Source organism: Bacillus sp. JUb11 (assembly GCF_024807925.1).
Classification (GTDB): Bacteria; Bacillota; Bacilli; order Bacillales; family Bacillaceae; genus Bacillus; species Bacillus altitudinis.
Genome location: NZ_JANUEZ010000007.1, coordinates 1 through 57671, shown reverse-complemented (window position 1 = coordinate 57671; position 57671 = coordinate 1). Strand labels below are relative to the sequence as shown.

General features: G+C 41.7%; 62 protein-coding genes, 1 riboswitch and 1 other annotated feature (1 of these 64 running past the window's edge). Of the genes, 48 read left to right on the top strand and 14 right to left on the bottom strand.

Going from position 1 to position 57671, the window contains the following annotated elements; genetic code table 11:
- The 4 genes from M2369_RS14235 to hag (M2369_RS14220) all read left to right on the top strand — a co-directional run.
- Positions 1-581, top strand: partial view of a TetR/AcrR family transcriptional regulator gene (locus tag M2369_RS14235; RefSeq protein WP_259254711.1) — the 3' portion only. It extends 34 nt beyond the left edge of the window; the window shows 581 of its 615 coding nt (coding positions 35-615); its start codon lies off the left edge, out of view; the stop codon is at positions 579-581.
- 133 nt (positions 582-714) lie between these two features.
- Positions 715-2283, top strand: coding sequence for a Kelch repeat-containing protein (locus tag M2369_RS14230; RefSeq protein WP_259254709.1), 1569 nt, complete (start codon positions 715-717; stop codon positions 2281-2283).
- A gap of 225 nt (positions 2284-2508) precedes the next feature.
- Positions 2509-3405, top strand: coding sequence for a flagellin Hag (gene hag, locus M2369_RS14225; RefSeq protein ID WP_034322337.1), 897 nt, complete (start codon positions 2509-2511; stop codon positions 3403-3405).
- Positions 3406-3700: 295 nt separating this feature from the next.
- The gene (gene hag / locus M2369_RS14220; RefSeq protein ID WP_041092274.1) at positions 3701-4621 is read left to right on the top strand and encodes a flagellin Hag; all 921 of its coding nucleotides are present in this window, start codon (positions 3701-3703) and stop codon (positions 4619-4621) included.
- A 27-nt stretch (positions 4622-4648) separates the two neighbouring features.
- On the opposite strand, the gene M2369_RS14215 is transcribed toward hag (M2369_RS14220), so the two are convergent.
- The gene (locus tag M2369_RS14215; RefSeq protein WP_052472188.1) at positions 4649-6118 is read right to left on the bottom strand and encodes an NAD(P)/FAD-dependent oxidoreductase; all 1470 of its coding nucleotides are present in this window, start codon (positions 6116-6118) and stop codon (positions 4649-4651) included.
- A gap of 221 nt (positions 6119-6339) precedes the next feature.
- On the opposite strand from M2369_RS14215, the gene M2369_RS14210 reads away from it, so the two are divergent.
- Positions 6340-7164: a methyl-accepting chemotaxis protein gene (locus M2369_RS14210; RefSeq protein WP_041507426.1), complete on the top strand. Its 825-nt coding sequence runs from the start codon at positions 6340-6342 to the stop codon at positions 7162-7164.
- Between the two features lie 42 nt (positions 7165-7206).
- On the opposite strand, the gene M2369_RS14205 is transcribed toward M2369_RS14210, so the two are convergent.
- Positions 7207-7578 (bottom strand): DUF5412 domain-containing protein, encoded by a 372-nt coding sequence (locus tag M2369_RS14205; RefSeq protein ID WP_100324898.1) that lies wholly within the window; start codon positions 7576-7578, stop codon positions 7207-7209.
- Positions 7579-7822: 244 nt separating this feature from the next.
- Here M2369_RS14205 and M2369_RS14200 point away from each other — a divergent pair, with 244 nt between their 5' ends.
- Entirely contained in the window at positions 7823-8446 is a 624-nt protein-coding gene (locus tag M2369_RS14200) for a poly-gamma-glutamate hydrolase family protein (RefSeq protein ID WP_259254708.1), read from the top strand.
- On the opposite strand, the gene M2369_RS14195 is transcribed toward M2369_RS14200, so the two are convergent.
- A complete protein-coding gene (locus M2369_RS14195) occupies positions 8437-9021 on the bottom strand; it encodes an ImmA/IrrE family metallo-endopeptidase (RefSeq protein ID WP_008346294.1) in 585 nt (194 codons plus the stop codon). The genes M2369_RS14200 and M2369_RS14195 overlap by 10 nt on opposite strands.
- Before the next feature lie 311 nt (positions 9022-9332).
- On the opposite strand from M2369_RS14195, the gene M2369_RS14190 reads away from it, so the two are divergent.
- Positions 9333-10232, top strand: a complete 900-nt coding sequence (locus M2369_RS14190) for an N-acetylmuramoyl-L-alanine amidase (RefSeq protein ID WP_017359601.1) — start codon at positions 9333-9335, stop codon at positions 10230-10232.
- On the opposite strand, the gene M2369_RS14185 is transcribed toward M2369_RS14190, so the two are convergent.
- The 6 genes from M2369_RS14185 to M2369_RS14160 form a co-directional block, all read right to left on the bottom strand.
- A complete protein-coding gene (locus tag M2369_RS14185; protein WP_256734188.1) occupies positions 10221-10352 on the bottom strand; it encodes a hypothetical protein in 132 nt (43 codons plus the stop codon). The genes M2369_RS14190 and M2369_RS14185 overlap by 12 nt on opposite strands.
- A gap of 99 nt (positions 10353-10451) precedes the next feature.
- The gene (locus M2369_RS14180; RefSeq protein ID WP_008346289.1) at positions 10452-10628 is read right to left on the bottom strand and encodes a type II toxin-antitoxin system SpoIISB family antitoxin; all 177 of its coding nucleotides are present in this window, start codon (positions 10626-10628) and stop codon (positions 10452-10454) included.
- Positions 10597-11367: a type II toxin-antitoxin system SpoIISA family toxin gene (locus M2369_RS14175; RefSeq protein ID WP_017359599.1), complete on the bottom strand. Its 771-nt coding sequence runs from the start codon at positions 11365-11367 to the stop codon at positions 10597-10599. The genes M2369_RS14180 and M2369_RS14175 overlap by 32 nt, the downstream gene beginning before the upstream one ends.
- Before the next feature lie 343 nt (positions 11368-11710).
- Positions 11711-12709, bottom strand: coding sequence for an inorganic phosphate transporter (locus tag M2369_RS14170; protein WP_017359158.1), 999 nt, complete (start codon positions 12707-12709; stop codon positions 11711-11713).
- 15 nt (positions 12710-12724) lie between these two features.
- Entirely contained in the window at positions 12725-13342 is a 618-nt protein-coding gene (locus M2369_RS14165) for a DUF47 domain-containing protein (protein ID WP_017359157.1), read from the bottom strand.
- A gap of 206 nt (positions 13343-13548) precedes the next feature.
- On the bottom strand, positions 13549-14007 hold the full coding sequence (locus M2369_RS14160) for an ASCH domain-containing protein (RefSeq protein WP_073414248.1): 459 nt from the start codon (positions 14005-14007) through the stop codon (positions 13549-13551).
- Between the two features lie 227 nt (positions 14008-14234).
- On the opposite strand from M2369_RS14160, the gene ggt reads away from it, so the two are divergent.
- From ggt to M2369_RS14070, 18 genes are all read left to right on the top strand, one after another.
- Positions 14235-15989, top strand: a complete 1755-nt coding sequence (gene ggt / locus M2369_RS14155) for a gamma-glutamyltransferase (protein WP_035700423.1) — start codon at positions 14235-14237, stop codon at positions 15987-15989.
- A gap of 258 nt (positions 15990-16247) precedes the next feature.
- On the top strand, positions 16248-17279 hold the full coding sequence (locus M2369_RS14150) for a sulfate ABC transporter substrate-binding protein (RefSeq protein ID WP_061418756.1): 1032 nt from the start codon (positions 16248-16250) through the stop codon (positions 17277-17279).
- Positions 17280-17290: 11 nt separating this feature from the next.
- The gene (gene cysT / locus M2369_RS14145; protein ID WP_019743464.1) at positions 17291-18136 is read left to right on the top strand and encodes a sulfate ABC transporter permease subunit CysT; all 846 of its coding nucleotides are present in this window, start codon (positions 17291-17293) and stop codon (positions 18134-18136) included.
- Positions 18137-18141: 5 nt separating this feature from the next.
- Entirely contained in the window at positions 18142-19011 is an 870-nt protein-coding gene (gene cysW, locus M2369_RS14140; protein WP_041507422.1) for a sulfate ABC transporter permease subunit CysW, read from the top strand.
- A 15-nt stretch (positions 19012-19026) separates the two neighbouring features.
- On the top strand, positions 19027-19758 hold the full coding sequence (locus tag M2369_RS14135; protein ID WP_061418762.1) for a sulfate/molybdate ABC transporter ATP-binding protein: 732 nt from the start codon (positions 19027-19029) through the stop codon (positions 19756-19758).
- Between the two features lie 240 nt (positions 19759-19998).
- Complete coding sequence (locus tag M2369_RS14130) at positions 19999-20466, top strand: PTS sugar transporter subunit IIA (protein ID WP_008346265.1); 468 nt, start codon at positions 19999-20001, stop codon at positions 20464-20466.
- 50 nt (positions 20467-20516) lie between these two features.
- Positions 20517-21890, top strand: coding sequence for a PTS galactitol transporter subunit IIC (locus M2369_RS14125; RefSeq protein ID WP_007498866.1), 1374 nt, complete (start codon positions 20517-20519; stop codon positions 21888-21890).
- A gap of 19 nt (positions 21891-21909) precedes the next feature.
- Positions 21910-22188 carry a PTS sugar transporter subunit IIB gene (locus tag M2369_RS14120; RefSeq protein ID WP_017367077.1) on the top strand — a complete coding sequence of 93 codons (279 nt, stop codon included), beginning with the start codon at positions 21910-21912 and terminating at the stop codon, positions 22186-22188.
- 62 nt (positions 22189-22250) lie between these two features.
- Complete coding sequence (locus M2369_RS14115; RefSeq protein WP_008346260.1) at positions 22251-22697, top strand: hypothetical protein; 447 nt, start codon at positions 22251-22253, stop codon at positions 22695-22697.
- Entirely contained in the window at positions 22694-23725 is a 1032-nt protein-coding gene (locus tag M2369_RS14110; RefSeq protein WP_163116631.1) for an alcohol dehydrogenase catalytic domain-containing protein, read from the top strand. The genes M2369_RS14115 and M2369_RS14110 overlap by 4 nt, the downstream gene beginning before the upstream one ends.
- Positions 23726-23904: 179 nt before the next feature.
- A complete protein-coding gene (gene pdhA / locus M2369_RS14105; protein ID WP_048001645.1) occupies positions 23905-24888 on the top strand; it encodes a pyruvate dehydrogenase (acetyl-transferring) E1 component subunit alpha in 984 nt (327 codons plus the stop codon).
- 31 nt (positions 24889-24919) lie between these two features.
- A complete protein-coding gene (locus tag M2369_RS14100) occupies positions 24920-25900 on the top strand; it encodes an alpha-ketoacid dehydrogenase subunit beta (RefSeq protein WP_026050078.1) in 981 nt (326 codons plus the stop codon).
- A 17-nt stretch (positions 25901-25917) separates the two neighbouring features.
- Positions 25918-27240: a dihydrolipoamide acetyltransferase family protein gene (locus tag M2369_RS14095; protein ID WP_045034934.1), complete on the top strand. Its 1323-nt coding sequence runs from the start codon at positions 25918-25920 to the stop codon at positions 27238-27240.
- A 12-nt stretch (positions 27241-27252) separates the two neighbouring features.
- Positions 27253-28635 carry a dihydrolipoyl dehydrogenase gene (lpdA, locus tag M2369_RS14090; protein ID WP_056407862.1) on the top strand — a complete coding sequence of 461 codons (1383 nt, stop codon included), beginning with the start codon at positions 27253-27255 and terminating at the stop codon, positions 28633-28635.
- Positions 28636-28666: 31 nt separating this feature from the next.
- On the top strand, positions 28667-29362 hold the full coding sequence (locus M2369_RS14085) for an SDR family NAD(P)-dependent oxidoreductase (RefSeq protein ID WP_024719603.1): 696 nt from the start codon (positions 28667-28669) through the stop codon (positions 29360-29362).
- Entirely contained in the window at positions 29340-30125 is a 786-nt protein-coding gene (locus tag M2369_RS14080) for an SDR family NAD(P)-dependent oxidoreductase (RefSeq protein ID WP_024719604.1), read from the top strand. Before M2369_RS14085 ends, M2369_RS14080 begins: the two co-directional genes overlap by 23 nt.
- A gap of 92 nt (positions 30126-30217) precedes the next feature.
- The gene (locus tag M2369_RS14075; RefSeq protein ID WP_007498849.1) at positions 30218-31174 is read left to right on the top strand and encodes a sugar-binding transcriptional regulator; all 957 of its coding nucleotides are present in this window, start codon (positions 30218-30220) and stop codon (positions 31172-31174) included.
- A gap of 63 nt (positions 31175-31237) precedes the next feature.
- Positions 31238-31567 (top strand): hypothetical protein, encoded by a 330-nt coding sequence (locus M2369_RS14070; protein WP_024719605.1) that lies wholly within the window; start codon positions 31238-31240, stop codon positions 31565-31567.
- 13 nt (positions 31568-31580) lie between these two features.
- Here the strand turns inward: M2369_RS14070 and M2369_RS14065 are convergent, their stop codons facing one another.
- Positions 31581-32906: an APC family permease gene (locus M2369_RS14065; protein WP_024719606.1), complete on the bottom strand. Its 1326-nt coding sequence runs from the start codon at positions 32904-32906 to the stop codon at positions 31581-31583.
- Positions 32907-33235: 329 nt separating this feature from the next.
- On the opposite strand from M2369_RS14065, the gene M2369_RS14060 reads away from it, so the two are divergent.
- Positions 33236-34186: a ring-cleaving dioxygenase gene (locus M2369_RS14060; RefSeq protein WP_259254676.1), complete on the top strand. Its 951-nt coding sequence runs from the start codon at positions 33236-33238 to the stop codon at positions 34184-34186.
- 42 nt (positions 34187-34228) lie between these two features.
- Here the strand turns inward: M2369_RS14060 and M2369_RS14055 are convergent, their stop codons facing one another.
- Positions 34229-35548 carry a S1C family serine protease gene (locus M2369_RS14055; RefSeq protein WP_259254674.1) on the bottom strand — a complete coding sequence of 440 codons (1320 nt, stop codon included), beginning with the start codon at positions 35546-35548 and terminating at the stop codon, positions 34229-34231.
- A 169-nt stretch (positions 35549-35717) separates the two neighbouring features.
- Between M2369_RS14055 and proG the strand changes: the two genes are divergently transcribed.
- From proG to M2369_RS14005, 10 genes are all read left to right on the top strand, one after another.
- On the top strand, positions 35718-36542 hold the full coding sequence (proG, locus tag M2369_RS14050) for a pyrroline-5-carboxylate reductase ProG (RefSeq protein WP_259254673.1): 825 nt from the start codon (positions 35718-35720) through the stop codon (positions 36540-36542).
- 189 nt (positions 36543-36731) lie between these two features.
- Positions 36732-37556, top strand: coding sequence for a M55 family metallopeptidase (locus M2369_RS14045; RefSeq protein WP_039168738.1), 825 nt, complete (start codon positions 36732-36734; stop codon positions 37554-37556).
- Positions 37557-37574: 18 nt separating this feature from the next.
- Positions 37575-38510: an ABC transporter permease gene (locus M2369_RS14040; RefSeq protein ID WP_259254671.1), complete on the top strand. Its 936-nt coding sequence runs from the start codon at positions 37575-37577 to the stop codon at positions 38508-38510.
- A complete protein-coding gene (locus M2369_RS14035; protein ID WP_024719611.1) occupies positions 38507-39469 on the top strand; it encodes an ABC transporter permease in 963 nt (320 codons plus the stop codon). The genes M2369_RS14040 and M2369_RS14035 overlap by 4 nt, the downstream gene beginning before the upstream one ends.
- 7 nt (positions 39470-39476) lie before the next feature.
- Entirely contained in the window at positions 39477-40490 is a 1014-nt protein-coding gene (locus tag M2369_RS14030; protein WP_259254667.1) for an ABC transporter ATP-binding protein, read from the top strand.
- Positions 40487-42106 carry a peptide ABC transporter substrate-binding protein gene (locus M2369_RS14025; RefSeq protein WP_072367664.1) on the top strand — a complete coding sequence of 540 codons (1620 nt, stop codon included), beginning with the start codon at positions 40487-40489 and terminating at the stop codon, positions 42104-42106. The genes M2369_RS14030 and M2369_RS14025 overlap by 4 nt, the downstream gene beginning before the upstream one ends.
- A gap of 114 nt (positions 42107-42220) precedes the next feature.
- A complete protein-coding gene (locus M2369_RS14020; protein WP_259254663.1) occupies positions 42221-43162 on the top strand; it encodes a S66 peptidase family protein in 942 nt (313 codons plus the stop codon).
- A complete protein-coding gene (locus M2369_RS14015; protein ID WP_259254661.1) occupies positions 43159-44238 on the top strand; it encodes a dipeptide epimerase in 1080 nt (359 codons plus the stop codon). Before M2369_RS14020 ends, M2369_RS14015 begins: the two co-directional genes overlap by 4 nt.
- Positions 44238-45155: a C40 family peptidase gene (locus M2369_RS14010; protein WP_047945978.1), complete on the top strand. Its 918-nt coding sequence runs from the start codon at positions 44238-44240 to the stop codon at positions 45153-45155. The genes M2369_RS14015 and M2369_RS14010 overlap by 1 nt, the downstream gene beginning before the upstream one ends.
- A complete protein-coding gene (locus M2369_RS14005) occupies positions 45145-46113 on the top strand; it encodes an ABC transporter ATP-binding protein (protein WP_008346217.1) in 969 nt (322 codons plus the stop codon). Before M2369_RS14010 ends, M2369_RS14005 begins: the two co-directional genes overlap by 11 nt.
- Before the next feature lie 61 nt (positions 46114-46174).
- Here the strand turns inward: M2369_RS14005 and M2369_RS14000 are convergent, their stop codons facing one another.
- On the bottom strand, positions 46175-47035 hold the full coding sequence (locus tag M2369_RS14000) for a dimethylarginine dimethylaminohydrolase family protein (protein ID WP_058337434.1): 861 nt from the start codon (positions 47033-47035) through the stop codon (positions 46175-46177).
- Positions 47036-47214: 179 nt separating this feature from the next.
- On the opposite strand from M2369_RS14000, the gene M2369_RS13995 reads away from it, so the two are divergent.
- From M2369_RS13995 to M2369_RS13975, 5 genes are all read left to right on the top strand, one after another.
- A complete protein-coding gene (locus tag M2369_RS13995) occupies positions 47215-47736 on the top strand; it encodes an acyl-CoA thioesterase (protein WP_008346212.1) in 522 nt (173 codons plus the stop codon).
- 114 nt (positions 47737-47850) lie between these two features.
- Complete coding sequence (locus M2369_RS13990; RefSeq protein WP_017367090.1) at positions 47851-48177, top strand: PadR family transcriptional regulator; 327 nt, start codon at positions 47851-47853, stop codon at positions 48175-48177.
- A 4-nt stretch (positions 48178-48181) separates the two neighbouring features.
- Positions 48182-48934, top strand: a complete 753-nt coding sequence (locus tag M2369_RS13985) for an HAAS domain-containing protein (RefSeq protein WP_024719617.1) — start codon at positions 48182-48184, stop codon at positions 48932-48934.
- Positions 48935-49044: 110 nt separating this feature from the next.
- Positions 49045-49533: a small multi-drug export protein gene (locus M2369_RS13980; protein WP_007498817.1), complete on the top strand. Its 489-nt coding sequence runs from the start codon at positions 49045-49047 to the stop codon at positions 49531-49533.
- Between the two features lie 16 nt (positions 49534-49549).
- On the top strand, positions 49550-50095 hold the full coding sequence (locus M2369_RS13975) for a GNAT family N-acetyltransferase (RefSeq protein WP_024719618.1): 546 nt from the start codon (positions 49550-49552) through the stop codon (positions 50093-50095).
- A gap of 18 nt (positions 50096-50113) precedes the next feature.
- Here the strand turns inward: M2369_RS13975 and M2369_RS13970 are convergent, their stop codons facing one another.
- Positions 50114-51157, bottom strand: a complete 1044-nt coding sequence (locus tag M2369_RS13970; protein WP_024719619.1) for a bifunctional transcriptional activator/DNA repair enzyme AdaA — start codon at positions 51155-51157, stop codon at positions 50114-50116.
- A gap of 199 nt (positions 51158-51356) precedes the next feature.
- Positions 51357-51466: riboswitch (guanidine-I (ykkC/yxkD leader) on the top strand.
- Between the two features lie 66 nt (positions 51467-51532).
- On the opposite strand from M2369_RS13970, the gene M2369_RS13965 reads away from it, so the two are divergent.
- Together M2369_RS13965 and M2369_RS13960 are read left to right on the top strand one after the other, a co-directional pair.
- On the top strand, positions 51533-51862 hold the full coding sequence (locus tag M2369_RS13965; protein WP_024719620.1) for a DMT family transporter: 330 nt from the start codon (positions 51533-51535) through the stop codon (positions 51860-51862).
- Positions 51859-52173 carry a DMT family transporter gene (locus tag M2369_RS13960; RefSeq protein WP_025207223.1) on the top strand — a complete coding sequence of 105 codons (315 nt, stop codon included), beginning with the start codon at positions 51859-51861 and terminating at the stop codon, positions 52171-52173. Before M2369_RS13965 ends, M2369_RS13960 begins: the two co-directional genes overlap by 4 nt.
- A gap of 33 nt (positions 52174-52206) precedes the next feature.
- Here the strand turns inward: M2369_RS13960 and M2369_RS13955 are convergent, their stop codons facing one another.
- On the bottom strand, positions 52207-52392 hold the full coding sequence (locus M2369_RS13955; protein ID WP_024719622.1) for a hypothetical protein: 186 nt from the start codon (positions 52390-52392) through the stop codon (positions 52207-52209).
- A gap of 163 nt (positions 52393-52555) precedes the next feature.
- Here M2369_RS13955 and purU point away from each other — a divergent pair, with 163 nt between their 5' ends.
- From purU to M2369_RS13930, 5 genes are all read left to right on the top strand, one after another.
- Positions 52556-53458, top strand: a complete 903-nt coding sequence (gene purU, locus M2369_RS13950) for a formyltetrahydrofolate deformylase (RefSeq protein ID WP_007498809.1) — start codon at positions 52556-52558, stop codon at positions 53456-53458.
- A gap of 43 nt (positions 53459-53501) precedes the next feature.
- Positions 53502-53721: a binding site (T-box leader), on the top strand.
- Positions 53722-53777: 56 nt separating this feature from the next.
- The gene (gene proB, locus M2369_RS13945) at positions 53778-54875 is read left to right on the top strand and encodes a glutamate 5-kinase (RefSeq protein WP_058337559.1); all 1098 of its coding nucleotides are present in this window, start codon (positions 53778-53780) and stop codon (positions 54873-54875) included.
- 12 nt (positions 54876-54887) lie between these two features.
- The gene (locus M2369_RS13940; RefSeq protein ID WP_058337433.1) at positions 54888-56135 is read left to right on the top strand and encodes a glutamate-5-semialdehyde dehydrogenase; all 1248 of its coding nucleotides are present in this window, start codon (positions 54888-54890) and stop codon (positions 56133-56135) included.
- 124 nt (positions 56136-56259) lie between these two features.
- Positions 56260-57396, top strand: a complete 1137-nt coding sequence (locus M2369_RS13935) for a Rap family tetratricopeptide repeat protein (RefSeq protein ID WP_024719625.1) — start codon at positions 56260-56262, stop codon at positions 57394-57396.
- Positions 57386-57520, top strand: coding sequence for a hypothetical protein (locus M2369_RS13930; RefSeq protein ID WP_008346190.1), 135 nt, complete (start codon positions 57386-57388; stop codon positions 57518-57520). Before M2369_RS13935 ends, M2369_RS13930 begins: the two co-directional genes overlap by 11 nt.
- The last annotated feature ends 151 nt before the right edge of the window (positions 57521-57671 follow it).

Below are 57671 nucleotides of genomic sequence, written 5' to 3'. Positions count from 1 at the left end.
CAAAAGAAACACTTCGTCAAACATTCAAAATACTAGTAAAAGAAAAAGGATATTCGCACGTAAAAGTGAAGGATATTGTGGAAAAGGCAAACTATAATCGGACGACGTTTTATGTGCATTATGAAAGTAAAGATGAATTAGCAGCAGATGTTATTCACCGGGAAATGGTAGATTTCGAATATGAATTTTGTAAGCCGACTCGTGAAAATCCACTGTTGGATTTAACTCGCATGAAACCAGAGGGCACGGATGTATTTCAATATATCGTTGAAAATCGGGACTATTATGATTTATTAGTGATGGAAGACCGAATTCCCTACATACAAGAACAATTGCTTAAGAAGATACAATATATCTTCCAAAATAGAATGTCATTTGTGAGTGATCAGTATGAAGAAATCAACGACAGTTATTTTGTCCAGTATCGTTCATACGGCATCTTTGGTTTTATCATTGAATGGATCAGAAATGACTACAATGCATCTCCTTCAGAAATGGCACGACGTATTATCAATTTATTATATATTCAATCCTCACTTATGATTCAGTTGAAAGATGAAGAAGCGATTATGAAAAGGTAATGCTTAGGCCGCATCTCTAGCGCACAACATTTTGAATGTATATAAAGTTTTATTTAAAACTTCTTTAAATTGTAAACTTTGTAAAAAATAGAACGATAAAAGGAGGGAACATAACGAGTTGGAGGAATAGAAAATGAAAAAAAGGTTTTTATTATTTATCACGGTACTCCTATTAATGAGTACTCTTAGTCCATTTAAAGCAAATGCAGAAAATTCAATTGGATGGACGAAACGAGCTGATTTACCAGAAGAACGTATTAATGCTGGTGTGGGAGTCGTTGATGGGAAGATTTATGTATTTGGTGGAGCAAGTGAAAAAAATAAGTTGAATAACCAAACATTTATGTATGATCCAAAAAAAGATGTTTGGGAAGAGAAAGCCAGTATGCCAAGAAATAGAACAGGCGGTACTTACGCTACTGTAGGTAAAAAAATCTATCTAATAGGTGGAATTAATGAAGAGACAGAAGTAGCTTATAACACTATAGATATTTATGATGCAGAACTTGATCAGTGGGCTGAAGAGCCGATTCGAATTCCAAGAGAGCCGGTTTTTTCAGCTTATAGTAAAGGAACTTTACAAGCAGTTGCAGTGAAAGAGAAGATATATATTGTATCTTCAAAAAACTCATATAAGAATAATGTCTATGAATACAATACAATCTCTGGTGAATGGAAGAGCTTGAACTCATCGGGTTTACCATCTCGGAATGGGAGAGCCATTTCTGCAATTGACGGAAATATATATGTTGCAGGTGGCGAAAATTCGATAGGGCATAGTAGAGAAAAGTATTTGTTTCAGTATGATATTTCAACAGATACTTGGAAGAGATTAATTGATGTTCAGTTAACATCTTATACATATGAACCCTCCTATGAAACTTACAACGGCAAGTTCTTTATTATTGGTGGGCAATTATATGGTGATAGTTCAAAAAATATGGTAAACAAAGTTCAGATTTTCAATCCAAAAGATGGCCAATTTAAAAATTCAGCATATGATTTACCAGAAGGTAGAGTATCAGCTGTCGCAGCAATTGTTGATGACCAATTGTATGTCATTGGCGGACGTAACTATTCGGAATCTATGAGACATCTTTCTGTGAAAAGTGATTACAGATCCGTGATTTCTATTTCATTAAAAGACTTACAAGTGACTGAGGATGAAACAAAGCCAGATGATGGGATAGCAGAAGACCCAAAGGATCAAGATGGGACACAGCCAGGTGATGATACAACCGAAGAGCCGAAAGATCAGGACGGGACACAGCCAGGTGATGATACAACCGAAGAGCCGAAAGATCAGGACGGGACAAATCCAGGTGATGATACAACCGAAGAGCCGAAAGATCAGGATGGGACAAATCCAGGTGATGGTACAACCGAAGAGCCGAAAGATCAGGACGGGACAAATCCAGGTGATGGTACAACCGAAGAGCCGAAAGATCAGGACGGAACAAAGCCTGGGGAAGAATCAACAAAAGGTATACTTTCCATTACCATGATAAACGGACTGCAAAAGGATTATCTGCTCTCAATGAAAGAAATCAACGATTTTCTTAATTGGTATAAAGAAAGAAGCTTTGGAATCGGAATGAACTTTTATGAGATCAATGATGAACACAATAAAGGACCTTTCACAAGTAAGAAAGATTACGTGGTGTACCAAAATATCTTAATGTTTGATATCAAGCAATATTAATAAAATGAAAGCTGCTGATAATAGATTAGCAGCTTTTTATATTTTGCATTATTGTTAAAATTAGGATGAACATCATAAAAAAATAAGATATTTTTTTAAAAATCTGCTAAACATCCCATAACCACGTCCGATAATAGAATTGTCAGGGTTGATAAGCCCTAGAATAAAGGACTTTTTTCAGACAAGGACGTCTGTCAGGTCCCACATACATGGAGGTAATAGGAAATGAGAATTAACCACAATATCGCAGCACTTAACACATTAAACCGTTTGTCTGCAAACAATGGTGCGAGCCAAAAGAACATGGAGAAACTTTCTTCTGGTCTTAAAATCAACCGTGCAGGAGATGACGCAGCAGGTCTTGCAATCTCTGAAAAAATGCGTGGACAAATCCGTGGATTAGAAATGGCTTCTAAAAACGCACAAGACGGTATCTCTCTTATCCAAATCGCTGAAGGTGCATTGACTGAAACTCACTCAATCCTTCAACGTGTACGTGAGCTTGTTGTTCAAGCTGGAAACACTGGTACACAAGATGATACAGATCTTGGTGCAATTCAAGAAGAAATTGATGCTTTAGTACAAGAAATCGGAAATGGTACTGATAAAAATGGTATCTCTGATCGTACTGAGTTCAATGGTAAAAAGTTGTTAAATGGCGATTTTGCTAATGGAACAGCTACTTTAACTTTCCAAATTGGTGCTAACGGAACTCAACAATTATCAGTTAACATTGAAGCAATGTCTGCCGATAAACTTGGAACAGATCCAACTGATGCAACTAAAACAGTATCTGCTCTTAAAGTAACTGATTTTGCAACAATTGCTGCAAACGCTGCTGGTGGATTTGACGAACAACTTCAAATCGTTGATGATGCAATTAAACAAGTATCTACTCAACGTTCTAAACTTGGTGCAGTTCAAAACCGTCTAGAGCACACAATCAACAACCTTGGTGCTTCTGGTGAAAACTTAACAGCTGCTGAGTCTCGTATCCGTGACGTTGACATGGCGAAAGAAATGAGTGAGTTCACTAAGAACAACATTCTTTCTCAAGCTTCTCAAGCAATGCTTGCACAAGCGAACCAACAGCCACAAAACGTACTTCAATTACTACGTTAATGAAAGGCCCCTTAATGGGGCTTTTTTTTTATGCTCTTTTTTCTTCGCTTTTTCTCCTTCTCTTCACTTGTGATTCTTTAATCCCTCTGTTAAATCATGAAAAACGACCTTTAAATTTGGCATACTCTAGCGAAACGATCATATTGAATGAGACTTTTCCCTTATTTATTCCTTTTTTGTTAAACATATTCCATTAAAGTTCGATAAATGGATTGTAAGGCTTACAGAAAAATTCTAATTTAGAACTTTTAGACATGGATGTCTAATTGGTTCAAACACATGGAGGTCATTTAATATGAGAATTAACCACAATATCGCAGCACTTAACACATTGAATCGTCTTTCTACTAACAACGGTTCAAGCCAAAAGAACATGGAGAAACTTTCTTCTGGTCTTCGCATTAATCGCGCAGGGGATGACGCAGCAGGTCTTGCGATCTCTGAAAAAATGAGAAGTCAAATCCGTGGTCTAGAAATGGCTACTAAAAACTCTCAAGATGGTATCTCTCTTATTCAAACGGCTGAAGGCGCATTGACTGAATCTCATGCGATACTTCAACGTATTCGTGAGCTAGTTGTTCAAGCTGGGAACACAGGTACACAGCAGGAAGAAGATTTAGCATCCATTCAAGATGAAATCTCAAACTTGCAAGATGAGATTACAAGTATTTCTACTCGTACAGAGTTTAACGGGAAGAAATTATTAGATGGAACCTATTCGTCTAAGGGTGCTGATGACGGTGGTGAGGCACAAAGCCTTGTATTCCAAATCGGTGCAAACGCAACACAACAAATTACACTTAACATTGAAAACATGGGTGCTTCAGTTTTAGGTACAGATGGGACGGCTGAAGGTGAAGATGGAGCCGGTTCTGTTGCTGGAATCGATGTGACAAAATTTATTAGTGCAAGTGGTGAAGATGGCGAGGAAGCTGCTGGATTTGATGCACAACTTGGTATTATTGAAACAGCTATTAAGCAAGTGTCTGCTCAGCGATCTAAGCTTGGTGCAGTCCAAAACCGTCTAGAGCACACAATCAACAACCTTAGCGCTTCTGCTGAAAACTTAACAGCTGCTGAGTCTCGTATTCGTGACGTTGATATGGCGAAAGAAATGAGTGAGTTCACAAAGAACAACATTCTTTCTCAAGCTTCTCAAGCTATGCTTGCACAAGCGAACCAACAGCCACAAAACGTACTTCAATTATTACGTTAATTAAAAGCCCCCGTTGAGGGGCTTTTTTTATGTTGATTTTAGCAACAGATGTAATTGAAAATCTGGAACAGCTTCATAGAAGAAAGCTCGATTTAATTCATCATTTTTTTGATCCCACCTATGCCACCAGTTGCGGACCTCACCAGTGGAGTCAGCTTGAATCATGTCTTGCAGCTGCTCTAGGTTGATGATTTTTCTCGGTTCTATTAAGAATGAATGCATACGATGATACGCCTCAAGGCATTTAGGTTGTTTTGTTTGAACGGCATATTGTACATAATAATTGAAAAATTCTTGTACAAATGTCAGATGGGGAATGGGGGTTCCTTTTAATTCGACGCCTTCCCATGCCATATCCGCAATCGCACAAAGCCACCAGCCAAGCTCATTGGCGTGCTGCATTTGTTGTAAGGTGTTTTTTTCAAAAAACATAAGCCCATCTTCTTGTGCTTGTTTGAGCATACGCTCAAGTGTCTGTGCCTCAAGAGCTGCCTTTGTCATTCCCTGACCATGTATTGGATCTAATGTGCATAAGGCATCACCCATGACCAATAAGCCGCTTGGCCAATCTTCCATTTGTTCATAGTGGTTTCTGACACAAGCCGGAACTCTAAATCCTTTTGGTTTCGTATAGGGAATTAAATGAGTGATGGCTTCTGCTATCGAGGGATTGGTCAGCTTAGCGGTCTCTACATCAAACTGATCAGCGTCCGTTGTTGGATAATGAGAGCCGCCAGCTGCTGAGAGAAGAACCGCTGCTAAATCATGATCTACTCGTTCAAACAGTCCTGTTGGAATTTTTTTATTTGGCTGTCCAACGATGACCATTGGTTCTAGGTTCGGTGCCTCAGATGGTATTTGGTAGTATCTCGTGCTATAGCCAAGAGACACGATTAGCTCATCTGTCTGTGGCAAGGTTCGTCCTGCGCTTTTCAGCCATTTTGGCAATTTAGACATTCTTCCAGACGTATCAATGACTAAGTCCGCACTCATTTTGTTGATGATTCCAGGCTTTATCCTCCGATCTTTGACCTGTAATCCACTCACTTTAGTCGTTTCTTCTTCAAAAAGAAGAGCGATCGCTTCATGTTTTTCTAAAAATTGAACACGATCCTCACGTAACATTCTTTGCATCAGCACCCACTCTAGCATGGCACGTCGTGTGACAGCTGTTTCTTCAGTATCGGTGAGTACTAACTCGCCATCTTTTGTCATAAATCGAGATGTCTGATGCCATGTGTTGTACCCGCCCATTTCGAGTAATTCTTTTGTATAACCAGGAAATAGACGTTCCACGATTTGTTTGCCTAGTGGCAGCATTCTATGTGGATGAAAAGCTTGAGGCGTGCCAAGACGATTTTCAGGAGCGTCTGGCAATTCGTCCTTTTCAATGATCAATACTTCCAGGTAAAAACTTGATAAAACCTTTGCAGCGAGCATTCCCGTTATTCCGCCTCCGATGACGATCGCCCGCTCATACTTCATGGGTTGTGTCACAACATGCGCCTCCAGTGCATATATATAATGGTTACATGACCATTTCATCATATGTTGATTTTCTAAGTATAGCAAATTCTCGTTTTTTTGAATATAGAAAGGAATTGGCATACTTTTTACTCGTAAATATGAAAAAAACTTCAATCTTGATCATTATTTTTAAAAAATAATAATCAAATTTAAGAGAAATGACCGATAAATACATTAAGGGGGTAGAGAGAATGGATATACTACAGAGTATTGTAACAGCAGCACCTTATATGATGAAGATTTTAAAAGATGAAGTGACGATGGGGGTCATTGATCGAGAAAAATTCTTGCTGTATTTGCCATCAAAAGATGTGGATTTTCAAATACGGACAGGAGATCCCTTTAAACCAGATGATCAGAATATGAAAAATGCGCTTAGAGGCGAAACATCAAGTACATTTGTACCTGAATCGGTGTATGGGACGCCTTTAAATGCAATGGGATTGCCGATTTTCGATGAAAATCAACAAGTCATTGGTGCAATCGCTTTAGGTTTTCCACTTAAAAATCAAATAGAACTTGAGGCGTATATGGAGTCATTGAACGACATCATTCAAAGTATTCAAGAAAAAGTGCATGTGGTGGCGGCTCATTCAGAAGAGCTCTCTGCGACAAGTGAGGAAATGACATTCCAAACACAGCAAACACTTGAAAGCTCGAAAAAAACTTCAGATATTACAAAAATGATCAAAGGTATCTCTAAGCAAACGAGTTTGCTAGGATTGAATGCTTCAATTGAAGCGGCCAGGGCAGGAAAAGAGGGAGCGGGTTTTAGTGTGGTAGCGAGCGAGGTTCAAAAGCTCTCAAGCGAAACCTCACGTGCAACAGAAAACATAGAAAGCTCATTGCAAGGGATTTCCTCTAATATACATACATTACTTGAGAGTATGGGCCATATGAAAGGGTCATCTTCAGAACAAGCTTTATTAGTGACGGAGTTTAGTGAAATTGTAGATAGGTTGACGACGGTTAGCAAAGAAATGAAAGAATTTATGCAAAAGGTGATGTCAACGTAAAAAACGAATCCAAAAAGGGTTCGTTTTTTTTTTGCTGGCACGTTATTTTCTATTTTTCTGATCAAAGCGATAATCGTATGTTTCACCTTTGACCACATTTAAAAACTCATGTCCAATTTGTACGAGCTGTGCATTTTCCCATTTGATCAGAGGATCTTTATCAGGGTACTTCCAGTAGATTGTTTTCTTGTGATGGGTGAGTTTGTTTTCAATTTCTGCTCTGACCGCATTCTCTTTTAGCTTTCCTCCGCTATGTCGATACGTGTTAATGGTATAGGTTCCATCAGGTGATGACATAGAGCGGATGAATGTACCATGAGACACGCCTTGAAGAGAGAAGCATTTCCAGTAAATAATTCCGGCGAAGCTAAGACATAAGATGGCAAGGATGATGGTGGTTTTCTTTTTAAACATGAATTCCTCCAGGTGTAGATCGCTATATTCTAATATATGAGAAAGAATACAAAAAGATTCATATAGTCCAAAAGTTCTATTCATTTCAATTATCGGTCATTTTTTCTCAACATTCAACAGTTAGCCCGAAAAGATAAGGAAAATTTAAGGATGCATTCAGATCACACTGGTCATTCGAAAACACTTTACAAAAGAATTTGCGATCAGTAGACTTATGCTCATATAGAGAAATGGGGCAGATGGAATGAATCAAATCATAGATACGTATCAAAATTATGAAGAGCTTTCCGCTCATGAAAGAAAAGGGATTGACTATCAGATTCTTCATCAGCGGAAAGGGGATCAGCTTCTCGTCCTGTCACCTCATGCGGGAGGGATTGAATCTGGCGTGAGCGAGCTGATCCATGAAGTAGCAACCGATTATTCTATGTATTTATTCGAGGGCCTTAAAGTGAAAGGCAATCATGTTCTTCATATTACGAGCACACGTTTTGATGAGCCGATTTGTCTTTCTCAAGTGCATACACATCATTATACGTTTGCACTCCACGGCTATGGAGAAACAGACGTCCTACAAACTTTAGTTGGCGGTACCGACAGGGAAAAAGCTGCTGAAACAGTGAAGTGTCTCACGCAAAATGGCTTCCATGCCTTACTTCTATCTGAATCGGATCAATTTGCTGGAACACATCCTCAAAATATTAATAATCAATGCCTCACAGGAAAAAGTGTTCAAATTGAAATTAGCCAAGCTCAGAGAAGAGCTTTCTTTCAAGACTTTAGGCGGAGCCGTAGGCGTGATACACAAACCGAACAATTTTATCAATACACAAATGTACTGAAACAAGTGTTAAGCCTTTATGAATAAACTTCTGACGTCACGTGTGCAGACGCTTTTGTTTGATACGCAGCTTCATTTTCTGCGACCTTGCCTGCTCTCATTAAATAAGAAGTGAATTCTTTTTGAAATTGAATGCCGGCTCTTCGCTGTTCAAATAGAGCAAGCCGTTTTTCAGCAAAAGCCCGAGTGACATGAAATGTTTGAGCAATATGCAAAATGGCTTGCTGCCTAAGGTTTGGGAGCGTCATTTGCAGCAGCATAAAAGTCGGAACACAAAAGTGATACATGAATTGTTTTGCTTGAAACTCTTGCAGTTCTCGAAAGAGCTTGTGCATGTTAAAGTGGTTGCCTGTATGCTTTAGCACATGACAAAGCTCGTGGGCGAAATCCTGCCACTGTTCTTCTGACGATAAGGCTCTGTTTAAAATAATACTGTAAAGACCTTGATGTTTGATCATCATGCTGCCAGTATCCTCGTAGTGTACCCAAACATGAAATTCAGCTGCGATCCTATGCATGTCTACATAGGCAGGACCGCTTATTTGCAGTTGAGTGTATAACCGTTTAATATCTTCTTCTAAATGGGTTAAAAAATAAGTCATGTCAAAACCTCCATACAAACGTATGTTCTATTTTTGCCGTAAAAGAAAAGTCCATATAGGACTAAATGGCTAATAAAGCTATCGCTTACTTTTTATATCGGCTTGTTTTTAACAATTTTAACATAAAATCAAAGAAAATTGGAAGTTTTTCCTGTTTTTTATTCTAATTTTTTATTTTTTACAAAGATAAAACGGCGATTGAATTCAAATTTTACCATAGTCTTATGACGAAAACAAACAAATTTGTCTTACGTTTGCCACCGATTGATGAGCAAGATCAAACATCAATTGAACAAAAAGGAGTGCAAAACATGGTACAAATTTATCAAGATTTTATTCCAGTTGGAAACGGAAATCGGCCAGGATATGCTATGACGCCGCTTTATGTAACTGTGCATAACACAGCCAATACATCTAAGGGAGCTGACGCAAAAAGTCACGCAGCATATGTCAAACGCTCAACAACAGAGGTAAGCTGGCACTTTACAGTGGATGACAAGGAAATTTTTCAGCATCTCCCTTTAAATGAAAATGGATGGCATGCTGGGGATGGGCATGGAGATGGCAACCGAAAATCGATTGGCATTGAAATTTGTGAAAATGAGGATGGAAACTTTCAACAAGCTGTCAAACATGCCCAGTGGCTTATTCAAAAGCTTTTAAAAGAACATGGCATTCCATTAGCAAATGTGGTGACGCATCAGCATTGGTCAGGAAAAACATGTCCACGTCTGCTGCTAGCTACATGGGATGAATTTAAAAGAGGAATTGAGACTGCAGGTGATCCGGAAACGGTTATCACATATGTGGTGAAAAGCGGGGATACGCTAACGAGTATTGCCAAAGCCCATGGTGTCACAGTGAGTGATTTACAGACATGGAATCAGATTAGTGACCCGAACATGATTCGAGTTGGACAAGTTCTCAAGATTTATCATGCAGAAGAAAAGCTCAGTTATGAACTGCCAGATGGGGTGTTAAAGGTGACATCACCTCTGACAAAGGGGGAGCATGTACGTCTCGTCCAAAAAGCGCTTGCTGCTGTGTATTTTTATCCTGACAAAACAGCTGTAGATAAGGGCATTGATGGCGTTTATGGGGAAAAAACAGCCAATGCCGTCGCGCGATTTCAACTGATGAATGGTCTAACAAGTGATGGAGTATACGGTCCTAAAACAAAAGTGAAGTTGCTTCAACTATTAAATCAGTGAGTCTTTCTTTTTGGCCGCTTGAATGACGGCTACACTTTTTTCGTGTAATCGGCAGACATAAGGGGATGGCTTAAATTCAGCAAACTGAACATACCTCAATTGTTTAAGTTTCTTTTTCATATTGGCACCTCAATCGTTGCAGCAGTTGGTTTTATTGTATGCAAGTAGATGTGAAAACGGAAGTAGGACGCGGATGAAGTTCCGCGTCCTTTAGTGTAATCAAGCTTTTTTATTTTTATACTCATCTAGGAGCTGTTCATTCTTTTTGAAAATACGCTCCGTATGGGGACTTACTTTGTAATCAGCCATACTAATATGGCGCTTTTTCTTTAAAATCTTAAATGGGTTTTTCTTGCGATTGTTATTATCCCCTTGAAGTGCGTGTTCCATCTTCATCACCTTCCTCTTCGTCAGGCAAGATTAGGTCATAAATCGTTGTAAGTGAAGTCATTAATAAATAGTCGAATTCAGTGACAATTTCCTCAGAGGTCAGCTTAATCACAAAGTGTGCATCCGCTACTGAAAACGGGATGAGAACCAATTTGCCGAAATCATCGTAATACACTTCCTGCCTGTCAAGCTTTGCTTGAATGAGCGCTCTCTGATCAAGTGTCCGCAGCAAGTCATCTTTTTGCTCCTGCGTATCATAAGGACAAAGAACTGCTTGAATATTCATTTTTTCTGCAAAAGAATAGATCAGTCGTTCAATTCCCTCTATATATGCTTCTATACTTCCATAATATACATGGATCGGTTCGTTTTTCAATAGGTATTGGTACGTTTTTAGTTTATTGAGGTAAGAATGAAGCAGGTCGTTATTTTGTTCTAGGAGTTGATGGGTGTCGGTTTCAAGTTCATGATTTCCGAGTTTTTTTATATAGGAGCTGAGGAAAATAAAGGCATCAGTTAATGCAAAAAAAACAGCAATAATCAGGTAGTGCATCCAATCGGTGAAGATTGAAGCAGGGTCATTTGTCCAGTACACAACAGCACCCGCTACATAAATCCAATACCACGTTTTACGAATCGCAAACATCTTTTCTTTTACTTTTTGTTCAAAGCGCCATACCGCAAATACATATACAGCAAGAGCACCTAGCAATAACCAAACAGTCAATTGAAAAAATAGTAGCATGTTCTTCTCTCCCATAGACAGATGGATACTTATTTATTTCTATGGATATGTTTGGAAACCCTGCTTCATGAAAAAATGGCTTGCAGAAAAAGACCATTTGAGGATGCAAACAAATAAAAAAAGACCTGTTAGACAGGTCTCAGCGTGTAGACAAACCCTCGCATTCTTTGTCAGTCCTGCGCGCTGGTACTCACGAATGTCAAATTCGTTCCGTGCCAGTGCTCGTCCTTCCTAGACTGCAAAGGCTTTCTATCACACTGAAAAGAAGACAAAGGGCTAAAATAAAGTTCATTTTAGCCCTTTGTCAACAATCTGAAAAGCCCTGTTAGACAGGTCTTTGATATTAGAGAATCGCATTTAACACAAAGTATATAAGTGCCCCTAGAGTTCCCGAAATCGGTAATGTGATCACCCAAGTGACAAGCATACGTTTTGCCGTACCCCAGTTAACTCCTTTTACTCTATGTGCAGAACCTACACCTAGAATAGAAGATGAGATCACGTGAGTGGTACTAACAGGTAAGTGAATAAATGTTGCACCGAAGATAATAGCTGCACCCGTTAAGTCTGCAGATACTCCGTTTACTGGACGAATCTTCATGATTTTACCGCCGACTGTTTTAATAATCTTCCAGCCGCCAATAGACGTACCTAGTCCCATTGCAAGCGCACAAGAGAATTGTACCCAGAAAGGAATGTCGTCTGTTGTATGCAAATTACCTGCAATTAAAGCCATCGTAATAATTCCCATCGCTTTTTGCGCATCGTTTGTTCCGTGGGTATACGATTGCAGTGCAGCCGTTAAAATTTGAACACGTCGGAATTGTTTATTTGTTTTTGCGAGATTGTTGTTTCGGAATATAATTTTGATAATGGTATACACGATATATCCCAAAACAAAAGCCAGGATAGGTGAAAGCAATAGTGCTTGAATGATTTTAATGAATCCCGAATAGTTTAAAGCGCCAAAACCAGCAGAGGCAATAACAGCTCCTGCAATTGACCCGATCAGTGCGTGTGAAGAACTACTCGGAATCCCGTAATACCAAGTAAGCAAGTTCCAAGTAATGGCTGCAATTAAAGCAGCCAAGATGACGACAGATCCGTTTTGAAGTGTAAAAGGATCTGCGATGTCTTTTGTAATGGACTTTGCCACACCTGTAAATGTCATTGCTCCTAAGAAGTTCATAAACGCTGCCATAATAATAGCATGTCTAGGCTTTAACGCCTTTGTTGAAACAGAAGTAGCAATGGCATTTGCTGTATCGTGGAATCCGTTAATGAAATCAAAAGCAAGTGCACAAATGACAATAAGTATGGTAAGGATGAGTAATGTATCCATGTTTAACTAACCCCGTTACGCATTCTTCATAATGATTGTTTCTAGATTGTTGGCAACACTTTGACAGGAATCTGCGATTTCTTCAAGTGTTTCGTAAATTTCTTTGTATTGAATGACCTTAATTGGATCTGTTTCTTTTCCAAACAAGTTCTTTAGTGATTTGCGGTGAAGATTGTCACAATTATGCTCAATCTCTTTAATTTTGATTGCGTGCGGATGAATATCTTTCAAGCGATTATCAGCCAGTAATTCAATAGTCGTTAAAATTTCTTTCGCACATTCTCTGATGTAGTGGCTGAATTTGTCGATATGTTCGTCAGAGCTTGTAATTGAATAAATTTCTAAAGTTGCTGAAAAATGCTCAATGCCGTCTAAAACATCGTCGAGGCTATTCGTCAATTGAAGAATGTCTTCACGTTCAATCGGTGTAATAAAGGCTTTGTTCAGCTCTTTAATCATGGTATGAACATGATTATCACCTTTTGTCTCATATTCCTTCAATGTGTCAGAAAATTCTTTCAGAGTGGTTTGATTTGTTACTTTATAGCTAACAAAATACTCAGCAGTTTCATCTAAATTTTTAGCAATTTCCGTTAACAAGACGGAAAACTTGTCTTTTTTCCTTTTTAACATGTAAAAACCCTCCATTGTATAAATGAGACAATGCACACATCAAATAATTATATATTCTTTTGTCGAAAAAAAACAGGTGTAGTCGAAAATTTCTTCACTTTTTCTATTTGATCTTATTCTGACCTAAAGATGTGATCTCAACTCACCTTTTTCAGAAAGGGGAAAAGAAAGCAAAAAAGCGGACCATTTTTGGCACCGCTTAAAAGTTAAGAAGCTGAATAAACAAGCTTAAATCGCTCACAAACAAGAAGCATATCTTCCTTAAATGTTAATCCGTACGGCTTAAGGGCTTCTGTGAAAAATTCTTCATGTTCTTTGTACCAATAGTCATATGAAAGATCGCCTTCACCTTCTGCTTTTGCAAATGATTCAGGAACCTCATTCATTGGCATGATATCTACTTGCGTGATCTCTATGATGGCTTTTGGTTCCTCCTGACTGTCCAAAATGACCGCATATTGACCAGGTTTTGGAAGAGGCTCTTGTTCTTTTTCGTAAAAAAGGTATCCAGAACAAGTGGCTGTTTTTTTTCCTTGTTGTACAAGGTCAAGCAAGTGATCTGGATTTGCGCCAAATGCCCAAGCAGAAACAGAGGCGTGATCAGGAGTTTTTTCTGATTTTTCTTCCCAATAAGATTCCCAAAATAAAGTGCTTTTGTGGTTCATTCTTTTTCCCCCTTTGTTATGAGTTTATTATATCGTGAAGTTTCAAACTTGGAAAACGTATGTCTTTATTACTACGAGATGTGCATGTCATATGTTTTGAAAACATGCGTTTTGTTTGGCAGATATAGGATGATAGAATGAAAAATTTTGAAATTTTAGAATAATCTATTGTATTCTGGTCAAGAAGTCGGTAAGGTCAAAGTAAGAATATGGAAGGGGTGTTGTTCATGAAACGCATTTCTCTAACTGTTTTGTCCATATGTCTGTTTGTTTTCTCGTTTTTCCTGCCGGTCAGCCAAGTCACTGCAAACGAAACTCATGGGAATAAAGTAGCTGTTGGCAAAGATGGTATGGTGGCTACTGCACATCCGCTTGCATCGGAGATTGGTGCTGACGTATTGAAAAAAGGTGGGAACGCAGTGGATGCTGCTGTTGCCATTCAGTACGCACTTAACGTAACAGAGCCAATGATGTCTGGAATTGGCGGCGGCGGATTTATGATGGTTTATGATGGGAAGACAAAGGAAACTTCCATCATCAATAGCAGAGAGCGAGCACCACAGGGCGCAACACCTGACATGTTTTTAACAGATGATGGAAAAGTGATTCCGTTTGCTGAGCGATCTACACATGGAAATGCGGTAGGTGTTCCAGGGACTGTAAAAGGTCTTGAAGCTGCATTAGATAAGTGGGGTACTCGTTCTATGAAGGAATTGATTGAGCCCTCCATTCAACTTGCAGAAGATGGTTTTGAAATTGATTCTGTCTTGGCAAATGCGATTGATGATCACCAAGGAAAATTGAAAAAAACGGCCGCAGCGCCAATTTTTCTTCCAAATGATCAGCCACTCGAAGAAGGAGATCTGCTTGTCCAGCCAGGTCTTGCAAAAACATTTAAACTCATTGCGAAAAAAGGAAGCAAAGCGTTTTATGAAGGAAAAGTAGCAAAGGCACTTGCAAATACAGTTCAAGATTTTGGCGGGACGATGACTTCAAAAGATATCAAACGTTATGAAGTCAAGACTGACAAGCCAATCTGGGGAGACTATAAAGGATATCAGCTTGCAAGCATGCCTCCACCAAGCTCAGGCGGGGTGTTTATGCTACAAATTCTCAAAATACTTGACCATTTTAACCTGTCTCAGTATGACCCCAAATCATTCGAAAAATATCAGCTGCTTGCTGAAACAATGCACCTCTCCTATGCTGACAGAGCCGCATATGCCGGCGACCCCGAATTCGTAGATGTTCCACTAAAAGGACTACTAGACGATGATTACATTTCAGAAAGAGCCTCTCTCATTCAATTAGATCAAATGAATCGCAGCCCGAAAGAAGGAGATCCTTGGGCATATGAGGATGAGAAAAATCCATCCCCAATTGTTCCTCAGCCAGAAGATAAAACCATTGGTGAGACGACCCATTTTACTGTTGCAGATCAGTGGGGAAATGTTGTGTCATTCACCACTACCATTGAACAATTATTTGGTACAGGGATACTTGTTCCAGAGTATGGATTTTTCTTAAATAATGAACTGACTGATTTTGATGCAAGACCTGGCGGGGCAAATGAAGTCCAGCCCAATAAACGTCCGTTATCAAGTATGACTCCGACGATCATTTTTAAAGATGGAGAGCCTGTCATGACTGTTGGGTCTCCTGGTGGAACGACGATCATTGCTTCTGTTTCACAGACGATTCTCAATTTACTTGAATATGACATGGAGCTTCAGGATGCGGTAGAAGAGCCAAGAATCTACACAAACAGCTTAACTTCGTATCGTTATGAAGTAGGTGTCCCTCTAGATGTAAGAACAAAGTTAAATGATATGGGTCACCAGTTTGGCAGTTCCCCTATTGATATAGGGAATGTGCAAGCTTTACTGATTGATCGAAAAGCAGGGACATTCACTGGAGTAGCTGATTCAACGAGAAATGGAACTGCTGTTGGTGTCAATCTAAAGGTAGCTGCAGATCAATAGCATTTCCCGGGAAAAGAAGCGCCTCATCAAGACGGCGTTTCTTTTTTTCATTATAATAAAAACATAGTTGACACCTGTGAATAGTTTGAATAATATATAGACTAACATCAATCATACATAGCTGATCGGACAACCGAAGGCTCTTGGCATTGACGTACAGGACTTTTTTGTACTTCAATCGCTGAGAGCCTTTTTTGCGTATAGAACTGAAAACGGCAAGGTTGGTGTCACTATTCAATGTGAAAGGGAGCGGATAACATGAAAAAATGGATATGGATTTCTATTGCGATGACACTTTTCATCATCACAAGTGCTGCATGCTCAAATGCGAATGAAGCCTCAAATCAAAAGGGAAAGATTGAGCTGTTGAATGTGTCATACGATCCTACCCGTGAATTGTATCAGGAATACAATCAAGCCTTTCAGACTTATTGGAAAGACAAAACCGGTGAAGATGTGACGATACAGCAGTCTCATGGAGGGTCGGGTAAGCAGGGGAGATCGATTATTGATGGACTCGAAGCAGACGTGGCTACACTTGCTCTTGGGTACGACATTGATGCCATTGCAGATCGAGGGCTACTTTCAAAGGATTGGCAAAAAGAATTTCCAAATCAGTCCACACCTTATACGTCTACTATTGTGTTTCTTGTGAAGAAAGGAAACCCCAAAAAAATTAAAGACTGGGATGACCTGATTCAGCCAGGTGTATCTATCATCACACCAAATCCAAAAACGTCAGGCGGTGCAAGATGGAATTATTTAGCCGCATGGGCATATGCCGATAAAACCTTTCATGGGGATGAAGAAAAAACGAAGGATTTTGTGAAAAAGTTATATGAGCATGTCGAGGTGCTCGATTCAGGTGCTCGTGGCGCCACAACAACTTTTGTCGAGCGCGGTCTTGGTGACGTGTTAATTGCTTGGGAAAATGAAGCCTATTTGACACTGCATGAATTAGGAAAAGACAAATTTGAGATTGTCAGTCCCTCCATTAGTATTTTAGCAGAGCCGCCCGTTGCCGTTGTCGACCAAAATGTGAAACGAAAAGGAACAGAGAAAGTGGCAAAGGCTTATTTAGATTATTTGTATTCTAAAAAAGGACAGGAAATTGCGGCGAAAAACTATTATCGACCAAGAAATCAAGAAGTGCTAAACAAATATAAAGATCAATTTAAAGAGATTGAGATGGTGACCATTGATCAGGCATTTGGCGGATGGCGAAAGGCGCAGAAAAGATTTTTTGATGATGGCGGATTATTTGATCAAATATATAGTGGACAAAAATAGGGGGCGACGTGATGAAGAAAGGCTATGCTGCCGCCAATAAAAGAAAACGTGTATTGCCTGGATTCGGGCTGAGTCTCGGAGTGACACTTGTTTATGTCAGTGCGATTGTCGTGATTCCTTTATCTATGGTATTTATTTGGACGGCTTCATTAGGAGCAGAAGGAATTTGGAATGTTTTTAGTGATGCGCGGGTGCTAAAGTCGCTGCAGCTTACGGTTACGACTTCTTTTGCAGCTGCACTCATCAATGCAGGTTTCGGTGTACTGATCGCATGGGTTCTCACGCGGTACTCGTTTCCAGGAAAGAACATCCTGGATGCCCTCATCGATTTGCCGTTTGCTCTTCCAACGGCAGTGGCTGGCATCGCTTTGACGACTCTTTATTCTCCGAATGGGTGGATTGGGCAATTTTTGCATGTGAAGGTGGCATACACCCCGCTCGGGATTATTTTGGCACTGATTTTTATTGGCATTCCATTTGTCATAAGAACGGTTCAACCGGTCATTGAGGGGCTTGAGCAGGAGGTGGAAGAGGCCGCAGCCATACTTGGTGCTACAAGAAAACAGACCTTTTTTCATGTACTGCTGCCTGCCTTGTTTCCAGCGGTAATGACTGGATTTTCTCTTGCATTTGCAAGAGCACTCGGTGAATATGGCTCCGTTGTGTTTATAGCGGGAAATATTCCGTTTAAAACAGAGATTACACCACTGATGATCATGTCTAAGCTTGAGCAGTATGATTATCAAGGTGCCGCAGCCATTGCCTGTTTCATGCTGCTCTTATCATTTGTCATTTTGTTATTGATTCACGGATTGCAGTGGTTTGTCGAGCGGAAAAAACAAGTGGAAGTGAGGTGAGACGATTGGAAAGGGAGCTTCTTAAAGAGCACCGCATCAAGTACAGGAGTCCTGTGACGGAATCAAAAGCGGTGAAGAGTATGTTGATTGGTGTGGTGTATGCTTTTTTGATTTTGTTTTTACTCATGCCGTTGATTGCTGTGTTTTCAAAGGCTTTTGAGAAAGGATGGAGTTCTTATCTTCTTGCCATCTCACATCCAGACACGCTTGCGGCAATTAAATTGACTGTTTTCATTGTGATGATCACATTGCCGCTTCAAATGATTTTTGGGGTCAGTGCTGCTTGGCTCATCACAAAATTTCATTTCCCGGGAAAACGTTTGTTAACGACTGTCATTGATCTTCCGTTTGCGGTGTCACCTGTCATTGCAGGACTTGTATTTGTACTTTTATTTGGTTCAAATGGACTTTTAGGACCGTGGCTTTTAGCAAATGGATGGAAAGTGATTTACTCTGTACCGGGGATGATTCTTGCGACCATCTTTGTGACATTTCCTTTTGTTGCGAGAGAGTTAATTCCGTTTATGCAAAATGAAGGCATTCATGAGGAAGAAGCATCGCTTACGCTTGGTGCCAGTGGGTGGAAGACCTTTTTCCTTGTGACACTTCCAAATATAAAATGGGCCCTTTTTTACGGCGCTATTTTAGCAGGGGCTAGGGCAATTGGTGAATTTGGTGCAGTGTCGGTTGTATCCGGTCATATCCGCGGAATGACGAATACGATGCCGCTTCATATAGAAATTCTATACAACGAGTATCAATTCCAAGCGGCTTTTGCCGTGGCCTCTCTCATGGCATTTGTGGCGGTCATCACATTAATCATCAAGCAGATCATTCAGCAGAGAGATCATAGGCTTGGCAAGCGTTCAAAATAAATGGAGGGATCAGCCTTGGGGATTACAGTGAAACAAATATCAAAGCAATTTGGGCAGACGAAGGTTTTGCAAAACGTGGATTTGACGATCGGAAATGGGGAATTGATTTCCTTACTTGGACCGTCTGGGTCAGGTAAGACGACTTTATTAAGAATTATTGCAGGGCTTGATGATGCGAATACAGGGCAGATCTTATTTGGAGAACAGGATTATACTTATATTCCAGTGCGAAAACGGCAAATTGGTTTTGTCTTTCAGCAATATGCGCTTTTTCGAAATATGACGGTATTTGATAATGTGGCTTATGGATTGAAGATGAAACCTAGAGGAGAAAGGCTGCCTAAAAAAGACATCAAAGAGCGGGTGCATGAGCTGCTGAAAGTCGTTCAATTAACACAGTATGAACATCGTTATCCAGAGCAGCTGTCAGGTGGACAAAAGCAGCGTGTAGCACTTGCACGTGCTCTAGCCGTTAAACCGAAAGCTCTTCTCTTAGATGAACCTTTTGGTGCACTAGATTCAAAGGTGAGAAAAGACTTAAGACATTGGCTGAAAAAAGTTCATCAAGAATTTCAAATGACGACCATCTTTGTGACGCATGATCAAGAAGAAGCGTTTGATATCGCTGATCGTGTTGTGGTGATGAATGAGGGCAGAATCGAAAAAATCGGCACAAAAAAAGAAATGACAGAGCAGACAGACAACCTTTTTGTATCTGAGTTTTTAGATATAGGAAGCCATATTTAACAAGAAATTGATGTGATGTAATGAAAGAGATGCGGCAAAAAGCTGCATCTTTTTTTATAAAAATTTTCCTAGGAACATTGACTTATAATTTCGAATATTATAATATCTTTACAAAGGTAACAGTATTGAACATTTTATAAAACGTCTGTTTGTAAGCGCTTTACAAAAGGTTCTATTTTAAAATGTTCATTCTTTTTGTTACATGTGTTCATATTTATACCAAATGAAAGGGGTGGTTGTTTGAACAGCTTGTTTGAGTTAGATCAACAGCTGATTGAGCTGCAGTACGAAGCATCTTCAAGTGAGGAGGTGACTGCCTATTTAGCAGAAAGGTTAGAAACTGGAGGGTATATTAAATCGAGCTTTTTACCAGCAGTGCTTGAAAGAGAAAAAACATATCCGACCGGTCTTCCTCTTGCGACCTTTGGGGTAGCCATTCCCCATACAGATCCTGAACATGTAAACAAACCGGCGATCAGTGTAGCGACATTAAAAGAACCTGTTATTTTTCATAAGATGGGAAGCCCTCATGAGACAGTTCAAGCCAAAATTGTGTTCGTTCTGGCAATCTCTGAACCTAGTAAGCAGCTCGTGATGTTAGAGAAACTGATGACGCTTTTCAGAAAAGAAGAAGTAATGACAAGTTTATCTCACATGACATCGTATGAAGAAGCCGTTGATGTACTTCAAAAAGAATTAAACCAATAGTTATTCAAGACATAATGTAAGCGCTTTATTTAAAATCAGGAGGTGGATGTATGATCAAGCAAGCCGTCGATTTCATCTTAGACTTAGGGCCAACAATTATGCTCCCAATTATTATGACGTTATTCGGTATGATTTTAAGGCAAGGATTTAAAAAATCCTTCCGTGCAGGTATTACCATCGGAATTGGATTTGTCGGGGTCAATCTGGTCATTAATTTACTTGTAAGCGGTCTTGGACCAGCAGCCAAAGCCATGGTCAATTCCCTTGGATTAAAGCTTGATATTTTAGATGTCGGTTGGCCGATTGGAGCCGCCATTTCATTTGGTACACCTGTAGCCCCTTTGATGATTCCTCTTGTGCTCTTGTTAAATGTCATTTTGCTGTCTGTTAACTTTACGAAAACATTGAATGTGGATATTTGGAATTTCTGGCATTTGATTTTCGCTGCTTCTGTTACTTACTACGCTTATCATAATATGTTCTTAGCTCTTGCCGTTGGTTTAATCGTTTCTGCGATTACACTAAAACTTGCCGATTGGACGGCACCGACGATTGAACACCATTTCGGATTAAAAGGCGTATCGATGGCTCATGCTGAAACGGTCAACTTCGCTCCGCTCATGTATGCGTCAAACCGCGTGATTGATAAAATCCCTGGTCTAAACAAAATTCATGCGGATCCAGAAACTTTGAAAAAACGTTTTGGCATCTTTGGTGAACCGCTTGTGATGGGTCTTATACTTGGTATCATTATTGGTCTTCTTGGGGGCTATGATGCAAAAGGTGTCATGACCCTTGGAATTCAAATGGCTGCAGTGCTTGTGTTAATGCCAAGAATGGTTGCTTTATTAATGGAAGGACTTATTCCAATCTCTGAGGGTGCTCGTTCTTATATTCAAAAGCGTTTCCCTGGAAAAAATGTCTATATTGGTTTGGATACAGCGATTGTCATTGGTCATCCAGCGAATATGGCTGTCGCCCTTTTGATGGTGCCAATCACCATTTTGCTCGCTGTCGTTCTTCCTTACAATGGTATGTTGCCGTTTGCAGACTTATCGGTTCTGCCATTTACAGTAGTATGGGCAGTAGCAGCCGCTCGTGGGAATATTATTCGCGGCCTCATTAACAGTATTTTTACCTTAATGATTGTCTTCTTCATTGCAACGAACCTTGCACCACTCGCCACAACAATGGGGAAAGCAGTTGGTTTCGACTTCCCAGAAGGGGCAAATATGATCTCTGGTATCGATCTTGGTTCACACGTCATTCCTTGGATCATGGTGAGACTTCTTGATCCGAGCAATCCTTACTTCATTGCAGCGATTGTCTGTGCACTGGCATATGCGCTTCTTTGGTACTGGGTGCGAAATGATATTAAAAAGCAGTATGCAAAAGAAATGGGCTTAGATCAGAAAGATCAATAAACGACCTGGAGGGATTCTCATGGCAAAAAAAATATTAGTATCTTGCGGAACGGCAGTTGCGACGTCAACGGTTGTGGCAAAAAAGGTAGAAGAGACATTAAAGGAAAAAGGATACGATGTCATCGTTGAACAATGTAAGGCATCTGAGGTTCCGCAGAAAGCGGAGGGTGCTGATTTAATTGTGACGACAACGCCTGTTAGTGATACAAAAGGAACGCCTGTGATTCAAACGTTATCTTTTTTAACGGGATTTGGCATTGAAGATGATATTGAAAAAATTATCGATCATATTAAGTGAACGATGATTGCGTGGAGGAGCTGCGAAAGCTCCTTCCATGTCATTTGAAAGGGGGAGCTCTCATGCAGCAGCATGCTTATAGCCGAACGTCTGCCATGTTTTCTATTTTCCTTCCGGCCTTGTTAATATGTGTGTTTTTTCTCTGGTCTCTTTATACGTTGATGTCGGCAGGACCTGAGCCATTAGCTGTGTTAGGTGTTTATACGCTGCCTATCCTTATGCTTTCTAGCATCACTGGTCTGAATCAGCCAACGAATATCATGATTAGTGAAGATGAGCTGAAAATAGGTGCTTTTGGCAGGTGGCACACATATGCCGTGTCCGATATTAAAGGAAAATTGTTTTTAAAACCATATCCTCATATCGGGAAAGTATATGTCAGAGTGGGACCTGCGCGAATATTTGGCGGACGCTACTGGATTTCAAGTGAGATGAGTGAGTACAAGCAGCTCGTTCAATCCTTGCAGAGTCTTGCGACATGTGATGAAAAGGAGGATGCGGCTAAATGAAATCAGCTGTCTTTTATTCTTCAGAGGACATTCGTTACGAGGAGCGGAAGCGGCCAGCCATTGGTGACGACGAAGTATTATTAAAAATGCGTGCCTGCGGGTTATGCGGGACGGATATTTATAAAGCGACACATGAGACGGTACCTCCTGGCACAGTGCTAGGGCATGAAATCGCTGGTGACATTATCGAAACAGGCCGTCACGTTACACATGTTCAAACGGGAGACAGGGTGTATGTAGCGCATCATGTTCCTTGTTTTACATGTGACTTTTGTCAAAGAGGATTTTATACAATGTGCCCGCAATTTGCAGCCACAAATGTAGAGCCGGGCGGTTTTTCGGAATATATTCGTGTTCCTGCTTTACATGTTAAGCATACAATGGGCAAGCTCCCACATGACGTCTCATATGAACAAGGAGCGATGGTCGAACCGGTTGCCTGCTGTCTTCACGGCTTTGAAAGGGCGCCCGTTCATCCTGGAGATTCGGTCTTGATTCTTGGAGCGGGGCAAATTGGCTGCATTCAATTACAGCTTGCCAAATATTATTTGGCTGGAAAAGTGATGATCACAGACGTAAATGAGAACAGGCTCCTTCAAGCAAGAAATCTTGGGGCGGACGTCGCTTTTCATCCAGCAACTGAGCCAGTAGAAAACCGCGTCATGAAAGAAACAGATGGAAAGGGAGCGGACCTTGTCATTATTTCTGTGGGTAGTAGTGCGCTTTTAAAAGAAGCATTTCAAGCTGTCGCAAGAGGCGGAACGATTTTGGTCTTTGCTCACTTTCCGAAAGGGGATGTCTCCATTCCAGCAGAACGTTTTTTCCATGATGAAGTGAAAGTAGTCGGAGCTTATTCCTCGCATCCATACCATTATCGTGAAGCGCTAGAGCTCTTAAAAGCGAAAGTCGTTCATACAGAAAAAATGGTGACGCATCGATATCCATTAAGTCAGCTTCGTCAGGCGATAGAATGCGCTAGGCATCCAGAAGGTGAAAGCGTCAAAATCATGATGTATCCAGATGAATGAGAATGTACGAGATGGAGAGAAAGAGAAGGTCTTTGGAAAAGGGCTTTGCCTTTCTCTTTTTTTCTGAAAAAAATGAAAACGCTTAAAAAATAAACGGAAATGCTTGACTTCAATGAGAGTTAAACGTATGATAATTACAAATGTAACACATAAGAACAAATGTAAAGGGGAGAGAAGAAATGCAAAAACAAATCACTTTGCCTGAACAGATTAGTCATGAGAAATTAGCAGATTTATATAAACAAATGTGGTTAGTAAGATATTTTGATGAAAAGGTCGATCAATTCTTTGCTAAAGGATTAATCCATGGAACGACCCATTTATGTGTTGGACAGGAAGCATCGGCTGTTGGATCTATTGCTGTGTTAAAGGATGAAGATAAGATTGTCAGTACACACCGCGGACATGGTCACTGTATTGCGAAAGGTGCAGAGGTCAATAAAATGATGGCTGAACTGTTCGGACGTGAAACGGGTTACTGCAAAGGAAAAGGCGGCTCCATGCATATTGCCGACTTAGAAAAAGGAAACCTTGGGGCAAATGGAATTGTTGGCGGCGGTATTCCGCTTGCAACAGGTGCGGCGCTCACGTCCAAGATGAAAAAGGAAGGCTTTGTGGTCCTTTGTTTCTTCGGAGACGGCGCCACAAATGAAGGCAGCTTCCATGAAGCGCTGAATCTTGCTTCCATTTGGGATTTACCTGTTGTGTTTATTTGTGAAAACAACCAATACGGCATGTCTGGTCCTGTGAAAGAAATGATCAACATTGAAGACATTTCAACAAGAGCAGAAAGCTATGGAATCCCAGGAAAATCGATTGATGGAAATGACATGGTTGAGATTATGAACACAGTAGATGAAGCGGTCAGCCGTGCAAGAGCTGGAGAAGGTCCATCACTCATTGAAATGAAAACGTATCGCTGGAAGGGTCACTCAAAGAGTGATGCGAAAAAATACCGTACACGTGAAGAAGAGACAGAATGGAGACAAAAAGACGGAATTAAACGCTTTAAGTCACTCTTAATGGAGCTAGATGTTCTGACAGAAGAGCAGGCTGCTCGTTTACAAGAAGAAGCGAAGCAAGAGATCGAGGCATCTGTTGAATTTGCGAAAAATAGTAAAGAACCATCAATTGACACACTATTAGAGGATGTATACGCCTAATTAGGAGGGGAATCACGTGACAAACACGACAGTGAGAGAGATTTCATATTTAGAAGCCGTTCGAGAAGCAATGAGTCAGGAAATGAGAAAAAATCAAGATGTCTTCATTTTAGGTGAAGATATCGGCGTATACGGTGGCGCATTTGGTGTCACGCGCGGGATGATCGAGGAATTCGGTCCAGAACGCGTCCGCAATACGCCGATTTCAGAGGCTGCCATCGCAGGAGGCGCAGTCGGAGCGGCTTTGACAGGGATGCGTCCGATTTTAGAACTACAATTCTCTGACTTTATTACAATTGCAATGGATCAGCTTGTAAACCAAGCAGCGAAAACACGTTACATGTTTGGCGGAAAAGGGAAGGTGCCGCTTGTTGTCAGAACACCAGCAGGTTCCGGGACAGGTGCCGCAGCGCAGCACTCCCAAAGCTTAGAAGCGTGGATGGCTCATATTCCTGGACTAAAGGTGGTTCAGCCTTCAACAGCTTATGATGCAAAAGGACTTTTAAAAGCAGCAATGGATGATGACAACCCTGTCATTTTCTATGAACACAAGCTTTTATATAAAACAATCGGTGAAGTACCAGAAGAGCAGTATTCGATTCCTTTAGGGAAAGCGGATGTGAAGAGAAGCGGAAAGGACGTCACAATTGTCGCAACAGCCATTATGGTGCATAAAGCGCTCGAAGCAGCGAAGGAACTAGAAGCGGAAGGAATCGATGTCGAGATCATTGATCCGAGAACGCTCGTCCCATTAGATGAAGAAACCATTATTGAATCTGTGAAAAAAACAGGCAAATGTATCGTTGTGCATGAGGCAGTGAAACGAGGCGGCTACGGCGGAGAGATTGCCAGTATGATAGCGGAAAGTGAAGCCTTCGACTATTTAGATGCACCTATTAAACGACTTGGCGGTCTTGCCGTCCCAATACCGTACAACCCAACGCTGGAAAAAGCAGTCATTCCACAAGTGCCAGATATTATTGAAGCAGCAAAAGAGCTCGTGCGCTCTTAAGTAAAGGGGAGAAGATCATGCCAAAAGAGATATTTATGCCGAAGCTAAGCAGTACGATGGAGATCGGTACCTTGCTTCAATGGTTTAAAGAAGAAGGAGATTCGGTTGAAATCGGTGAGCCTCTATTTGAGATTATGACAGACAAAATCAATATCGAGGTTGAAGCCTATGATGATGGCGTTTTTCTAAAGAAATATTACGAAGCAGATGATCAGATTCCAGTTAATGCTGTCATTGGATATATCGGAGAGGCTAATGAGCAGGTACCGAGCGAGCCGCCAGCGCAGTCAGAAGAAGCATCTTCTGAAGACAGCGGAACGTCATCACCATCTGAACCATCTGTTTCGACTGAAGTTGAACCAGCGGTGGGTGAGAAAGTACGCGCAACACCTGCAGCGAGAAAAACGGCAAAAGATCACCAAGTAGCCATTCAAGAAGTATCTGGTACAGGTCCAAAAGGCAGAATTCAAAAACGGGATGTCGAAGCGGCCCTTCAGACGAACGAGGAAGGCCAACGCGTATCACCACTTGCAGGAAAAGTGGCTGCTCGTGAAGGAATCGACTTAGCGAATGTTGCTGGTTCTGGCGCTCACGGAAAAATCATGAAGAGTGATGTGACAGCAGCAGGCGCACAAAAGGCAGAAGCTGCTCCAGTGAGAACACAAAAACTAGCCGGGATGAGAAAAGTGATCGCAGATCGCATGTCACAAAGTGCCTTTACAGCACCGCACGTCACATTAACAAGTGAAATTGATATGACAAAAGCAAAAGAAGTGCGCAAACAGCTGCTCCCAGCGATTGAAAAAGAGACAGGCTACAGATTGTCGTTTACAGAAATCATCATCCATGCGGTCAGCAGTGTCCTCACGCGCCATCCGCAAATCAATATGACGTTTGAACAAAATGAGCTCCATTTCCATGAGGATGTGCACATTGGTCTTGCGGTTGCTGTGAAAGACGGCTTAATGGTTCCGGTCATCTCTCATGCAAATCAAAAAGGGCTGAAACAGCTCACAAAAGAAGCAAAAGAAATTGGTCGAAATGCACGCGATCAAAAGCTGCTGCCAGACCAGTTGAAGGGGTCTACATTTACCATTAGTAACTTAGGGATGTATGCCATTGACACGTTTACCCCAATTATTAATCAGCCGGAAGTGGCGATTTTAGGCGTTGGACGCATTCAAGAAAAACCTGTAGTGATCGATGGAGAAATTCAGGTGCGGCCAATGATGGGCGTCAGTTTATCATTTGATCATCGAGTGGTAGATGGTGCACCAGCAGCAGCCTTTTTAACAGACCTTAAAAAAGTGCTTGAACAACCATTTGAATTGCTAATGTAGGAGATGAATCGGATGACAAAAACGTATGATCTGACAGTCATAGGCGGAGGGCCTGGCGGATACACTGCCGCCCTTCAAGCCGCTGAACGTGGACACAAGGTTGCATTGATTGAAGAGGATTTTCTAGGGGGGACTTGTTTAAATCGAGGCTGTATCCCTTCAAAGACACTGCTCAAACATGCAGAAGTCATTGAATCCATTGAGAAAGCAAAAAGCTGGGGAATCGAAACAGGTGAGATGGTTCTTTCCTTCGATAAAATGAGAAAACGTAAAGATGATGTCATCGAAAAACTCAGGGGCGGAATCGCCTTTTTATTAAAGCAAGGAAAGATTGATGTATATAACGGCAGAGGCACAGCTGTGACAAAAAATCGCATTGACATTGAAAAACAAGATGGGTCAGAAACGATTGAAACAAAAGAGCTGATCATTGCCACTGGCTCATCACCTGCTATTCCGCCTATTCCAGGGCTCAAAGAGATTCAATTTGACACAAGTGATACGATCTTTGACATCCCAGATATTCCTGCATCTGTCGTCATTATTGGCGGGGGTGTAATTGGTCTTGAGCTGGCATGCATCTTCCAGAGTCTCCAATCAAAAGTCACCATTATAGAAGCCGCTCCGTCGATTATTCCACAGGAAGATGAAGAAGCGTCGAAATTACTAGAAAAAGAATTGAAGAAAAAAGGCATCCATATCGCAAAGAAAACGACGGTGACAGAGGTAACAGAAAGCGAAGGAGTCAAAGCGATTCATGCGACAGACGATAAAGGAGAGACGCACATCTTTACGGCTGAAAGACTGCTAGTTTGTGTCGGAAGAAGACCAAATGTTTCTGCTGTCAGTCAGCTTGATCTTCAGCTGGATGGTCCTTTTATTAAAGTGAACGATGAGATGAAGACAAGTGCTGAAGGTGTATATGCAATTGGAGATGTAGCCGGCGGCTATCAGCTCGCTCATGCGGCGATGGCAGAGGCAGCTGTTGCGGTTAGCAATATATGCGGCGAGCCTGAAAAAATGAATCACGACATCGTTCCTAGATGTATTTATACATTGCCAGAAGTAGCGAGTGTGGGACTGACAGAGAAAGAGGCAAAAGCCAAAGGGCTAAACGTGCGGGCAGAGCGATTTGATTTAGCTGCAAGCGGAAAAGCGTTGGCAGCAGGTGTTCAAACCGGTTTTATTAAACTCGTGTACGATACCGTATATGGTGAAGTCATTGGCGCTACAATGGTTGGTCCGCATGTAACGGAGATGATATCAGAGGCTTCCTCATTTATGTATTTAGAAGGAACAGCGGAAGAGATGGCCAAAATGATTCATCCGCATCCAACCATCTCAGAAGGCTTTTATGAAGCAGCTCTTGATATTGTAAGTAAGCTGAGAAAGTAAATGCCAAACAAGGGATAGGGAGGAGATCCGTGTGCACGTCCAGCTTCATCAGAAAGTGGCACTTGTGACAGATAGCACAGATGGATTTGGAGAAGCCATCTGCCTGGCTTTGGCCCAGGCAGGTGCACATGTTTTCATACACGCTTTTCGTGATGAATCAAAAGCAAAGTCGATAAGCGAAGACATTGAAAAATTAGGCGGCCAATCGACTGTTGTCATCAATCCGCTTGAGACACCGCGTGATGCTACGCTTATGCTAAGACAAGTCATCGATACATGCGGCAAGCTTGATATTTTAGTCAATCAAGCCGAGCAAAAAGCAGATGAGGAGATTGATGACGTAAGTCCTGAGATATGGGTCGATGAAGTGGAAAGATCCGTAAATACAGTCTTTCTTTCCAGTCAAGCCGCTGTGTGGCATATGGTGGATCAGAAACAGGGCTGCATCATTAATATTTCCTCATCAGGCAGCATAACAGGTGATGGCGGGATCTCACATGCTACATCAAATAGTATGTTGAATGCCATGACAAAAGGATTAGCGCGCGAATTTAAAGACAAAGGCATCCGGGTATTGGCACTACTTCCGCCGCCTCTCCATTTGCTTCCTGACAAAGAGCAAATCAAGGAGACGGTGGCTCATATGACGGTTTTCTTAAGTACATCGTACGGTGCATTTACAGATGGAGCAGCAATTATGCTTGATGGGGGTGAGAGCGCTGGCTAATCAACAAAAACCAGTTCTCATCGTAGGTGGCGCCCAAGGAATCGGCAAAGAAATTGCTCAGCGTTTTTTAAAAGAAGGGCATCGTGTAGCTGTGTCAGATATAGATGAACAGGGACTTTCGCTTTTAAAACAACAGCATCCTCAGCTGCTGACGTTCCAAGCTGACGTTTCATCGTGGGAAAGTGTTCAGCAAATGGCGTCAGCAGCTGAAAGGGAGTTGGGTGGCATTGGGCATCTTGTCTATTCAGCAGGAATGACGAAATCCCTTCCTTTTTTAGAGGTTGATTTTTCACTTTGGAAAAAGACACTGGCTGTGAATCTATATGGTCTTTTCTATTGCATCAAAGCATTAGCACCCTATCTATGTGAGCGGAAAGAAGGCAGCGTTGTCATTATTGGATCAGGATCTGCGATAACAGGCTCTGGCGGCGGCATCCAGTATTACGCGTCAAAAGCCGGGGCATTTGGTCTCATGCGTTCGCTTGTAAAGGAATTGGGTTCCCATCATGTCCGCATCAATGTCATTGCACCGCGCGTCATTGAATCTCAGATGCTTGATACGCTCTATCCGACTGAGCTTGAGAAAAGTCAGCTTCGATCACTTATTCCGATCGGGAGATTAGGAAAACCAGAAGATATTGCTGGAGTCACTTTATTTCTCGCAAGTGACGAGGGAAGCTATTTGCACGGACAGATACTCTTATTAGATGGCGGGAGAACGTATCAGCCTAAATATAGCGAGGGAAAAAGAGCGGAGAGTTAATCGCTCTTTTTTTATTTTCATAACAATTGTTCCAATTAGAAACGAATGTTTGGTATACTGGTAATCATAGTATATTAAAAGGATGATGTCACATGCTGAATTGGGAAGAAAGACGACAGCTCGTCAAGGTTGCTCATCTTTATTATACAGACGGGTGGACGCAGCAGGAGATTGCAAAAAAGCTCAATGTCTCAAGACCAGTCATTTCAAAGCTCTTACAAAAAGCAAAAGATGTGGGAATCGTTGAAGTGTACATTAAAGACGAAAGTATTCATACAGTGGAACTTGAAAAGCAGCTGGAAACGACCTTTCAATTAACGGATGCTGTCGTTGTCCCAAGTGTCGGGACAATGTCTGAGATGGTCAAACGGGCAGTCGGTCAAGCGGGCGCCTATTATCTTTCTAAAAACATGAAAGGCGCTGAGAAAATCGGTATTTCATGGGGAACCACACTTGCCGAGCTCGTGAAGGAATATCCATTTGAGCGAAGAAACGATGTCAAAGTCATTCCTTTAGAGGGCGGAATGGGCAGGCAGGCAGTCGACATTCACGCGAATCAGCTGGCATATGAGCTGGCAAAGAAGATGAATGGTACGTGCTCCTATTTATATGCACCTGCAATTTTAGAAACAGAAGAATTAAAAGAGCGGCTGATGGCGATGCAGGACATAGAAGCTGTGCTTGAAGAAGGCAGAAATGTTGATATTGCCCTGATCGGTATTGGGAATCCGCATAAAGGCTCTACATTGAAAACAGTCGGTTATTTAAAAGAAGAAGATTTGTCTGGTTTAAGGCAATCAGGAGCTGTTGGTGATATTGGTTTTCGTTTCTTTGACGGGGAAGGGAAACCAGTCCAAGATGAGCTGAACCAAAAGGTGATTGGATTATCGTTAGAACAATTAAAGAGCGTGAAAAAAGTCATCGCAGTTGTGGAAGGAACCCATAAGGCTGAAAGTATTTTAGGAGCCTTAAACGGCGGCTTTATTCAGGTGCTCGTCACCGATGAATTGACTGCGGCAGCTATTTTAAAGGAAGCATCTGTCCAATAAACAGCTGACAGCCATCGTATTGTATAAAAAGAGCAACATCAAACGAGAAAGGAGCTGTGTATCTTGAAGCAAACCGAAATGGAAGCAAACCTACACTGTACTCGGTGCCAAGAAGAGACCCTCCACAGCATCGTTTATGTGAATGATCAGATGAAAAGCGTTGAGTGTACAGAGTGTCATCAGAAGATCAGTGTGCAAGTCGACATCATGAAGGAATTTTACAAAGAAGTATATGAAAAAATTGCCACAAAGCCGAAGCGAATGACGCAGGAGTATAAGGCGAATCTGAATGGATTTATTTCAAGACTCCCCATCCGGGTTTTAAGTAAGCCATACCGGCTGATGAGATATTTAAACGAATCTTATAAGGTCATTAAGCAATATAAAAAATAAAGCAGAGGCTGTCTTAGCGCTCTGCTTTATTTTGTGTTTTTTTCATGTAGTAATAAATCGGCAGTCCAGCAATGCCGATCAGCATGGAGATCAGGCAGCTTTGCCAATCGGTGATCATGGTGCTGATTAAGACAAAGAAAGAGCCGATAATTGCAATGATCGGTGTGAGCGGGTAAAGTGGTACGCTATAAGCGCGCTTCATTCCCCTGTTTTGTTTTCTTAGCTTAAAGACAGCGAAAAAGGCCATCACATAAAAGATGTAAATCATGAAAATTGAAACTTCTGACAGCTTCTCGGGATTACTGACGATCATAAACACAATGGCAATCAAAATCTGTACAAATACAGCGATCCAAGGTGTTTGAAAAGTAGGATGAATGCGTGAAATGGCTTTGGCAAACGGAATTTGTTTTCGTTCTGCCATCGCAAAAATGACACGCGGGAACGAAAGAACCTTTCCATTCAAACAGCCAAAGATACTAATGATGATTCCGATACTAATAATTTTACCGCCAATTGGACCAAAGAGCATTGTAGCAGCTGTGCTTGTTGCATTTTCACCTAGTTGAACGATTTGATCAGCTGGTAACACATGCAAAAGGGCGATGTTAATAAAGAGATAACATGCTGTGACAATTAAAATACCGCCTGCCATCGCGCGAGGAAGCAGTTTCTCTGGATTTTTCATTTCACCGCCAAGCGCTGCAAGCAAAATCCAGCCATCATAGGCGAATAACGTCGCCAAAATTGCTGCACCGAAGTTCATTTGTGCGATACTCTCATTGACGGCTGTGAAAATATGTTCATTTCCTTTCCATAAGCCAAACACAATAATTGCTGCAATTGGAACAAGCTTTCCGATCGTGGTCAGTCCTTGGACAAAACCACCGTATTTCGTTCCCATGATGTTGATCACACATAAAAAAAGAACGGTGATAATGCCAATCGTTGTAGCCCATAGAGAAGAAAGAGAAAATAAATTAGCTAATAATGAACCAAAATAAAGACCAAGAGCACCAATAATCGCTGGCCCGTAAATAATAATTTGCACCCAGCCACATAAGTAGCCCCAAAATTCACCGTATATTTCTTCAAGATAGGCATATAAACCGCCAGTACGTGGGATTTGTGTACCAATTTCAGCGACTGTGAGTCCGCCTGCAAGGGTTAAGATCCCGCCTAACAGCCATGCGAATAAGGCGATGCCTGAGCTTCCTGAATAAGAAAGGACGTTGCCAGGCTTCATAAAAACGCCAGATCCAATAATTGTTCCGATGACAAGAGATAGGGCAAAAAATAAGCCGATGTCTTGTTTTAACGCTGGTTGTTCTTTGTTCATTACACACGACCTCCTGCATCACTTTCGTACGTTACTGTGACATGTATTTTGTTCATTGTAATACGATTTTAGGAAAACTAGAATTAAAAAAATTTTCTGATTTTCGTATTTGTATTTAAAAGTGTTCATTTATTGGAGATATTAGGATGAATGTTATCTTAAAAGCGAACAATAGAAGATTATTTTTGATTTAATGTTAATTTAATAGGCGGAAGCCGAACGTCCAATAAAGATGCAGCCGAATGGTTGACTTTTCTTCTAAAATGACCTATTTTATTCATAAGGATATTATCTTGAATTCGAGATATTTTATAATAGGAGTGAACACAATGAAAATAAATGGGATTCACCACGTATCAGCACTAACAGCAAATGCTCAGAAAAACGTTGATTTCTACCGCCAAATCCTTGGCTTAAAACTGGTGAAAAAAACAGTCAATCAAGATGATCCATCGATGTATCATCTATTTTATGGAGATGAGGTCGCCTCACCTGGTACAGAGCTGACGTTTTTTGAAATACCGATGCTCGCCCGCCGGCTGGACGGAACAAATGCGATCTCACGCACAGGTTTGATTGTCACTTCAGAAGAGGCACTCACATTTTGGGAAAAGCGCTTTGAAGAAAAAGGTGTAAAGAAAGAAACGGCTTCTTTAAGAGGCGGCAGACCTGCCTTGAAATTTACAGATCCAGAAGGACAGCAGCTGTTTTTGACTGTAGAACCAAGCGTGCAAGATGGAGCGAAGCCGCCAGTGCATGATGAGATTCCTGCTGATTTTGCGATCAGAGGTTTGGGACCAGTAGAATTAACAGTCGCAGAAGCAGATAAAACAATCAGTGTGTTAACGAACATCCTGGGTTTCACAGAAAAAGCACGTGAACAATCAAATGATGGGGAAATCGTGACGATTTTTGAATCAGGACAAGGTGGAGCTGGAACAGAGATTCATGTCATTGAAAAAGCAGAAGGACCTGCTGAGCGATCTGGCAGAGGGAGTGTTCATCACGTAGCCTTTCGTGTAGCGGACGCAGAAGAGCTTGAAAAATGGCATGATAAAATAGCCAAAGCTGGTTTCACCAACTCTGGTGTTGTAGAACGTTTTTATTTTAAAGCCCTATATTTTAGAGAGCCAAACGGCATTTTGTTTGAAATCTCAACAGACGGTCCTGGATTTACAGTGGATGAAAGCGTGGATGAACTTGGTGATCAATTAGCACTTCCACCATTTTTAGAGCACAAACGAGCAGAAATTGAACAAAGATTGGTCCCAATCAAGTGAACATGAAAAAAGCAGCTCAATTTTTATGAGCTGCTTTTTTCGTTAAGAACTGACTTGCTTTGATTCAGATTTTGTTAATGTCACTTGTTTTGTTTCTTCTTTTCCATTACGAACGAGTGTGATGCTGATGGTATCTCCTACTTTTGCATTCGTGTAAAGCTCGTGGCGTAATTCACTGCCGGTTGTCACTTTTTTGCCATTGATGGCGGTGATAACATCCTCTGCCTTTAATCCAGCTTTTGCAGCAGGTGAGCCAGCAGCGATTTCTTTTACGTATACGCCTTTATCCAGCTGACTGCTTGTCAGTCCAAGCGTTTCCTTCTGATAAGCATCTGGTACTTGTTCGAGATCCAGCATGCTGATACCGATATAAGGTCGTTCGATTTTTCCTTTTGTGAGAAGCTGCTCTGCAATTGGTTTGACATCATTGATTGGGAGCGCAAACCCGATACCTTCCACACCTGTTTCAGAAATTTTCATACTGGTGATCCCCACAACCTTTCCGTCTGTTGTTAAAAGCGGTCCGCCGCTGTTACCGGGGTTAATGGCGGCATCTGTTTGAATGACATTAATACTGCTTTCGCCAGCTGATGTATCCATAGAAACTGTTCGATCCACACCGCTGACAATTCCTTGTGTCACTGTTCTTGATAAATCTTCACCAAGCGGGTTTCCGATTGCGATGACGGTTTCTCCCGCACGAAGGGATGAGGAGTCTCCAAGTTCAGCGACTTTTGTAACGCCGCTGCTGTTAATTTCCACGACAGCAAGATCAGTCAGCGGGTCAGAACCAACCACTTTTCCTGCTACCGTCTTGCCATTATGCAAGGAGACTGTTAATTTATTTGCTCCTTCAATCACATGGTTGTTTGTTAATACATAGGCTTTACTGCCGGATTTTTTGAAAATAACCCCTGATCCGGTACCGCTTTCTTGTTCTTGACTGCTGCTGTTTTGATTTTGCTGTGATCCATCAAAAGGTGTGTTCATATCGCCAAAATCTGTGGTTGTTTGACTTTGTGTTTGATAGTTTGTAATGCCGACGATGGCTGGTGATACGTTTTCGACCATATTTGAAATACTGCTGGTCGAATTCGATGTTTGTGACGCTGTTGTTTTTGACGAATTTGTACTTGTATCATTTGTCGATACAGCGGCTGTTTTCGTTGACGAATCAGTTGAACTATTTTCTGAATGCTGAGCATATGGAGTTAGAACGTAAACACCTAACGCTAACGTACCTCCTACAATCCCGCTGACAAATGGCTTCAGCCAGCCACTTGGCTTCTTCTGCTTTTGTTTCGGTTGTTCAATGGTTTGTAATTCATAAGAAGTGTGTTTTTCATCTTTGTGATGTGTCATCAAAATCACTCTCTTTCATCGATTTTTACATGTATGTGTGTAAGGTGATTGACCGTATGTGGTGGATACTGACTTTATCGTAAGAAAAAAGTGTGGGATAAAAATGAAAACATTGTGGGAAATTGTTAAAATAAGTAGTGAATCTAAGCAAAATAGAGGAGATTAAACTGTGGAGACTATTGGAATCATTGGATATGGAAGCATGGCAGATATGATGGTACAAAAATGGCTGGACAAAGGAGTACTTCATGCCAGTCAATTTATGATCCATACAAGAAGTGAAACGGAGCGGCTGCAACAGCTGAAAGAGAAGAACCAGCATGTCAACATTTGCTCTTTAGATGACATCTCTGCATCATGTGATGTCGTGTTTGTTTGTGTACCACCGCTTGCTGTACTTGATGTCTTAGATCAGCTGAGCCCCGCAAAGACATCTCTTCATATCGTATCAGTGGCAGCGGCTGTCACGTTAGACAAATTAATGCAACATACGAATCAGCCGGTGTCTAGATACATTCCCACTTTGACATCAGCCGTAGGGACGGGTGTATCCCTTGTGGCGCATGGTAAAACTGCTGGACAGGAGGCACAAGAACGACTCCACCGCCTGCTTTCAGCTTTTAGTATCGTCAGGGAAGTGGAAGAGGACCGGTTTGATGCGGCGAGTAATTTGACAAGCTCTTCTCCGGGCTTTATTGCAGCAATCTTTGAAGAAATGGCGAGAGCCGCTGTTCGGAATAGTGAGCTTTCTTTAGAAGAAGCCTATGAATTTTTAACATATGCGCTGCTCGGTACAGGACAAGTTCTTGTTGAACGCGGACTGACATTTGCTGAAACGGTGAATAGGGTCGCAACAAAAGGCGGGATTACAGGAGAAGGCGCTGCAGTCATCCAGCAGCAGGCACCGCAAATGTTCGATGACTTGTTTACACAAACGATGAAAAAATATGCGCAGCTAAAATCGCAAATCGATGGAGCAGAAAAACACCACTAAAGACATAGCTAGTGGTGTTTTTTCTGTCAAATAAATCCTTTATCATCAATTCTTTTGACCTGTATTACCTGAGTCTAATTTCCTTATTTTCAGACATTGTATTGAAAAATCAATCAAGTTCTCATATAATTTTTTAGAAAATTTAGAAAAATATACACAAATTTTAAGTTTAATTAAAGGGGGATGGGGATGAAGCTCTATGTATCAGTCGATATGGAGGGAATTACTGGTCTAGCTGATCATACATTTGTTGATAGCCGCCAGCACAATTATGAGCGCGGGAGAAAAATCATGACAGGTGAAGTGAACGCCTGTGTAGAAGCTCTTCTTACACATGGGGCGACCGAGATTTTAGTGAATGATAGCCATTCTAAAATGAATAATCTGTTGATTGAAGATTTGCATGAGGAAGCATCTCTCATATCAGGGGATGTAAAGCCTTATTCAATGGTTCAAGGATTAGATCAAACGTATGATGCCGCTGTTTTTTTAGGCTACCATGCGAGGGCATCAATGAAAGGTGTGATGTCTCACAGTATGATTTTTGGTGTCAGACATTTTTACATAAATGATCATCCAGTTGGTGAAATGGGCTTTAATGCGTATGTCGCAGGCTATTATGGTGTTCCAGTCATTCTTGTATGCGGAGACGATCAAGCGGCACTTGAAGCCGAAAAGTTAATGCCTGGCGTGAAAACAGTGGCGGTGAAAGAAACCATTTCAAGATCTGCTGTGAAATGCTTAACACCAGCGAAAGTGAGCACCCTCATCTCGCAGCAAGTGGAAGCTGCCATGAAACAAATTCATCAAATGAAGCCGCTCACGCCTCCTGAGCAGCCAGTGCTGAAAATCGAGTTTGCCAATTATGGACAAGCCGAATGGGCGAATTTAATGCCAGGTACGGCCATCATCGAAGGGACAACAACGGTGACGTACCAAGCAGAGAATATATTAGAAGCCTACCAAGCGATGCTTGTCATGACAGAGCTTGCCGCACGTACAACATTTTGTTAAGCGAGGGGGAGACAGCAGATGGCCAGCTTTTTGCTCAAGCGTTTGATTGCCATGATTGCCACGATTTTAACGATTACGACGTTAACGTTTATTTTAATGAAGGTCATCCCAGGATCGCCCTTCAATGAAGAACGAAATACAAACGAAACTGTCCAGCGAAACCTCGAAAGCTACTATCACTTAGACGAACCACTCTATGTTCAATATATGATCTATTTAAAATCCATCGTTACTTTTGATTTTGGTCCTTCCATTAAAAAGCCTTCTGAAAGTGTCAATGATTTATTGGCGAGAGGTTTTCCAGTCTCATTAGAACTTGGTCTTATCTCTATTTTGATTGCTGTCATCTCCGGCATCTTGCTCGGAATCATGGCTGCCCTCCGGCATAATGGCTTGATTGATTATATCGCCATGACGATTGCTGTTTTCGGTATATCCATACCAAACTTTATCTTTGCTACCTTATTAATTCAGCAGCTTGCTGTGAATGTAAAGCTCTTTCCTACAGCGATGTGGACAAGTCCAATGCATATGGTGCTTCCTACCATTGCACTGGCGGTAGGTCCAATGGCTATCATTGCCCGGTTAACGAGATCGAGCATGATAGAAGTGCTGTCGCAGGACTATATTCGAACTGCAAAAGCGAAAGGACTTTCCCCTTATAGAATTGTGTTTAAACATGCCCTGCGGAATGCACTTTTACCTGTTGTCACGATCCTTGGCACACTTGTCGCAAGTATTTTAACAGGCAGTTTTGTGATTGAAAAAATATTTGCGATCCCAGGAATGGGAAAATATTTTGTCGAGAGTATTAACAACCGTGACTATCCTGTCATCATGGGAACCACTGTTTTTTACAGCATCATCTTAATTACCCTTCTTTTCATTGTAGATGTGACATATCGTCTGCTTGATCCAAGGATCCAGCTGCATCAGAAAGGAGGAAAGGCATGAGTATACACCTTCAGCATGATCAAACGAATCAAGCGCATGAAGTGCCAGATGAATGGTTTGCTCCTAAAGAACAAAAGACATCTGAAGTCCATGCCATTAAAAGACCTTCACTTTCGTATTGGGCAGATACTTGGCGACGGTTAAAACAAAATAAACTCGCTATGTTTAGTTTATCGGTGCTGATTTTTCTTTTCGTCATGGCTGTATTAGGCCCACTCCTTGCACCGAATAGTGTGACAGAACAGCGGCTTTCCATGCAAAACTTGCCACCGTCAGCTGCTCACTGGTTTGGAACAGATGAACTTGGACGTGATGTGTTTACACGTACTTGGTACGGCGCACGCATTTCATTATTTGTGGGCGTGATGGCCGCTCTCATTGATTTTGCAATCGGTGTCATCTATGGCGGTATTGCAGGCTATAAAGGCGGGAAGTATGACCATGTCATGATGCGGATCGTCGAGGTGCTTTACGGTCTGCCGTATTTACTCGTCGTCATTTTATTGATGGTTCTGATGGGGCCTGGCCTTGTCACTATTATTGTGGCGCTCACTGTCACAGGATGGATCGGGATGGCAAGAATCGTGAGAGGTCAAGTCCTTCAGCTGAAAAGCCAAGAATATGTCCTTGCCTCGAAAACCTTTGGCGCAAAAAGTTTGCGCATCATCCGCAGAAATTTACTGCCGAATACGATGGGACCGATTATTGTCCAGATGACGCTAACTGTACCGACAGCGATTTTTGCTGAAGCGTTCTTAAGTTTTCTTGGTTTAGGGATTCAAGCGCCGTTTGCAAGCTGGGGTGTGATGGCCAATGATGCCTTGCCGACGGTGCTGTCAGATAATGGTCACTGGTGGCGTTTATTCTTTCCGGCATTTTTTATTTCGCTGACGATGTTTTGCTTTAATAATTTAGGTGATGGCTTGCAAGATGCGCTTGATCCGAAGATGAAGAGGTGATGGCGTGATGAAAAAAATGCTTCGGATTATCGATCTGCATGTTAGCTTTCGGACATATGGCGGTTCTGTTCAAGCGGTACGCGGGGTGAATGTGGATGTGTATGAAAAAGAAACCCTCGCCATTGTCGGAGAATCAGGCTGCGGAAAAAGTGTGACGTCTCAAAGTATCATGCGGCTTCTCCCTGCATACAGCGCACAAGTCGATTCAGGGGAAATTTGGTTTCGTGATCGCAACTTGCTGTCATTATCTGAAAAAGACATGCGAAGCATACGTGGTGTCGATATCTCCATGATTTTTCAAGATCCTATGACGGCACTCAACCCGACGCTGACAATTGGAGATCAGCTGATGGAGGCTGCAAAAGTGCATCAGAAGCTGACAAAAAAAGAAGTGAAAGAAGAGGCGCTTCGTATGCTTGATTTGGTGGGGATTCCGCAGCCGAAAGAGAGGCTGAAGCAATATCCGCATCAATTCAGCGGTGGCATGAGGCAGCGGCTCATGATTGCAATGGCTCTTATTTGTGAGCCGAAGGTGCTGATTGCAGATGAACCGACAACTGCACTAGATGTCACCATACAGGCGCAGATTTTAGAACTATTTAAAGAGATTCAGAAAAAAACAGGCGTGACGATTATTTTAATCACACATGACCTAGGGGTCGTAGCACAAGTCGCTGATCGAGTGGCTGTCATGTACGGGGGGAAAATCGTTGAAGTTGGGACAAGGCGAGATATCTTTTACAGTCCACAGCATCCCTATACAAAAGGGCTGCTGCAATCCGTTCCAAGGCTGGATATGAAAGATGAACTCATTCCTATTGAAGGAAGCCCGCCAGATTTATTTGCTCCGCCAAAAGGTTGTCCATACACCGATCGATGTCCGTCTGCGATGAAAGTGTGTGATCATATTATGCCGCATGAAACGCAGCGTTCACCTACACATGCAGTACATTGCTGGCTTCAAGATGAACGAGCGAAGCAAACGGTTTTATCTTCAACACAAAGGGGGAGTTTTTCATGAGAAAAACAGGTTGGATTCTCAGTATGTGCTTTATCACAGTGATGCTGCTTGCAGGATGTACAGCCAATGAGCAAGCAGGCAAAGGATCTTCAAGCAAGGGTGAAGAGAAAGTTTTAACATTAAATAACGAAAACGAACCGACATCATTTGATCCGCCCATTGGTTTTAATAATGTGTCCTGGCAAGGGCTCAATAACTTAATGGAAGGATTAACGAGACTGAATGAGAAGCACGAACCATCTGCTGCCATGGCGGAAAAATGGGACATCTCAAAGGACGGAAAAACGTACACGTTCCATTTAAGGGATGGGATTAAGTGGTCAAATGGTGATCCAGTCAAAGCAAGTGACTTTGAATATGCGTGGAAGCGGCTGCTAGATCCAAAGACGGGCTCTTCTGCGGCATTCTTAGCTTATATGATTGAAGGGGGCGAAGCGTTTAACAGCGGAAAAGGGAAGAAAGAAGATGTAAAAGTCAAGGCTGTTAATGATCAAACGCTAGAGGTCAAGCTAGCATACCCGCAGAAATCTTTCTTAAATATGACGGCAAACCCTGCCTTTTTCCCAGTGAATGAGAAGGTAGCGGAAAAGGACCCAAACTGGGCCAAGGATGCGAAAACCTTTGTCGGCAATGGACCGTTTAAGCTGACAGAGTGGAAGCATGATGAAAGCTTTACAATGGAAAAAAGTGACACGTATTGGGACAAACAAACGGTCAAGCTAGACCAAGTGAAATGGCTCATGATCAGTGATCGAAACACAGATTACCAAATGTATCAATCAGGAGATTTAGATACGGCCTTCGTTCCGGCAGAACAAAGTGAAGACCTGTTAAAAAGCAAAGATGTGCAAATCGAAGATCAAGCAGGGCTGTTTTTTTATCGTCTAAATGTCAACATGGAGCCTTTTCAAAATAAGAACATTCGCAAAGCCTTTCAAATGGCGATCAATCCTCAGGATATTGTAGAGTATGTAACGAAAAATGAAGAGAAGCCAGCACGTGCCTTCGTTTCACCAGGAATTTTAGATTCAAAGGGTGAAGATTTCAGAGAAGCTGGCGGCGATCTTGTCAAACATGATACGAGTGAAGCTGTAAAACTATTAGAAAAAGGGTTGAAAGAAGAGAACTATTCTAAGCTTCCGCCTGTCACATTAACATATAGTACAAAGCCTGAAAATAAGAAAAAAGCAGAAGCCATTCAGCAGCAATTAAAAGAAGCGCTAGGGGTAGATGTGAAGCTTGCAAACATGGAAGCAAATGTGTTTGCAGAAGATCAAAAGGCACTCAAATTCCAATTCTCGCAAAGTTCATTTCTAGCTGACTATGCAGACCCAATCAATTTCTTAGAGAGCTTCCAAACAGGAAATGCGATGAACCGGACAGGTTGGTCAAATGATACGTATGATCAGCTGATCAAAAAGGCGAGTCAAGAAGCAGATGAACAAAAGAGAAATCGTATGCTGCATGATGCCGAGGCACTTCTGATGGAAGAAGCACCGATCATTCCCATTCATTTTTATAACCAAGTCTATTTACAAAAAGAAGGCGTAAAGGGCATTGTCCGTCATCCTGTTGGTTACATTGATTTGAAATGGGCACAGGTAGATGGAGAGTAAATGAACAAATGAGAGAACGGGACGCTTTGAAAAAAGCGTCTGTTCCTTTATTTGTTCATGTTATGAAGAAGATGCCCATAGATTGAAAGAAACGAAGAGAAAGAGGGGATTGGCATGAACCATCTGCCAGTGGCACTTCAAACAGGAGATACAGTGGGAATCATTGCACCAGCAAGCCCGCCTGATGAGCCGAAATTAGCAAGAGGTATTTCTTTTTTAGAAAGCTTAGGGCTAAAGGTGAAAAAGGGGAAGTATATCGACTCCCGGTATGGTTATTTAGCAGGTCATGATCATGAACGAGTGGAAGATATTCATCACATGTTTCAAGATCCAGACGTGAAGGCAGTGATTTGTGCTTGCGGAGGATACGGAACAGGAAGAATTGCAGAAGCCATTGATTATGACTTGATTCGCCGGAACCCAAAAATTTTTTGGGGATACAGTGATATTACGTTTTTACATACAGCCATTCAGCAGCAGACGGGTCTTGTGACCTTTCATGGTCCAATGCTCTCCTCTGATGTGGGACTTGAAGAGGTTCATCCGTATACAAAGGATACCTTTTTACAGCTATTCACTCCGAAAGCCTTTTCGTATACGAACCACCTGTCACCTCTTCACACTTTTTATCATGGCACGGCTTCAGGCGAAATCACCGGAGGAAATCTTGCCCTTATTGTCACGACACTTGGTACACCTTTTGAAATTGATACAAAGGGGAAGCTTTTATTGATAGAAGATATTGACGAAGAACCATATAAAATCGATCGAATGATGCAGCACTTAGTATCTGCAGGGAAATTACATGATGCGGCGGGATTTATCATTGGTGATTTTCATCAATGTGAGCCGAAAAAGAAAGAGCAGTCGTTAACGCTGGATCAGTTATGGGAGACGTATATTGTCCCGCAACAGAAACCTGCACTTGGCGGCTTTCGGATCGGTCATTCCTCTCCAAACTTCGCCATTCCAATCGGCGTGCACGCTACATTAGATGCTACAGGGAAAAAACTGCATATTTCCCCAGGTGTTGCAGCGAAAGAGGCGATCAAATGAAAATCGTAGATGTTCGCACAAGCAGAACGAGTGTACCGCTAAAGAAGCCTTTCAAAACAGCATTAAGAACGGTGTATGACGCCGCATCTCTTATTGTGATCATCACCTATGATCAAGGCGATGTCAGCTATGGAGAGGCAGTGCCAACATCGGTCATAACAGGTGAAACACTGGAAAGCATCGACTATGCTATTTGCGCTGTGATGAGGCCGATCTTGATTGGGGCCTCATTGTCACAATATGAACAAATCTTTTCAGCGATCGACCGTGTACTTGTAGGAAACACGAGTGCAAAGGCTGCAATAGATATGGCGATTTACGATGGTTTAGCGAAGCAGGCTGGCCTGCCGCTTTATCAATATCTTGGTGGTTATCGTAATCAGCTGGAAACGGATTACACGGTTAGTGTCAACCGTCCGCTAGAAATGGCAGAGGATGCGAAGCAATATGCAGCTGAAGGCTTTCGTACCTTAAAGATCAAAGTGGGAAAAGATGATATAGATACGGATATTCAGCGGATCAAACGGATTCGAGAAAAAGTCGGGCCGGATATGCAAATCAGGCTTGACGCCAACCAAGGCTGGACATGGAAGGAAGCGATTGTCGCCATTCGAAAAATGGAGGCACTCGATATTGAACTAGTCGAGCAGCCAGTGCCTAAAGAAGACATCGAGGGTCTGCGCCGGGTGACGGAAGCAACAGACACATTAATTATGGCAGATGAAAGTATTTTTAGCCTCCATGATGCCATCAAGGTGTTAGAAACAAGAAGCTGTGATCTCATCAACTTAAAATTAATGAAAACAGGTGGTATCAAAAAAGCGCTGAAAATCAATAGTTTAGCAGAAGCATACGGCGTCAAGTGTATGGTTGGCAGTATGATCGAGTCAAAACTAGGGATTACCGCAGCCGCTCATCTTGCTGCAAGCCAACCGAATATTACCCGTTACGATTTTGATGCGCCGCTTATGCTCAAAGAGGACTTAATAGACGGAGGAATTATCTATCAAGGAAAAGATATTCTCTTTCCGCCGCATCATGGGTTAGGCATTCAAAGAGTGAAAGGGGTCTTATGATGTTATATGAATCAAAGGTTCCAGTCGCAAATATATGGACAGCACCGCAGTCGCCGAGAGATATGGATCGACACGTTCTTCAAAGTTCCGTCCAGATCAAAGAATGGATTGATGAGCAAACATATGAACAGAAATTGGCCTTATGTGAAGAAAACCTTATTCAAACCCAAGTACTGCTTGGCGAACGAGTCATTGGGCTGGAGGAGACAGATGGCTGGATGAAAGTTGTCATCCCGCAGCAGGCAAGCCGGAAACACCCGCAAGGCTACCCAGGTTTTATCCCTGTAGAGCAATTAAATGAAGTATCAGAGAGTGAACCACCTGCTAGTCCCTTGATTGTTTGTCAGAAAAAAGCGGTTTTATATCAAAATGGAACACCGGATATGGAGGTTAGTTTTTTAACAGAACTAGCACCTGTTGAAGAAACGAGCGATTCCTTTGATGTTCTAACTCCAGTAGGAAGAAGAGAAATCAAAAAAGAAGATGTGCGCCGTGCTTCATCACCTTCTTCTATGAGCGGTAAGGATGCCTTAGCTATAGGAAAACAATTTATTGGACTGTCATATTTGTGGGGCGGCATGAGCAGCTATGGCTACGACTGTTCGGGTTTTGTTTACAGTATGTACAAAGCGTGTGGATGTTTATTACCGAGAGACGCAAGTGACCAAGCAGTTCAAGGAACCCCAGTCGCATCAAACCATTTGGCGCCAGGTGATCTCATGTTTTTTGCCAATGACAATGGGAAGGGAGCAGTTCGCCATGTAGGGATGTATGCTGGAGATGGCATGATGCTTCACTCACCTAAAACGGGCAGACAGATTGAACTTCTTTCTCTTTCTGGTACTTCATATGAACAGGAATGGGCAGGAACAAGGCGGTATTTGAAAGCTGAGAGGGGGAGATGTGATGGGAAGTGAACCACTTCTGCAAGTCAACAACTTAAAAAAGCATTTTCATCTATCGAAAGGAAGAACGTTAAAAGCATTAGATGGTGTCACCTTTCAGCTGAAACAAGGCGAAACCTTTGGTCTTGTTGGTGAGTCAGGCTGCGGTAAATCTACACTTGGAAAAGTGCTCATGCGGCTTTATGACCCGACAGAAGGTGAAGCTTTGTATGAAGGGAAAAGTCTCCATCACTTATCGAACCGAGAATCATTTGATTTCAATAGACAAATTCAAATGGTGTTTCAAGATCCGTATTCTTCTTTAAATCCTAGGCTCTCTGTAAAAGATATTATGCTAGAACCGATGGAGATCCACCAATTGTATGGCAGTCAAAAGAAAAGGCTCGAGCGCGTGAAGGAACTGCTTGAAGCGGTGGGGCTAAGTCATGATTTTGCTACACGCTATCCTCACGAATTCAGCGGAGGTCAGAGGCAAAGAATAGGGATTGCTAGAGCACTCGCCTTATCGCCAAAGTTTATCGTGGCAGATGAGCCGATTTCTGCACTAGATGTATCCGTTCAAGCTCAAGTCGTGAATTTGCTGAAAAAACTGCAAAAAGAAGAAGGATTGACGTTTTTATTTATTGCCCATGATTTATCGATGGTCAAATATATTAGCGATCGAATCGGTGTCATGTACTTAGGACATCTCGTGGAGATGACCAGCAGTGATGCTTTATATAAAACACCGCTTCATCCATATACACAAGCATTGCTGTCTGCTATCCCGATTCCAGATCCTGATGTGGAAGATAAACGCAAGCGGTTTATTTTAAAGGGAGAAATTCCAAGTCCAGTGAATCCGCCAAGCGGCTGCGTATTTCGGACAAGATGTCCTGCTGCAATGGATGTATGTGCGGACAAAAAGCCAGTATTACAAGCAGTCGAAGAAGGGCATGAAGTGGCTTGTCATTTATATGATAGGAAATAGATAGAGGGAAGAAGGTAAGCATTTAAAAAGCCAGCGAGTAGACAAGCTGGCTTTTTGGCTTTTATGAACGCCTAATAGGTAATGTACAGCATCTAAAAGAGCCGCCGGATTTAATGATTTCTGAAAAATCTACTTCAATGACGGTGTAGCCGCGGGCTGTTAATGCAGCATTTGTTTCTTGGTTGATTGGTAAGCTGATGACTTTTTTCTGACCAATGGACAACACATTTGGTCCAAGTGTGAACTGCTCTTGCTCACTTATTTCAATGAGATCATAATGCTTTTTGAGCATATGAAGATCCTTTTCCGTAAAAGCTTCAGGGTAAATCAAGATCTCATGATGAGAAAGAATATTCATCACACAATCAAGATGCAAAATGTGAGAAGGAAGATGAATAGGAATGATGTCGTGATTCGGCAGTTCTTTTTGGAGCTGCTGGATGGCGGCTAGATTTGTTCTTTTGCTGACCCCCACAAATACACGGGTTTGGTCTACAAGCACATCGCCGCCTTCAATCGTTCCATCATCCAGCGTGATGGTTGTCCATCCTTTTGTCTGTGCCCATTCTTTTAAGGAATGTTCTTCTCCTTGTCTGACAGGGGCTGCCATGTTTGAAACAAATAAAGTCTGTCCAATTGTAAATCCAATATCCCGAGTGAAGACTTGTTCAGGGAAACGTTCATTTGCAGGAAGAAGGACAGGCCGGACATGATGGTCTTTCAGCGTTTGGATGAATTGCTTATGCTGCATGAGGGCTTTGATTTGAGAAATATTTTCTCTTGCAAAATGCTTTTGGGTTTCATTGATGATCTGTTTAATTTCCATATAAATTGGACTGCATAAGAGGACTTCTTGTAAATCATCATATTCACTCATACATTGCGGCGTTTTATACACTTTCTCTGATTTCATAGAATCCATCAAAGGGCCTCCTTGTTTATCGATAGTTATATTATTCCTCCTTCTAGTAAATGTTGAAACATTTCCGAAAGAAAATCTCTCATGAGAGACTAAAGCAAAAAGTTTAGACAAACCTAATAGAATAGTGTTTAATAAAAGTCGTTCCGCATCAACGAAAACAGCAAGAAGGAGCTATGACGATGAGTGAAGAAAATTTCAAATACTGCAAGGAATCGAAAGTTGTGAAAACCAGCAGGGTATTCCCCCTCGATACGAATAACCACCAAACGTTATTTGGCGGGAAATTAATGAGTTATATAGATGACATTGCTTCCATCTCGGCAGCAAGACACAGCCGTAGTGAAACAGTCACCGCATCAATGGATTCAGTTGATTTTTTAGAGCCGATTGGACAGAAAGAGTCCGTCTGCTTAGAATCTTATGTGACATGGGTCGGCACATCTTCTATGGAAGTATTCGTCAAAGTCATTAAGGAAAACTTGATGTCTGGAGAGCGCAGACTCGCAGCAACTTCATTTCTTACCTTTGTCTCGCTTGATGAAAACGGGAAGCCAAAACGAGTTCCACAAGTCATGCCGGAAACAGAGGAAGAAATCATGCTTCATCAAACAGCGAAGCAGCGGGCAGAGGAAAGAAAAAGCCGCCGGAAGCATAGTAAAGCTTTGGCTGACGCACTTGGGACGGATAAGCCTTGGGCGTAAAAATCACCCTTTAAGCGGTGATTTTTTTCTGAGCCGGTATCTTGCATGGCAAGATAGTGTGTGGTAAGATCAAACTATCTTGTCATGCAAGGTACTGAAAGCGGAGGATCGATGATGACACAATCAACACAAATGCTAAAAGGAATTTTAGAGGGATGCCTGCTGTCGATTATTTCTGAAGGTGAAATTTATGGCTATGAAATGACAAAGAAGCTTGCGCACTATGGGTTTGATCAAATTAGTGAAGGCAGTATTTATCCGATTTTGCTGCGCATGCAAAAAGAACAGCTGGTTCATACGTCCACAAAAGCATCGGCGAGTGGGCCGAAAAGGAAATACTATACGCTCACACAAAGAGGCGAAGAAGCGCTGACGGATTTTACCATGCGATGGAATGAGCTGTCAGGGAATGTAGAGCGATTATTACATAAAGGGAAGTGAGAAGATGGTAACAAAAGAAACGAGACACATCTTATTAGAGCTGCAACTCTATCTCATATCAAAAGGGAAAAATCAGGACGAGATCGACGAAGTGATGGATGAATTAACGACACACGCTGTCGAAGCTGAGAAAGATGGGAAAACAGGGGAAGATGTATTTGGCGGAGATCCACGGGGCTTTGCTGACGAGCTAGCGAAAGAGCTCTCTAGAAATCATAAAGACTGGGTTCCGTTTGTCAGTGCTTTTTTAATTGGATCTCTTTTTTACATGATGTTAGCAGATGCCATCAGTCAAAGTTTATCGTATTCTTGGTATGCACTCATTGGTTATCCGCTAATAATAGTGGCCAATGTGATCATGACCATTGTGATGTTTAGAGCTTCTGCCTTTCAAACAAGCAGGAGGGCATTCTTTTACTTTTGGATATTAGGTGTTTTTCAGATGACAGCCTTGATCACAGTGAAATTATTGGACCAAAAACTTGGTACTCCTTTACTTGTGCTGACCTCGAGCCAAAGATGGGGCGTCATTCTTCTGTTGCTGCTGTGTATTGTCTTATTGAATGCCATATTAAAGGCGAATATGATGTCGCTCATTCCGCTGATCTTCTTCGGACCGCAGCTCCTATTCGAATGGCTTGGATGGACATCGCCTCTCATGCTTCTTTTCACAAGTCTGGTATCCATTGTGATTTTAGTCTTGCTCACAATCGCTTTTTTACAGAAAACAAACAAGAAAAATGAACATTTAATGTAGATAGAGCACATCACTTGCGATGTGCTTTTCTTTTTCTAAAAAAATGTAGATATGGGATCACATTTTTCTTTACAATGAGAAGAGGACAAAAATGAAAAGGGGTTCTGTGATTGGATATTGTATGGGGGTATGTACTCGTTTTTATATTGGCTGCTTTACCTTTCTTTGAAGTGGTTGGTGTCGTTCCGCTAGGGATTTTAAGTGGTCTGCATCCTGTGACAACGGCAGTTATTGGATTCGTCGGCAACTTTCTTACCGTCTTGCTACTCATCGTCTTCGTGGACCGATTTAAAGCATGGTGGCTGAAGAGGAAAGAGGAGAAACATGATGAAAAAGGAGAGAAAAAACAGCTGAAAGCCAGAAAGGTTTGGGAACGGTACGGTCTCCCTGGTTTGGCACTTATCGGTCCTTTTATTATTGGCAGTCATTTAGCGGCTTTTATGTGTATGAGCTTCGGGACGAAAAGAAAACAAGTCACTGTGTGGATGACGGTCAGTTTAATCATGTGGACCGCATTAGCTGCTAGTTTAACGGGTGCGGGGTTCCATTACTTTGCCCCAGATTCAAATGGGTTGTTCGGAGATATTTTTAGCAAGTAAGCAGGGGGGATAAAAAATGGCACATCAAACACGGATCGTGCTTGAAACAGAGCGCCTCAGACTGAGAACAATGGATGAACACGATGCATCTTTTTTATATGAAAAGCTATTCCAAGATGAAGAAGTCATGAAGTACTATCCTTCACTAAAGGATGAAAAGCAGACAAAAGAGTGGATTGCTTGGAATCAAAAGAATGACCGCACGTACCATACATCCCTGTGGATCATTGAAGAAAAAGAAACGAAAGAACCACTTGGACAAAGCGGAATTGTTCTCCAAAACGTCGAAGGACAAACAGAGCTTGAAATTGGCTATATGCTAAAGAGATCGGCATGGGGAAAAGGATATGCTGTTGAGGCTGCAAAAGGCTGTCTTGCGTATGGTTTTGACGAAATGAAGGTGAGACGAATGGTCAGCTTAATTCGCCCTGACAATGAAGCGTCAGTCAAGGTCGCAATGAAAATGGGGATGAAAAAAGAAAAAACCATTTCAAAATGGGATCAAATGATTGATGTTTACAGTGTTACTCGTGACGGAAAAAGCGGCTCGCTTGAATCATAAGGAGAGCCGCTTTTTCTTTTATAGACGCTGTTCTAACTGAAGTAAATATTTCTTTCGTTCGATTCCCCCGCCATATCCGCCAAGTTCACCGCTTGTTTGAATGACTCGGTGACAAGGAATGATGATGGCCAACTGATTAGCACCATTTGCATTTCCAACTGCCCGAACCAAATGGGGATCGCCAAGCATGATGGCAAGATCTCGATACGATCTCGTTTCGCCTGGCGGAATCTGTAATAGAAGATCCCATACCCTTTTCTGAAAAGGGGTGCCATGTATAGCAAGTGGCACAGTAAACTGCGTGAGTTTCTTTTCAAAATATAAGGCCAATTCCTTTGCTAATTGCTGATGGACGTTTGTTTCTCCAACTAAAATACGGGCATGATGTTTTTTTCTGATGTTCTCAATTTCTCTTTCTAATCCTCGCCTGTCCATAAATTCAAGCAAATACACATGGGTTGCATCTGAAATGCTCATCATCCGCCCAATCGGAGTAGAAATAAAATTCGCATGCAAAATATTGACTTGCGCCTTTTTGGGTGGATTCCCCATGATTTTCGTAAAGGCATCATTGAAGGCACTGGAAGACTCGTAACCGAAGGTGACTTGCTGATCAATGACTTTTTTTCCGTTCAGAATCTCTTTAAACGCTAGCCCCATTCGGCGTGATCTAGCATATTGAACAAAGGTCATTCCATAGATTTCTTTGAATTTTCTCCGAGCTGTTGCAGAGTGAATCCCTAATTGGCGAAAATCTTCTTCTTTCCACCGTTTCTCAGGACTCTCTTCAACTGCTGATACAAGTGTTTTGACTTCTTCTGGAATGCTGTTAGGATATGTTAAAGGCGTGCATCGCTTACACGGCCGATACCCTGCAAGCAGTGCCTCCTCTGCTGTAAAGAAAAACTCGCAGTTCTCATATTTTGGTTTTCTAGCAGTGCACGTGGCATGGCAGAAGATGCCGGTTGTTTTAATACCAGCAAAAAACGTGCCATCATATTGCGGATTCTTATCAACAAGTGCTTGATAAAATTCGTGTTTTTGTTCGTCGGTCATCATCATTTGATCCACCTCTTGTTTTATTATATCAGTGATGTGGTCGTTCCTCTTTCTAACATTTAGTATACTTCGCTTTCATCCACTTTCTTTCGAAAAATGAACAAGTATATTTGAAGGGAAAAAGCAAAGTGGTAGACCGGCATATCAGGGTGTGATACACTTTTTCATACAGAATCGGCTCTACGCTAGATCTGCTTATCATGAATTGGTTTTCTAGGGTTCCGTGCGGGCAGCGCAGTCTGGACCGAGAGAAAACACATAGGGTCTAGACAATAGACCGTATGGACACGGAGGGATAAAAGCCCGGGAGATTTGATCAAACGATCGATTTCCGGGCTTTTTTTATTGCTTGGAATCGGTAAGAAAGGAAGAGATCGAATGAAATGGGGAAATGTTTTGATTGCAGCCGTATTTGAAGTCGGCTGGGTGATGGGGTTGAAATATGCTGGCTCTATATTGGAATGGAGTGCAACCATCGTTTGTATTGTTGTCAGCTTTTATTTACTCCTGAAAGCCACGACTGTACTTCCAGTTGGCACACTTTACGCCGTTTTCACCGGACTCGGAACAGCCGGTACGGTCATAGTAGGGATGGTCATGGGTGAACCGGTACAGCTAGTAAAATTACTTTTGATCATGGTGCTTTTAAGCGGTGTATTAGGACTCAAATTGACCACAGGTGAAAAGAAAGGGGAGGCTGAATCGTGAGCTGGCTTTTACTCATTGGGGCAGGCATCTTAGAAATGCTTTGTGTCACCATGATGAATCAATTCCAGAAAGATCGCCATGTCAAATGGATTTTCTTCATAGCAGCTGGATTTTCGCTATCCTTTTTGATGCTGTCTCTTGCGATGAATACAATTCCGATGGGAACGGCGTATGCGATTTGGACAGGAATCGGAGCAGCTGGAGGAGCGATTGTTGGGATGATGTTTTATGGTGAGTCGAAAGACGCAAAACGTATTTTCTTTATCGCACTCATTTTATCAGCAGCGGTCGGGTTGAAAATCATTGAATAAGAAAAGGCTGGCAAACATGAGCCAGCCTTTTTGCTACATCGAATGATGATTGGAATCGTTTTCATTTTTGCGGTAAAGCTGACTCACAAGCAGAAAACATACACCAAATGTAAGTAAAGGAATGAGTCTTTCTCCGGTCATAAATAGATAAATGCCCGTGATTAGACATACGATGCCGAGCCAAAAGCTCACTTTACCAAACAAAGTCATGCTTTTCATCTCCATCACTCCTTTTGTGATAAAAGGTCTATTCATATTATATCACGCTAGGTGCAGAATTGAATGAATATTCAATAAAAAACACGACGCTTAATTGCTTTTTCTCTTTCCAGTCCAGTATAATATTTCATTAGAATGAAAAATGTAAATGAGGTCATAAGATATGAGAACATTGATTACAGAGAAACTTGAATTACACAGACAAAAGCATGAGCAAAAAGGAAGGCTTTTAGTCAGCTGCCCGGATCAGCCTGGTATTGTGTCAGCTGTTTCTACTTTTTTATTTGAACATGGAGCAAACATCATTGAATCTAGTCAATACACAACAGATCATGAGAGCGGCCGGTTCTTTTTAAGAATTGAATTTGATTGGAAAGACATCTCGGCCAACTTAGATCAACTGAAAAGCAGTTTTGAGCCAATTGCGCAATCATTTCACATGACGTGGAGCATGTCGCGTGCAAGTGATCTGAAAAAGCTGGCGATCTTTGTGTCCAAAGAGCTTCATTGTTTACATGAACTTTTATGGGAATGGCAAAGCGGTAATTTAATGGCTGAAATAGCGGTTGTCATCAGCAATCATGAAACGGCAAAAGATACAGTCGAAGCACTCGGCATTCCATTCCACTTCGTGAAAGCAAATAAAGACATTCGCCAAGATGCAGAAAAACAACAGCTTGCATTATTAGAAGAATATGATATTGATGCGGTTGTGCTTGCTAGATACATGCAAATTTTGACGCCAGCCTTTATCGAACAGCACCCGAACAAAATCATTAATATTCATCATTCCTTCCTTCCAGCGTTTATCGGTGCAAACCCATACAAGCGGGCATACGAGCGGGGAGTCAAATTAATTGGCGCGACTTCCCATTATGTCACCAATGATTTAGACGAAGGGCCAATCATTGAACAGGATATTGAGCGGGTAGATCATAGAGATGATGCAGAGGCATTAAAAAATATTGGCCGCACGATTGAGCGCAGTGTGCTTGCCCGAGCTGTCAAATGGCATCTGGAAGATCGAATCATTGTTCATGAGAATAAAACGATTGTGTTTAATTGACCGCTTGACTTTTCTGAAGCAATTGGTGATAATATAAAAAAATTAACGAGCGTTGAGAAGGAATAGTAAGCAGGACCTGCTGTGTAAAAGAGAGCAAATGACATGCTGAAACATTTGCCGCAGACAGCTGCTGAACCTACCCTTTGAGCCTTAGAGGAAAAATCTAAGCGCATGCCTGGCGTTACAGGAGTTGAGTGGAATAAGCAGACGTATGCTTATTCAATGAAGGTGGTACCACGGAAAATCCCTTTTTCGTCCTTTACATAAGGAGAAAAAGGGATTTTTTATGTGGTGAAAGGTATAGCGGAGGGAATCAATGATGAAAAAGCAAAGGATCGTCATAAAAATTGGTAGCAGTTCATTAACAGAGCAAAAGGGAGCCATTGATGAACAAAAAATGCAGGATCATGTCAAAGCCATCGCAAAGCTAAAAGAGGCAGGCCATGAAATCATTCTCATTTCGTCAGGTGCCGTTGCGGCGGGATTTGGCAGTTTAGGATATCCGTCAAGACCTGTGACCTTAAAAGGGAAGCAGGCTGCTGCTGCTGTTGGTCAAGGTTTGTTAATGCAGAAATATACAGAACTATTTTCACAGTTTCAGATGACGCCTGCACAAATGCTTTTAACACGTAATGACTTTTCAGATCGTACAAGATATCGAAATGCTTACGCAACGATGATGGAACTGCTCGAAAGAAAAATTTTACCGATCATTAATGAAAATGACTCTGTGTCCATCGAGGAGCTTACCTTTGGTGATAATGACATGTTATCAGCACTGGTCAGTGGCTTAATTCATGCAGACCAATTGATCATTTTAACAGATATCAACGGAATTTATGATGCCAATCCAAGTGAGAATCCTGATGCGAAGCGGTTTGATGTGCTGACTCACATTTCAGATGAATTGTTCTCATATGCGAAGAGTACGGGTTCAAAGGTTGGAACAGGCGGGATGAAATCTAAGCTTTCAGCTGCACAAACAGCTCTCTCCCTTGGCGTTAAAGTCTTCATTGGCACAGGTACAGGGGAAGACAAGCTTCTTCACATTCTCGCTGGTCAAGGGGACGGCACATATATTGGTGAACAAGACTTATCATCAGTCAATAACCGTCGTCAATGGATTCAATTCCACTCACCAGTCTCTGGGAAGATCATGATTGATGCGGGGGCAGAGGCGGCGATTTTGCATAATGGAAGGAGTCTTCTTCCAGCTGGTGTCATTGATGTAGCTGGTGAATTTTCTAAAGGAGAGGTCGTCGAAGTTGTTGGTCCAAACGGGTTAGTCGGTAAAGGACAAACATTGTATGATTCAGATGAGCTTCTTGGCATTAAAGGGATGCGAAGTCATGAGCTTTCTTATGAAAAACCTGAAGTCATTCACCGAGATCACTGGGTTCAGCACGTACAAAACTGAGGAGGGAAAACAATGAATGAAGTTCTAGAAAAAGCAAAAAAGGCAAGCGCAGCCAAAGATCAGCTGCTATTAAAAACAACTGAACAAAAGAATGCTGCATTAGACGCTATTGCAAAAGCATTAAAAGCATCTTCAACGTATTTAATTGCCGAAAACCAAAAAGATGTTCAGGCGGCTATAGACAAAGAGTTCACGCCATCTGTGATCGACAGAATTACATTAACAGAAGAGAGAATTGAAGCGATTGCAGACGCTACGCATCAACTCATTCAGCTCAAAGACCCAATTGGTGAAACATTAGAGACCATTCAAAAAGAAAACGGGCTTCTCATTGAAAAAGTACGTGTGCCTCTTGGAACGGTTGGGATGATTTACGAAGCAAGACCAAACGTGACAGTCGATGCGGCCACTCTTTGCTTGAAAACTGGGAATGCTGTGATTCTTCGAGGAAGTTCATCGGCCATTCATAGTAATAAAGCGATTGTGAAAGTCATTCACGAAGCGCTGCAACCAACGGATATTCCAGTAGACAGTGTACAATTGATTGAAGATACAGGCCGTGAGACGGCTAAAACCCTGTTCACTTTAAATGACTATCTAGATGTCCTTATTCCACGCGGCGGGAAACATTTAATTGATCTTGTTGTGAGAGAGTCTACTGTTCCAGTACTTGAGACGGGTGCAGGGAATTGTCATATTTACATTGATGAAACAGCCCAAAAAGAAATGGCTGAACAAATTGTTCTGAATGCGAAAACACAAAGACCATCTGTTTGTAATGCCATTGAGAGCATTGTCATTCATGAAACATGGGCAAAAGAACATGGCGCTTCGCTTTTTGAAGCACTTCAGACACATGGTGTAGAAATACGGGGCGATGATGCAGTATGTGCACTTGCACCTAGTGCCACATTAGCGACGACCACTGATTTTGAAACGGAATTTTTAGCGCCGATTGTCAGTATTAAAACCGTAAAGACCATGGAAGAGGCGATACAGCATATTCAAATGTATAGCTCTAAGCATTCTGAAGCGATCATTACGGAAAACGAGCAGCATGCGGCACTTTTCTTAACAGCCGTTGACGCTGCCGCTGTGTATCATAATGCATCTACCCGGTTTACAGATGGCTTTGAATTTGGCTACGGAGCGGAAATCGGCATTAGCACACAAAAATTGCATGCTAGAGGACCAATGGGTCTGCCAGCCCTAACCTCTGAAAAATTTGTGATTCGTGGTCAAGGACAAATAAGAGAATAACCCATCCAAAAGAGAGTCTTATCGCACAAGGCTCTCTTTTTCCTTTCATTTTTGTATTTCTTCGGTCAAGTATGATAAAATATGGTAATGTTTTATATTTTGAGAAGATTGGAGAAGGCAACGTATGGCGAAAATCATTCCCTCTTCGGATATTGGAGTGAAAATCAACAAGTGGTATGAATTAATCCGCAGATTTGATTCAGAACAAGCAGAACAGTTAAAGCAGGAAATTCGCACCTCTCTTGATTCAATGGAAGAAGATCAGAATTTGCTTCTCTATTTTTCTTTAATGGAATTCAGGCATGAGGTCATGCTCGATTATTTAAAGCCATTAAAGGAAGGAAAGCTTCGCGCCAACTTTTCCGAGCTTTCGAAAGAAATAGATGAGCATCAAACGCATGTCACAGGCATGCTTGAATATTACTATCATTTCTTCAGAGGCATGTATGAGTTCGGCCGGAGAGAGTACATTGCTGCCATATCGTCCTATCAAAAGGCAGAGCACAAGCTTTCTTTTGTATCCGACGATATTGAACGTGCAGAATTTCATTTTAAAATGTCAGAAATATATTATCACATGAAACAAACACACATTTCGATGCACCATGCCAAACTAGCGCTGGATGTCTATATTCAGCACGAACTATATGCGCTTCGTACCATTCAGTGTGAATTTATTGTAGCCGGTAATTATGATGATATGAGAAGGCATGAAAAGGCATTGCCACATCTCGAAAGAGCACTTGCAAGATCAAGAGACTTTCAGAATGTGCGTTTTATTGCTTCTTCTTTGTTTAATATGGGCAACAGTTATTACAGAATGGGAGACTTGAACCGCGCACTCGACTTAATGAAAGAATCCATCTCATTATTTGATCAAAACCAATCTGATCATCTTCGTCGATCGATAGACCCTCTTTATACAGCCGCTCAGATCTTATACAAACAAGGTAAAAACGATGAAGCATTATATTACAGAGAAGAATGTATGAAACGAGCAGAAGCTCTGCAGGATGACATTCATATTCAGAAGACCATTTTTTTAGAAGCATTGTACTTACGACAAGATGCAGAGCATATTAAACGGATTTTCCATTTTTTAGAATCTTCCTATGCATATCCAGATATAGAAGAGCTGGCTTTAGACACCGCAAAGTATTATAATGAAATGGAGGATTATGAAAAATCTTCCATGTTCTATGGGGAAGCGGAACATGCTCGTATCTATATTCAGAGAGGGGATTGTTTATATGAATTTTAAAAAATGGGCAGTCGTCTGTACAAGCATCACGATCTTGGCATTATGGATCACATCACCTAATGCCGACCCCGATAACAGAAACCATACGCTAGAAAAACCGAATCCGCAGCATATCACGATCTGAAAAGCCCTTTTTAAAGGGCTCAGGCTGTCGAGAAAATCTCGACAGCTTTATTTTTTCCCTTAAATTTTCCACTACCCCATTTTATAATAGAGAAAAGCATACTAAAGGAAGGTGTTTTTCTCATGTTCCACACTAGAAATTCTTCTCAGCA

Coding starts and splice junctions, on each gene's coding strand:
- M2369_RS14230 (WP_259254709.1), top strand. CDS start 715: ATGAAAAAAAGGTTTTTATTATTTATCACGGTACTCCTATTAATGAGT.
- hag (WP_034322337.1), top strand. CDS start 2,509: ATGAGAATTAACCACAATATCGCAGCACTTAACACATTAAACCGTTTG.
- hag (WP_041092274.1), top strand. CDS start 3,701: ATGAGAATTAACCACAATATCGCAGCACTTAACACATTGAATCGTCTT.
- M2369_RS14210 (WP_041507426.1), top strand. CDS start 6,340: ATGGATATACTACAGAGTATTGTAACAGCAGCACCTTATATGATGAAG.
- M2369_RS14205 (WP_100324898.1), bottom strand. CDS start 7,578: ATGTTTAAAAAGAAAACCACCATCATCCTTGCCATCTTATGTCTTAGC.
- M2369_RS14200 (WP_259254708.1), top strand. CDS start 7,823: ATGAATCAAATCATAGATACGTATCAAAATTATGAAGAGCTTTCCGCT.
- M2369_RS14195 (WP_008346294.1), bottom strand. CDS start 9,021: ATGACTTATTTTTTAACCCATTTAGAAGAAGATATTAAACGGTTATAC.
- M2369_RS14190 (WP_017359601.1), top strand. CDS start 9,333: ATGGTACAAATTTATCAAGATTTTATTCCAGTTGGAAACGGAAATCGG.
- M2369_RS14185 (WP_256734188.1), bottom strand. CDS start 10,352: ATGAAAAAGAAACTTAAACAATTGAGGTATGTTCAGTTTGCTGAATTT.
- M2369_RS14180 (WP_008346289.1), bottom strand. CDS start 10,628: ATGAAGATGGAACACGCACTTCAAGGGGATAATAACAATCGCAAGAAA.
- M2369_RS14175 (WP_017359599.1), bottom strand. CDS start 11,367: ATGCTACTATTTTTTCAATTGACTGTTTGGTTATTGCTAGGTGCTCTT.
- M2369_RS14170 (WP_017359158.1), bottom strand. CDS start 12,709: ATGGATACATTACTCATCCTTACCATACTTATTGTCATTTGTGCACTT.
- M2369_RS14165 (WP_017359157.1), bottom strand. CDS start 13,342: ATGTTAAAAAGGAAAAAAGACAAGTTTTCCGTCTTGTTAACGGAAATT.
- M2369_RS14160 (WP_073414248.1), bottom strand. CDS start 14,007: ATGAACCACAAAAGCACTTTATTTTGGGAATCTTATTGGGAAGAAAAA.
- ggt (WP_035700423.1), top strand. CDS start 14,235: ATGAAACGCATTTCTCTAACTGTTTTGTCCATATGTCTGTTTGTTTTC.
- M2369_RS14150 (WP_061418756.1), top strand. CDS start 16,248: ATGAAAAAATGGATATGGATTTCTATTGCGATGACACTTTTCATCATC.
- cysT (WP_019743464.1), top strand. CDS start 17,291: ATGAAGAAAGGCTATGCTGCCGCCAATAAAAGAAAACGTGTATTGCCT.
- M2369_RS14125 (WP_007498866.1), top strand. CDS start 20,517: ATGATCAAGCAAGCCGTCGATTTCATCTTAGACTTAGGGCCAACAATT.
- M2369_RS14120 (WP_017367077.1), top strand. CDS start 21,910: ATGGCAAAAAAAATATTAGTATCTTGCGGAACGGCAGTTGCGACGTCA.
- M2369_RS14115 (WP_008346260.1), top strand. CDS start 22,251: ATGCAGCAGCATGCTTATAGCCGAACGTCTGCCATGTTTTCTATTTTC.
- M2369_RS14110 (WP_163116631.1), top strand. CDS start 22,694: ATGAAATCAGCTGTCTTTTATTCTTCAGAGGACATTCGTTACGAGGAG.
- pdhA (WP_048001645.1), top strand. CDS start 23,905: ATGCAAAAACAAATCACTTTGCCTGAACAGATTAGTCATGAGAAATTA.
- M2369_RS14095 (WP_045034934.1), top strand. CDS start 25,918: ATGCCAAAAGAGATATTTATGCCGAAGCTAAGCAGTACGATGGAGATC.
- lpdA (WP_056407862.1), top strand. CDS start 27,253: ATGACAAAAACGTATGATCTGACAGTCATAGGCGGAGGGCCTGGCGGA.
- M2369_RS14080 (WP_024719604.1), top strand. CDS start 29,340: ATGGGGGTGAGAGCGCTGGCTAATCAACAAAAACCAGTTCTCATCGTA.
- M2369_RS14075 (WP_007498849.1), top strand. CDS start 30,218: ATGCTGAATTGGGAAGAAAGACGACAGCTCGTCAAGGTTGCTCATCTT.
- M2369_RS14065 (WP_024719606.1), bottom strand. CDS start 32,906: ATGAACAAAGAACAACCAGCGTTAAAACAAGACATCGGCTTATTTTTT.
- M2369_RS14060 (WP_259254676.1), top strand. CDS start 33,236: ATGAAAATAAATGGGATTCACCACGTATCAGCACTAACAGCAAATGCT.
- M2369_RS14055 (WP_259254674.1), bottom strand. CDS start 35,548: ATGACACATCACAAAGATGAAAAACACACTTCTTATGAATTACAAACC.
- M2369_RS14045 (WP_039168738.1), top strand. CDS start 36,732: ATGAAGCTCTATGTATCAGTCGATATGGAGGGAATTACTGGTCTAGCT.
- M2369_RS14040 (WP_259254671.1), top strand. CDS start 37,575: ATGGCCAGCTTTTTGCTCAAGCGTTTGATTGCCATGATTGCCACGATT.
- M2369_RS14035 (WP_024719611.1), top strand. CDS start 38,507: ATGAGTATACACCTTCAGCATGATCAAACGAATCAAGCGCATGAAGTG.
- M2369_RS14030 (WP_259254667.1), top strand. CDS start 39,477: ATGAAAAAAATGCTTCGGATTATCGATCTGCATGTTAGCTTTCGGACA.
- M2369_RS14025 (WP_072367664.1), top strand. CDS start 40,487: ATGAGAAAAACAGGTTGGATTCTCAGTATGTGCTTTATCACAGTGATG.
- M2369_RS14020 (WP_259254663.1), top strand. CDS start 42,221: ATGAACCATCTGCCAGTGGCACTTCAAACAGGAGATACAGTGGGAATC.
- M2369_RS14015 (WP_259254661.1), top strand. CDS start 43,159: ATGAAAATCGTAGATGTTCGCACAAGCAGAACGAGTGTACCGCTAAAG.
- M2369_RS14010 (WP_047945978.1), top strand. CDS start 44,238: ATGTTATATGAATCAAAGGTTCCAGTCGCAAATATATGGACAGCACCG.
- M2369_RS14005 (WP_008346217.1), top strand. CDS start 45,145: ATGGGAAGTGAACCACTTCTGCAAGTCAACAACTTAAAAAAGCATTTT.
- M2369_RS14000 (WP_058337434.1), bottom strand. CDS start 47,035: ATGGATTCTATGAAATCAGAGAAAGTGTATAAAACGCCGCAATGTATG.
- M2369_RS13995 (WP_008346212.1), top strand. CDS start 47,215: ATGAGTGAAGAAAATTTCAAATACTGCAAGGAATCGAAAGTTGTGAAA.
- M2369_RS13990 (WP_017367090.1), top strand. CDS start 47,851: ATGACACAATCAACACAAATGCTAAAAGGAATTTTAGAGGGATGCCTG.
- M2369_RS13985 (WP_024719617.1), top strand. CDS start 48,182: ATGGTAACAAAAGAAACGAGACACATCTTATTAGAGCTGCAACTCTAT.
- M2369_RS13975 (WP_024719618.1), top strand. CDS start 49,550: ATGGCACATCAAACACGGATCGTGCTTGAAACAGAGCGCCTCAGACTG.
- M2369_RS13970 (WP_024719619.1), bottom strand. CDS start 51,157: ATGATGATGACCGACGAACAAAAACACGAATTTTATCAAGCACTTGTT.
- M2369_RS13965 (WP_024719620.1), top strand. CDS start 51,533: ATGAAATGGGGAAATGTTTTGATTGCAGCCGTATTTGAAGTCGGCTGG.
- M2369_RS13955 (WP_024719622.1), bottom strand. CDS start 52,392: ATGAAAAGCATGACTTTGTTTGGTAAAGTGAGCTTTTGGCTCGGCATC.
- purU (WP_007498809.1), top strand. CDS start 52,556: ATGAGAACATTGATTACAGAGAAACTTGAATTACACAGACAAAAGCAT.
- proB (WP_058337559.1), top strand. CDS start 53,778: ATGAAAAAGCAAAGGATCGTCATAAAAATTGGTAGCAGTTCATTAACA.
- M2369_RS13940 (WP_058337433.1), top strand. CDS start 54,888: ATGAATGAAGTTCTAGAAAAAGCAAAAAAGGCAAGCGCAGCCAAAGAT.
- M2369_RS13935 (WP_024719625.1), top strand. CDS start 56,260: ATGGCGAAAATCATTCCCTCTTCGGATATTGGAGTGAAAATCAACAAG.
- M2369_RS13930 (WP_008346190.1), top strand. CDS start 57,386: ATGAATTTTAAAAAATGGGCAGTCGTCTGTACAAGCATCACGATCTTG.